This window comes from Niallia laureatilytica (genome assembly GCF_046613985.1).
In the GTDB taxonomy this organism is placed as follows: domain Bacteria; phylum Bacillota; class Bacilli; order Bacillales; family Cytobacillaceae; genus Niallia.
The window spans coordinates 115343-160889 of the sequence record NZ_JBKKHP010000012.1 but is presented as its reverse complement, the minus strand read 5'-3'; the positions used below and the strand labels follow the sequence as shown (position 1 = coordinate 160889).

General features: G+C 36.7%; 43 protein-coding genes and 1 other annotated feature (1 of these 44 only partly in view). Of the genes, 12 read left to right on the top strand and 31 right to left on the bottom strand.

Features of this window, described 5'->3' with window-relative positions; translation table 11 throughout:
- Positions 1–121 precede the first annotated feature (121 nt).
- Positions 122–775: an HAD family hydrolase gene (locus ACLIJJ_RS22770; protein ID WP_233316945.1), complete on the top strand. Its 654-nt coding sequence runs from the start codon at positions 122–124 to the stop codon at positions 773–775.
- Between the two features lie 58 nt (positions 776–833).
- Here ACLIJJ_RS22770 and ACLIJJ_RS22765 read toward each other — a convergent pair whose 3' ends face one another.
- A complete protein-coding gene (locus ACLIJJ_RS22765; RefSeq protein ID WP_233316946.1) occupies positions 834–1748 on the bottom strand; it encodes an ROK family protein in 915 nt (304 codons plus the stop codon).
- Positions 1749–2335: 587 nt separating this feature from the next.
- On the opposite strand from ACLIJJ_RS22765, the gene ACLIJJ_RS22760 reads away from it, so the two are divergent.
- A complete protein-coding gene (locus ACLIJJ_RS22760) occupies positions 2336–2782 on the top strand; it encodes a hypothetical protein (protein WP_411411753.1) in 447 nt (148 codons plus the stop codon).
- 52 nt (positions 2783–2834) lie between these two features.
- Positions 2835–3830 carry a hypothetical protein gene (locus ACLIJJ_RS22755; protein ID WP_411411752.1) on the top strand — a complete coding sequence of 332 codons (996 nt, stop codon included), beginning with the start codon at positions 2835–2837 and terminating at the stop codon, positions 3828–3830.
- 67 nt (positions 3831–3897) lie between these two features.
- Here ACLIJJ_RS22755 and ACLIJJ_RS22750 read toward each other — a convergent pair whose 3' ends face one another.
- The 4 genes from ACLIJJ_RS22750 to ACLIJJ_RS22735 all read right to left on the bottom strand — a co-directional run bounded on the left by ACLIJJ_RS22750 (position 3898) and on the right by ACLIJJ_RS22735 (position 9975).
- On the bottom strand, positions 3898–4767 hold the full coding sequence (locus ACLIJJ_RS22750; RefSeq protein ID WP_411411751.1) for a methyl-accepting chemotaxis protein: 870 nt from the start codon (positions 4765–4767) through the stop codon (positions 3898–3900).
- Positions 4768–4787: 20 nt separating this feature from the next.
- Positions 4788–6245, bottom strand: a complete 1458-nt coding sequence (gene yfmT, locus ACLIJJ_RS22745; RefSeq protein ID WP_251646482.1) for a benzaldehyde dehydrogenase — start codon at positions 6243–6245, stop codon at positions 4788–4790.
- Between the two features lie 462 nt (positions 6246–6707).
- On the bottom strand, positions 6708–8147 hold the full coding sequence (pdxR, locus tag ACLIJJ_RS22740) for a MocR-like pyridoxine biosynthesis transcription factor PdxR (RefSeq protein WP_233316951.1): 1440 nt from the start codon (positions 8145–8147) through the stop codon (positions 6708–6710).
- Between the two features lie 241 nt (positions 8148–8388).
- Positions 8389–9975: a catalase gene (locus ACLIJJ_RS22735; protein WP_233316952.1), complete on the bottom strand. Its 1587-nt coding sequence runs from the start codon at positions 9973–9975 to the stop codon at positions 8389–8391.
- Between the two features lie 248 nt (positions 9976–10223).
- Here ACLIJJ_RS22735 and ACLIJJ_RS22730 point away from each other — a divergent pair, with 248 nt between their 5' ends.
- Positions 10224–10937: a CPBP family intramembrane glutamic endopeptidase gene (locus tag ACLIJJ_RS22730; RefSeq protein WP_237943351.1), complete on the top strand. Its 714-nt coding sequence runs from the start codon at positions 10224–10226 to the stop codon at positions 10935–10937.
- A 57-nt stretch (positions 10938–10994) separates the two neighbouring features.
- Here ACLIJJ_RS22730 and ACLIJJ_RS22725 read toward each other — a convergent pair whose 3' ends face one another.
- From ACLIJJ_RS22725 to ssuE, 14 genes are all read right to left on the bottom strand, one after another.
- Positions 10995–11735, bottom strand: coding sequence for an amino acid ABC transporter ATP-binding protein (locus ACLIJJ_RS22725; protein WP_233316954.1), 741 nt, complete (start codon positions 11733–11735; stop codon positions 10995–10997).
- Complete coding sequence (locus ACLIJJ_RS22720) at positions 11732–12442, bottom strand: ABC transporter permease subunit (RefSeq protein WP_233316955.1); 711 nt, start codon at positions 12440–12442, stop codon at positions 11732–11734. Before ACLIJJ_RS22720 ends, ACLIJJ_RS22725 begins: the two co-directional genes overlap by 4 nt.
- Before the next feature lie 17 nt (positions 12443–12459).
- Positions 12460–13293: a transporter substrate-binding domain-containing protein gene (locus ACLIJJ_RS22715; protein ID WP_411411750.1), complete on the bottom strand. Its 834-nt coding sequence runs from the start codon at positions 13291–13293 to the stop codon at positions 12460–12462.
- Positions 13294–13318: 25 nt separating this feature from the next.
- Positions 13319–14086: an amino acid ABC transporter permease gene (locus ACLIJJ_RS22710; protein WP_233316957.1), complete on the bottom strand. Its 768-nt coding sequence runs from the start codon at positions 14084–14086 to the stop codon at positions 13319–13321.
- Positions 14087–14104: 18 nt separating this feature from the next.
- On the bottom strand, positions 14105–14668 hold the full coding sequence (locus tag ACLIJJ_RS22705) for a GNAT family N-acetyltransferase (protein ID WP_233316958.1): 564 nt from the start codon (positions 14666–14668) through the stop codon (positions 14105–14107).
- 241 nt (positions 14669–14909) lie between these two features.
- Positions 14910–15974: an LLM class flavin-dependent oxidoreductase gene (locus tag ACLIJJ_RS22700; RefSeq protein ID WP_411411749.1), complete on the bottom strand. Its 1065-nt coding sequence runs from the start codon at positions 15972–15974 to the stop codon at positions 14910–14912.
- Positions 15975–16006: 32 nt separating this feature from the next.
- Entirely contained in the window at positions 16007–17641 is a 1635-nt protein-coding gene (locus ACLIJJ_RS22695; RefSeq protein ID WP_411411748.1) for an ABC transporter substrate-binding protein, read from the bottom strand.
- Between the two features lie 32 nt (positions 17642–17673).
- Complete coding sequence (locus tag ACLIJJ_RS22690) at positions 17674–19680, bottom strand: ABC transporter ATP-binding protein (RefSeq protein ID WP_411411747.1); 2007 nt, start codon at positions 19678–19680, stop codon at positions 17674–17676.
- A complete protein-coding gene (locus ACLIJJ_RS22685) occupies positions 19680–20573 on the bottom strand; it encodes an ABC transporter permease (protein WP_245400082.1) in 894 nt (297 codons plus the stop codon). The genes ACLIJJ_RS22690 and ACLIJJ_RS22685 overlap by 1 nt, the downstream gene beginning before the upstream one ends.
- A gap of 14 nt (positions 20574–20587) precedes the next feature.
- The gene (locus ACLIJJ_RS22680; protein WP_233316961.1) at positions 20588–21514 is read right to left on the bottom strand and encodes an ABC transporter permease; all 927 of its coding nucleotides are present in this window, start codon (positions 21512–21514) and stop codon (positions 20588–20590) included.
- A gap of 14 nt (positions 21515–21528) precedes the next feature.
- Entirely contained in the window at positions 21529–22860 is a 1332-nt protein-coding gene (locus tag ACLIJJ_RS22675) for an LLM class flavin-dependent oxidoreductase (protein ID WP_411411746.1), read from the bottom strand.
- Positions 22861–22924: 64 nt separating this feature from the next.
- Complete coding sequence (locus tag ACLIJJ_RS22670) at positions 22925–23182, bottom strand: glutaredoxin family protein (protein WP_233316963.1); 258 nt, start codon at positions 23180–23182, stop codon at positions 22925–22927.
- Complete coding sequence (locus ACLIJJ_RS22665; RefSeq protein ID WP_411411745.1) at positions 23182–24210, bottom strand: LLM class flavin-dependent oxidoreductase; 1029 nt, start codon at positions 24208–24210, stop codon at positions 23182–23184. Before ACLIJJ_RS22665 ends, ACLIJJ_RS22670 begins: the two co-directional genes overlap by 1 nt.
- A 5-nt stretch (positions 24211–24215) precedes the next feature.
- Positions 24216–24746 (bottom strand): NADPH-dependent FMN reductase, encoded by a 531-nt coding sequence (gene ssuE, locus ACLIJJ_RS22660; RefSeq protein WP_341079894.1) that lies wholly within the window; start codon positions 24744–24746, stop codon positions 24216–24218.
- Between the two features lie 149 nt (positions 24747–24895).
- Here ssuE and ACLIJJ_RS22655 point away from each other — a divergent pair, with 149 nt between their 5' ends.
- Entirely contained in the window at positions 24896–25798 is a 903-nt protein-coding gene (locus ACLIJJ_RS22655) for a LysR family transcriptional regulator (RefSeq protein ID WP_251646470.1), read from the top strand.
- 37 nt (positions 25799–25835) lie between these two features.
- Here ACLIJJ_RS22655 and ACLIJJ_RS22650 read toward each other — a convergent pair whose 3' ends face one another.
- The 6 genes from ACLIJJ_RS22650 to ACLIJJ_RS22625 form a co-directional block, all read right to left on the bottom strand.
- Positions 25836–26312 carry a DMT family transporter gene (locus ACLIJJ_RS22650; protein ID WP_237944196.1) on the bottom strand — a complete coding sequence of 159 codons (477 nt, stop codon included), beginning with the start codon at positions 26310–26312 and terminating at the stop codon, positions 25836–25838.
- A gap of 8 nt (positions 26313–26320) precedes the next feature.
- Positions 26321–27022, bottom strand: a complete 702-nt coding sequence (locus tag ACLIJJ_RS22645; RefSeq protein WP_341079898.1) for a Crp/Fnr family transcriptional regulator — start codon at positions 27020–27022, stop codon at positions 26321–26323.
- A 15-nt stretch (positions 27023–27037) separates the two neighbouring features.
- A complete protein-coding gene (locus tag ACLIJJ_RS22640; RefSeq protein WP_237943367.1) occupies positions 27038–27463 on the bottom strand; it encodes a DMT family transporter in 426 nt (141 codons plus the stop codon).
- A 208-nt stretch (positions 27464–27671) separates the two neighbouring features.
- Positions 27672–28622, bottom strand: a complete 951-nt coding sequence (locus ACLIJJ_RS22635; RefSeq protein WP_233316969.1) for a hypothetical protein — start codon at positions 28620–28622, stop codon at positions 27672–27674.
- A 1142-nt stretch (positions 28623–29764) separates the two neighbouring features.
- Entirely contained in the window at positions 29765–31201 is a 1437-nt protein-coding gene (locus ACLIJJ_RS22630; protein WP_233316970.1) for an FtsZ/tubulin family protein, read from the bottom strand.
- Entirely contained in the window at positions 31201–31617 is a 417-nt protein-coding gene (locus tag ACLIJJ_RS22625) for a hypothetical protein (protein WP_233316971.1), read from the bottom strand. The genes ACLIJJ_RS22630 and ACLIJJ_RS22625 overlap by 1 nt, the downstream gene beginning before the upstream one ends.
- A gap of 1127 nt (positions 31618–32744) precedes the next feature.
- On the opposite strand from ACLIJJ_RS22625, the gene ACLIJJ_RS22620 reads away from it, so the two are divergent.
- Together ACLIJJ_RS22620 and ACLIJJ_RS22615 are read left to right on the top strand one after the other, a co-directional pair.
- Positions 32745–33170 (top strand): hypothetical protein, encoded by a 426-nt coding sequence (locus ACLIJJ_RS22620; protein WP_233316972.1) that lies wholly within the window; start codon positions 32745–32747, stop codon positions 33168–33170.
- Complete coding sequence (locus ACLIJJ_RS22615) at positions 33167–33754, top strand: hypothetical protein (RefSeq protein ID WP_233316973.1); 588 nt, start codon at positions 33167–33169, stop codon at positions 33752–33754. Before ACLIJJ_RS22620 ends, ACLIJJ_RS22615 begins: the two co-directional genes overlap by 4 nt.
- Positions 33755–34032: 278 nt before the next feature.
- Here ACLIJJ_RS22615 and ACLIJJ_RS22610 read toward each other — a convergent pair whose 3' ends face one another.
- The 4 genes from ACLIJJ_RS22610 to ACLIJJ_RS22595 all read right to left on the bottom strand — a co-directional run bounded on the left by ACLIJJ_RS22610 (position 34033) and on the right by ACLIJJ_RS22595 (position 39587).
- A complete protein-coding gene (locus tag ACLIJJ_RS22610; RefSeq protein ID WP_233316974.1) occupies positions 34033–34341 on the bottom strand; it encodes a hypothetical protein in 309 nt (102 codons plus the stop codon).
- A gap of 62 nt (positions 34342–34403) precedes the next feature.
- On the bottom strand, positions 34404–34748 hold the full coding sequence (locus ACLIJJ_RS22605; RefSeq protein ID WP_237943371.1) for a hypothetical protein: 345 nt from the start codon (positions 34746–34748) through the stop codon (positions 34404–34406).
- Between the two features lie 750 nt (positions 34749–35498).
- Positions 35499–36938 carry a hypothetical protein gene (locus ACLIJJ_RS22600; protein WP_233316976.1) on the bottom strand — a complete coding sequence of 480 codons (1440 nt, stop codon included), beginning with the start codon at positions 36936–36938 and terminating at the stop codon, positions 35499–35501.
- Between the two features lie 1233 nt (positions 36939–38171).
- Positions 38172–39587, bottom strand: a complete 1416-nt coding sequence (locus ACLIJJ_RS22595; RefSeq protein ID WP_233316977.1) for a hypothetical protein — start codon at positions 39585–39587, stop codon at positions 38172–38174.
- A gap of 316 nt (positions 39588–39903) precedes the next feature.
- Between ACLIJJ_RS22595 and ACLIJJ_RS22590 the strand changes: the two genes are divergently transcribed.
- The gene (locus ACLIJJ_RS22590) at positions 39904–40668 is read left to right on the top strand and encodes a MerR family transcriptional regulator (protein WP_411411744.1); all 765 of its coding nucleotides are present in this window, start codon (positions 39904–39906) and stop codon (positions 40666–40668) included.
- A gap of 50 nt (positions 40669–40718) precedes the next feature.
- On the opposite strand, the gene ACLIJJ_RS22585 is transcribed toward ACLIJJ_RS22590, so the two are convergent.
- Positions 40719–41039, bottom strand: coding sequence for a HesB/IscA family protein (locus ACLIJJ_RS22585; RefSeq protein ID WP_233316979.1), 321 nt, complete (start codon positions 41037–41039; stop codon positions 40719–40721).
- Positions 41040–41241: 202 nt separating this feature from the next.
- Here ACLIJJ_RS22585 and ACLIJJ_RS22580 point away from each other — a divergent pair, with 202 nt between their 5' ends.
- Positions 41242–42207: an NAD(P)H-dependent flavin oxidoreductase gene (locus ACLIJJ_RS22580; RefSeq protein WP_411411743.1), complete on the top strand. Its 966-nt coding sequence runs from the start codon at positions 41242–41244 to the stop codon at positions 42205–42207.
- A 56-nt stretch (positions 42208–42263) separates the two neighbouring features.
- Here ACLIJJ_RS22580 and ACLIJJ_RS22575 read toward each other — a convergent pair whose 3' ends face one another.
- Complete coding sequence (locus ACLIJJ_RS22575) at positions 42264–43034, bottom strand: SDR family NAD(P)-dependent oxidoreductase (RefSeq protein WP_233316981.1); 771 nt, start codon at positions 43032–43034, stop codon at positions 42264–42266.
- A gap of 214 nt (positions 43035–43248) precedes the next feature.
- Here ACLIJJ_RS22575 and ACLIJJ_RS22570 point away from each other — a divergent pair, with 214 nt between their 5' ends.
- The 3 genes from ACLIJJ_RS22570 to ACLIJJ_RS22560 all read left to right on the top strand — a co-directional run.
- The gene (locus ACLIJJ_RS22570; protein ID WP_267913446.1) at positions 43249–43734 is read left to right on the top strand and encodes a MarR family transcriptional regulator; all 486 of its coding nucleotides are present in this window, start codon (positions 43249–43251) and stop codon (positions 43732–43734) included.
- 4 nt (positions 43735–43738) lie between these two features.
- Positions 43739–43951, top strand: a binding site (T-box leader).
- Positions 43952–43991: 40 nt separating this feature from the next.
- Complete coding sequence (gene tyrS, locus ACLIJJ_RS22565) at positions 43992–45245, top strand: tyrosine--tRNA ligase (protein WP_411411742.1); 1254 nt, start codon at positions 43992–43994, stop codon at positions 45243–45245.
- Between the two features lie 105 nt (positions 45246–45350).
- Positions 45351–45547 carry the start of a YhfM domain-containing protein gene (locus ACLIJJ_RS22560; protein ID WP_411411741.1) on the top strand. 205 nt of this gene lie beyond the right edge of the window, so the window shows 197 of its 402 coding nt (coding positions 1–197); it begins with the start codon at positions 45351–45353; its stop codon lies off the right edge, out of view.

Genomic DNA, 45547 nt, shown 5'->3' with positions numbered 1-45547 from the left:
TTGTGTGGGGTTTTTTTATGTTTATTTAGATTATGTTAATATTATGAAGTGTAAGGGTACGTATTGAACCCCTACATACCCTCATGTTAATGTTAACAAAAGTGTATCTAAGGAGGAACATATGATAAAAGGTATCATCTTCGACTTTGACGGGCTTATTTTTGACACAGAAACACATCAGTATCATTTATTGCAAGAGCTGTTTGCAGAACACAGCTGTGAATTGCCATTAGAATTATGGCAAAAGGAAATAGGCACACACACCGATTTTTCCCCATACGTATACCTGGAAGAGCAAGCTAAGAAAAAACTGGACTTAGCGGTAATAGAAAGTACCTTCAAAGAGAACTTTTTGAAAAAGCTGGCATCAGAACAGGAGCGACCAGGAGTAAGAGATTATCTGGAAACAGCCAAATCAGCAGGCTTAAAAATCGGCCTTGCATCCAGCTCCAATTATGAGTGGGTTTCAAGTCATTTAAAAAGATTAGGTCTATTTGATTACTTTGACTGTATCAAAACCTCTGATGATGTAGAAAAAGTAAAACCAGATCCAGCACTTTACATAGAAGCAGCCCGCTGCCTGGGATTGGAGCCGAAAGAATGTATCGCATTTGAAGATTCAGCACACGGAGCGCAAGCTGCAAAAACAGCAGGCTTGAATATTGTCATATTCCCAAACGAAGTAACAAATGCCATGCAGTTCTGTGAAGTGGATTACCGCTTTGATTCCATGCTGGCAATGCCGCTTAGTGAATTGGTTAGTAAGTATAAGTAATAGAGAGCAAAAGAGGAATACCCCCATACAGGAGGCTATTCCTCTTTTTCCATACCAGTTAAATTTCTTTAATCACTATTTCCTTTTCTCTATTAACAAAAAAGTGATAAAGTGCACCATAAAGATTAGCATCGTTTTGAAACTTACAGACTGTAATGTTAGGATTTGCCATATGGAGCGGGTTCTGTTTTTTTATTTCCTCTAATGCCCATTTTGTTCTTTCAATAAGTATTGGCTGTGCGCTGATACCGCCGCCAATCGCAAAGATTTCCGGATCTAATATATATTGCAAGTTTAATATTTGAGAAGCAAGATAAATACAAAATCCATCAAAAATAGCATTCGCTTCTTCATCTTGGTTGATGATGTATTCAAATACCGCTTCACCGTCCGTTGGATCGTCCAAATTCTTTGCTTCACCAATACGGCGCACCATTTGCACTGCCGAACAATCAGAGCCAAAATATTGGGCTTTTCTTGTTTCCATGTTGATTTTATCCATTACAAAGCTCATTTCACCTGCTGAGAGATTAACCCCTCGATGCAGCTTGCCGTCAATAACTATACCTCCGCCTACACCGCTGCCAAGCACTAAGACAACTGCATCCTTAGCACCATTAATGCTGCCAAGCCATAGTTCAGCTAATGCCGCACATTTACCATCATTTTCAATGGTAACATCCTTTCCATATCTATCCCCAATTCTTTTCGCTAGATTCACTTCATGAAGAAACGGGAAAGATCCACCATGATAAATCGTGCCAGTCTCTACATCCACTGTCCCTGGACAGCTGACAGCAATTCCTTTTACTGCAGATAAATCATGATTATCCAAGATACTGAACAACACCTCTTCAAAATCAGCCAAATTCGTACGAGGCATTGGTTTTTTCCCTTTAGAAGAAATATTTCCTGCAGTATCCATCAACGCATATTTAACAAATGTTCCACCGATATCTAGTACGAAATACATGTATAATTCTCCTAGTCTTTTTTAATAATTTTTAGTTTATCAGAATAGTTGAAGTACTATTATATTTCGCCATAGAAATGGATTTTTCCTTTTTTAATGAATAGGCATTTTACTATTACTCATTCCTTCCCTAAAGCTAGGACTCATACTAAAAGTGCGAACACTTATAACCTAATTCCCCTATTCAAAAGCTATATATTTATCATAAAAAACACCTTTTGTTGTGAAAAGATAAGGACTAAGCCAAAGAAAACTTATCCTAAATTAAAGCAACTTATAATTTATTTTTGTTTTTTGAGGTAATTTTCCTATTCTCCCTTTATATAAAAAATGTTTTTGTCTAAATTAAGAACAAAATATACAAATATCCAAATTTTGATGTAAGTTTTTGATTTTTATAGTAAGTTATTTCGTTAATTCAGGAAATTTGCTCTAAAACCCTTTAAGAAAAACAAACCTTCAACAAATATTCAAACTTGTTCGTCCATATTGTGAACGATTACACAAGTTTATTTTAGACATGTTCAGATTAATATATGATTGTTTTGTAACATCAAAATATTTACAAAATTAGTGTGGATTAAACAATGTCAAAGTTTGTAATTTCTTTTGTTATCGCCTTTGGATTATTAGCAAGTTCAGTAAGTGCTACTGATATAAAAAATGAGGATGTTGAAGGACCAGCAATCACCTTAGAGGACGAGTCTAGTATTAGCAACAGTGCTTCAGCAAGAGCTGTTTCTTCAGGTAAGGGAACTTTAACTGGTTCCAATCCATTAGGACTTAAACCTCGTGCTTCTGCTTCAACAACTGTTAATAGCGGTACAGCTTATTTTTTAAAGGCTAAAGTTAATAGTAACAATAATGGTACTTCTACAAGTTCAACCGGATGGCATAGTTTAAATAATACTAGTAAGGTGAGTACTTCAAAACTAGTAGCCTCTACAGAAAAAGCTACTTTCCACGGATATCATCAATTAAAGAAAAAGAAAACATCATCGTTAGAAACAGCTAACACAACTTTAAAATTCTAAAATTAAAAGCCACAGACATTTCTGTAGCTTTATTTAACGGAAGGAGATGTCGTTGATTAATTTTCTATTTAGAAAAAAAACATTTTTTTTAGCTTTATTACTTTTAATTGTAGTGATTTTTTTAATTATACATTTAAATTTGTCTAAAAATTCAGAACGAAGAGAAGAAACAGGCAATATAAAGATTTCTAATGTACCTCAAGATAGCTTAGACCTAGGCGCAGGTTATTCACTAGAATTAAACAGTCTAGTCATAGAACAAGAAAGCCAAGTATATGGAACCATTGTAATGGATAGCCCGCAAGATAAATTAGAAGTTCACTTTGACAATCGAGGAAATACTGGTAACTATATTTTAAAAGTATTATATGATTACCAAGAAGTCGATTTTAAAATTGATAATAAAAATTATCAGAGCTCATACCCCTTTCATTTGGAGACAGGTAAATCAATTAGGTTTCCAATTGAGCTAGCCTCAAATATAACTGCAGATAAGCATTCACATAAGCTATTAGTGGCTGTCTATGCATCTCCTGAAAAAAATGCAAGTACAATTGAAGCCATGACAAATGAATATGGAATGACCCTAGACTATGAGATTACTTTTAATAAAAGCAATCAATCGTTTAACTCTAATAAGGAGTATACTTCTCCTGAAAAAAAGATAAAAGCTGAATATCAAGGATTAATGGTAAATGAAAATTTTAATAATTTTAAAGAAATATTATATCCGCCATACAACCTAAAAGCCAAAAAGGGTGAAAAAATTAAACTAGCTTATAACGCTGGAAAATATCCAGAGGCAAAGGATTATTTAATTATAAGTATGTTAGATTGGAAACAAATAGAGATGAATGGTGCTCCTTATTTATTTATAAAAAATGATCCTAATTTTATTGATTACGGCACATTTTTTATTACAGCTCCGGATAAAGAGGGGTTATATGAATATTCCGCAGTTATTGTCCCAGATCCATATAAACATAAAAATGATGAGTATTATTCTTCTATAGAAACCGGTTATCGTTTTACGATAGAGGTTGAATAGCAATGAACAAACCAATTGATATAAAAAAAGAATTCACTGCACATACCAGTGAATTCTTTTTTTGCTTCTAGTTATTTGTCTGTATCGATTTCTCAGCTAATTCTGCCAGCTCTTGAGCGGTTTTGCTCATTTCTTGCATGGTTGCAGAGAATTCTTGAATGGAACCAGCCTGCGTATCTGTTAATTTATTAATATTATTAAACGCATTTCCCAGGTCTTTAATTAAGTTCTGAATGGTTTTTGTAATATCGTTAATTTGACCAACATTATCTTTAGAATTAGTGGCCAGTTTCCTAATTTCATTTGCTACAACTGAGAAGCCTTTACCAGAGTCTCCGGCTCTGGCTGCTTCAATTGCAGCATTTAGGCCTAACAGGTTGCTCTGGTCTGATATTCCTTTTACTACAGTCGATATGTTTCCAATTTCCTCAGCACTGTTGCTTACTTGGCTTATTTGAGAGGAAACTTCTGTTACTTGTTCAGAAAGCTGGGAGACAGATGTACTGATTTCCTCGATGGGTGCTGCTGTCTCTTCCACAATAGCCGAAAAACTTTCAGCCATTTCATAAAGCTGGTTTGCCTTCTCTAGACTTGTCCCTAAACCGACTCCCCCTATTACTCTTCCATTCTCGTCATGTAAAGGGATGGCTCTTGCTATCAATGGAAAACCAAATAATTCTTTCGGTACCATCGCCGCTTTGGCTTCATTACGTCTCACTGCCTCTGTAATGATGTCACCTTCCGCTAATGGATCGCCAGGAGTTACATTCAAAGAAAAACTCTTACCAGGCACATTCATTAATAATTTTTCCGTATCATAAATTCCGATAGTGATATCGTCTTGGACTAAATTATTTAAATAAGGTGCTACTTTAATAAAAGCCTCCAGCAATTCAGAAGTTACAGCACCTTTATTTTCCTCTTTTACATCTATCATTTCTCCACCTCTTTCTGTCATTAATAAGGGAATAACCTTTGTCCGTAATTAACGGAAATCCATTTTAATGTCGTAAACTCCTCTAAACTCCACTCACCGTTTAAGCGGCCAAGCCCTGATTGTTTTTCACCGCCAAAGGCTACGATTGGTTCATCGTTAATCGTTACGTCATTTACATGAATCATACCAGTATGGATTTTCTTAGAAATTTCTACTCCTCTTTCCACATTAGCTGTGTGAATAGCACCGCTCAATCCGAAAGGTGTATTGTTAGCAATAGTGATGGCTTCTTCATCCGTGCTGAAAGGTATGACACAAACTAACGGGCCAAACAATTCTTCTTGGGTTAGTTTAGATTCTGGATCTTTTACTTCAAGTATAGTAGGCTCTACTAATCTCCCTTTAATTTTTCCTCTTAACAATGGATTTGCACCTTCTTTTATCGCAGTTTCAATAATGTCTGCTAATACTTGTGCCTGTCTGTCATTGATTACAGGTCCAATTACTGTCTCTGGGTCTCTAGGATCCCCTGTTTTCAAAGACGCTGCCTTTTGAACATATTTGTCAATAAATGTGGAATAAATGGATTCATGCACTAGAATACGATTTGCAGACATGCAAATTTGTCCTTGATGGGTAAATCGACTAAAAGTTGCAGCATTAACTGCATATTCTAAATCAGCATCTTCCATCACAATAAACGCGCTATTGCCGCCAAGTTCAAGTAATGGCTTTTTAAAGTTTTTCACAGCTAATTGGCCAATATAGCTTCCGACTTTAGTTGAACCAGTAAATGAAATGATCCGAGGAATTGGGTGTTCTACAAATGTATCTCCAATTTCTTTAATATCTGTGACTACTACATTTAATAGCCCTTTCGGAACTCCTGCTTCTTCAAAAATTTTGCCAATAAGTGTTCCGCCTGTTACTGGCGAATGTTCATGTGGCTTTAAGACAACACCATTTCCCGCTCCTAAAGCAGGTGCTACTGATTTAACTGATAAGAAGAAAGGAAAATTAAATGGACTAATTACCCCTACTACACCTGCTGGAATTCTATATAATCTGTTTTCTTTCCCATCCTCTACAGAAGGCAAGATTTTACCTTCCATACGCAATGGGAAAGTTGCAGCTTCCTTTATCATATTTTTTACTAAACCAATTTCAAACGCTGCTTTAAGTTTTGTGCCACCAAGTTCGTCGATGATTAGGTCTGTAATTTCTTCTTCATGTGCTTCTATGTAAGATACTGCTTTCTCGAGGATATCCCGCTTCTTATAAGGATTTACCTTATCCCATTCTTCCTTTGCCTTCTCTGCTGCACGGTATGCCAGATCCACATCGGATTTGTCTGCGATAATAAAGCTTGTTAAAATCTCATCATTATAAGGATTAATGTTTTCCATCGCTTTGCCGCTATTACCATCTCGCCACTCACCGTTTATAAACTGCTTTCCTAATGATTCAAAACTTAACATATTGAATATCCTCCTTTAATTGTGTAAAAGATTTGCTTGCAGATACATGCTCCTGCATTCCTCTAATAAAAAAACTAAGCACTAACTTTATTTATCAATCGATAAGCAAAATGTATAAGCAGTGCTAATTTGTTTCAAGAAGATACTGCATAAAAGAAAGTGCTACCATAATACTAGAAAATCGGTAAAAGCTTTTTCTAGCATACTGTTGTTATTGTATCCTCCTAAGCTATAATTTCTCGTAAAAGCTGTAAAGCACATTTACCATAATTACTAAATAACAACATTGTTGGTATATTATTCTTTAATAATTATTTCGTCATAAATAAATCGATCTTAATAGTTCTAAATACCTAATCGATAATGGTAATCATACTCATTAATACTGTTTTCCACACAAATAAGCCGATTAATGGATGATTAATCGGCTAAAATTTTATTTGTCATATATTAATTCTATGTTTAGGTGCTGGTTATTTTTCTTAATGCCTTAGCAAGCCTGTTTATACCGACCGGGATTTCTTGATCGTCTACTTTACCGTATGTTAACCGCATATAGCCAGATTTCGTGCCTAAGATAGAGCCGGGTGTGAATATAACCCCCTCTTCAATCGATTGTTCTAACAAGCGAATTTCGTCCATTCCGCCAGTTAATCTGCACCATAAATGGATACCTCCGTGGGGAAAATAGTAGTCAACTTGCTCTCCCAGAATTTCTGCGATACTATCTATCATAATATCCCGTTTTTGCTCCAATTTGCTTTTTAAAGCCTCAATATGCTCTGTAAAGTAATCAGAACGTAAGAATTCAGTGCCAATCCATTGGGAGAAGACAGAATGCCCGAAATCAAACTGCTGTTTTGCATCTGCAAGTCTCTCTATAACGGGAGTTGGTCCGATTACCCAGCCAATTCTGAAACCAGAAGCAGCAATTTTAGTTAAGGAGCTTATATACAGGACATTCCCATTTTCATCTAATGACTTTAATGTATTTGTATCTTCCTCTGTATAGTTAAGGAGACTATATGGATCATCCTCGACAATGGGGATGCCGAATTCTGAGGAAATATCTAATATTCTTTTCCGTTTAGCAGCAGGCAAAATCATCCCTGTAGGATTCTGGAAGATAGGATTCAAAAATATCATTTTTATTTGATGCTTTTTGTGCAAATCAATAAGCTCCTCTGGATTAATACCTTTTTTGCTTACATCCAAATGAAATACCTTTAGCCCTGCTGACTTAAAAATCGGTAAACTGTAGTGATAAGACGGATTTTCAATAACTACAGCATCCCCTGGTTTCAAAAGACATTCAATAATTAGATGAATAGCCTGTTGGGCTCCTGAAGTAACTAGAATGGAATCGGGGGTAGTTACTATCCCCTTATCGCGTTTTACATGATCACTGATCGTTTTACGAAGCTCAATATTCCCTTGTGGATGATCGTATCCTAAGTGGCCAGTAAAACTTTGGGAATTGATTATTTTTTTGACATAATCCTCCGGCATAAGTTCATTTGAAAGCTCACCGCTGGCAAAATTCACAAGACTAGACTCCTCAGATATATGTCTTATCCGCTGAGCAACAGGCATATTAGCCTGAAAAGAACCTCTTTCTATATATTTATTCCAGCTTGGGATTCGCCTTTTTGTCAGCCCCCATATATCCTTGCTGACAATCGTCCCGCTCCCTCGCTTTCTTTCGACTAGACCATTTGCTTCCAGCTCTGAATAGGCTGCAACAATTGTACTGCGGTTGACCTTATAAGCCTCTGCAAGCTTACGTTCGGATGGCAATGGTTTATCAATCGGAAACAATCCATTCTGTATCCCTTGTTCTATATGCTCTGCAATCTGCTTATAAACGGCTTTTCCTTTACTTTTATCTGGTTTCCAATCCATTTTTTTGAATCTCCAGTAATTAATTATTTTTCATTCACTATCATTTATTCTTCTCTTAATTTGCCTAGAATTAATATTATATACTATCCGTTTACTCCTTTTAAATATCACTTTTATAACTTTGGCACGTTATCATGGTTAATCACAAATAAAAAACCCTTCAGGGAGAAATGCAGCATCTCTCGTTAATGAGAGTTTATGCTGCTCTCTACCTAAAGGGTGTTCTTTACGTGTATATCAATTAATAAGGATCTGCATCATGCCCCTTTTCAACCGCTTGCTCTGGTGCTTTATCACTTTCCTTGTTTCCTAATGGATGACTGCTAGGCTTATCGCTTGCAGCATTAGCCAATCCTTCTCGCAAACGGTGCCCGTATTCCTCGTCTGCCTCTTCAGCAAGTGCAATCATTGCATCTTGAATTCTTTGATCACATTGAGACAAGTCTCCGACAAGATTGGAGATTAATTCATCCTTTTCCCATTGTTCAAATTCCCTGTACGTTTGACCTGCTTGTTTTGTATTGTCGTTTCGGTCAATAGATTCGCGGACAAGATTACCCTCAACTCTTGGACTATAATCCTTGCCAGAAGGCTCTGCTTCCTTCAAGCCGCCGAGAATAGAAGGTTCATAGTTAATATGCTTGTCCTTTCGGTCCACATGATACTGCATTTGACCGCCGCTTTGATTAGTAGCAACTCTCTTCTTCGGTGCATTGATTGGGAGCTGAAGATAATTTGCTCCTACACGGTGGCGCTGTGTATCAGAATAAGAGAATGTTCGTCCTTGAAGCATTTTATCATCTGAGAACTCTAAGCCGTCCACAAGGACACCTGTACCAAATGCTGCCTGCTCTACTTCTGCAAAATAGTCTTCTGGATTTTTGTTAAGAACCATCTTACCTACTGGAATCCAAGGGAACTCATCTTTCGGCCACAGCTTCGTATCATCAAGCGGGTCAAAGTCTAGCTCAGGATGTTCTTCATCGCTCATAAATTGAACAAACAGCTCCCACTCTGGGTAATCCCCTTGTTCGATGGCATTGTATAAGTCTTGAGTGGCATGATTGAAATTAGTAGCCTGAATTTCATTGGCTTCCTTTTGAGTAAGATTCTTAATTCCTTGCTTTGGTTCCCAATGGTATTTCACCAGAACCGATTCTCCTTCGCTGTTCACCCATTTATATGTATTGACACCTGATCCCTGCATCATGCGGTAGTTTGCGGGAATTCCCCAAGGAGAATAAACGAAAGTCACCATATGGAATGTTTCCGGTGAGCTTGCACAAAAATCGAAGAACCGCTCTGGACTTTGAATGTTCGTGACTGGGTCTGGCTTAAAGGCATGTATCATATCAGGAAACTTCATTGCATCACGAATAAAGAATATCTTCAAGTTATTTCCGACAAGATCCCAGTTTCCGTCTTCTGTATAGAATTTCACAGCAAACCCTCTTGGATCACGAAGCGTTTCCGGTGAATGCCCTCCATGTATGACAGATGAAAAACGAACAAAGACAGGAGTACGCTTGCCTTTTTCTTGGAAAAGCTTAGCACGTGTATATTTGGAGATATGTTCATCCCCAGCTGTGCCATATGCCTCGAAATAACCGTGAGCACCTGCACCACGGGCATGTACAACACGCTCTGGAACACGCTCCCTGTCAAAATGACTAATTTTTTCAATGAAATTATAATTCTCTAACGTTGCGGGACCTCTGTTGCCGACAGTCCGAATATTCTGGTTATTCGTTACAGGATGTCCCTGTCTATTCGTTAATGTATCTTCGTTTTCTCGTTTATTTTCATTCTTTGACTGTTCGTTTCTCAACCTTCTTCATCCCTTTCTCATTACTATTTGGACAATATTGTCCAATTTTATCCTATGAAACTATTACCCCGTTTTTATTAAAATAATCCTTATTTAAGAATAAATATAAAAAAGCCTCAGGTATTTTCCTTTAACCTTAACATTTCTTACATTAGCTTGATTACATTCACCAATAACCACCCTTTTGCTATGAACTGGAAAATAAATCTAGTATAATTGTTTTATTATTGTTTTAAGGAGACATGCTTTTGAAAACACTCATCAAAAATAAATACATATGGATTTTTATTACATACTTATTGATGATGACAATTTTTCCGATAGGGATTAAATTACTTTTTTACTTAGTTGGAGTAGGAACAACGAAGGAGGTAGCTTTTGGGGATTATCAAATCAGCAGTCCAATGCTGAGCGTTGTTCTTAACCTTCTCATTCTATTTTTCATATTAGGATTTATCGTTTTTCTCTATGTAAAAACGTCATTATTCCAGTGGAAAAAACCAATTGTAAAAGGTAAAGATCTGTTATATGCTGTTTATGTTTTTTTCGGAGGAAAAATAGCAACTGCGATTGTAGTTGTCATTATCTCTTTGTTGTTCGGTCTGAATATGGAGGAAGCTCCGCAAAACCAGCAAGCGGTAGAGCAAATGATTCGTACAAGCTTCATTACTGTTATTCAAGTAACGATACTTGCGCCAATTATTGAGGAATTTTTCTTCCGCAAAGTTATCATTGGACATATTTTCACCAAGCATAAATATTTAGGATTATTGTTTAGCTCCATATTATTTGGCGGTATGCATATGCTTGCCGGTTTCTCTTTGCCTGGGATGATATTGTACAGCGGGTTAGGATTTTTCTTAGGCTTAGTCTATATAAAGACAAATCGTTTAGAAACTTCCATCATTGCGCATGGTTTTAATAACTTTATATCCTACTTATTAGTACTTATTGTTCGATAGCAATAAATAAAAAACATCCCAATTGATTAGCTGCTTACACAATTGGGATGTTTACAGTTATCTTTCATAGGAAAACCTAGCAAGGAATTGTTTTGTTCGTTCTTCCTTTGTTTGTTCAAAAACTTCCTTTGGGGTGCCTTGCTCAACAATGACACCATCTTCCATAAAAACGATTCTGTCGGCAATGTCATATGCAAAGCTCATTTCATGTGTGACAATAACCATTGTGACACCACTTTCGGCAACCTTTTTTATGACATCTAGTGTTTCTCCGACTAATTCTGGATCAAGGGCGGAGGTAGGTTCATCGAATAGAATGACCTCTGGATTCAAAGCAAGTGCCCTCGCAATACCGACACGCTGCTGCTGACCGCCTGACAGCTGGTGGGGATAAAAATCCTCCTTATCCTTTAAGCCGACCTTTTCCAGCAGTTCTAATCCAGTTTGATACGCTTTATCCTTTGACACCTTCCTAGCTATCACTAGTCCTTCCATAATGTTTTCTATCGCTGTTTTATGGAGGAATAAGTCATATTGCTGAAAGACCATCGCTGTCTTTCGTCTGAGCTCCAATATATCTTTAGAACTTGCCTTCTTGAAATGGACCCTTTTATCACTTATTGTCAGCTCGCCGGAATCTGCCCTTTCCAGAAAATTCAGGCATCTCAAGAAAGTTGTTTTACCTGAACCACTTGGGCCTAGTATGACGACAACCTCACCCTTTTTTATTTGCAGATCAATTCCTTTAAGAATTTCATTTTTCCCGAACTTTTTGGAGATTTTTTTAATTTCTATCATGCGAAGCCTCTCCTTTTGCTGCGGCTGAAATAACGTTCATAGCCGGATGATATTCCCTCTAGTGCGGCACAAACGGGCCAGTAAATTAAGGATGCAGCCACATAAGCTTCTAGGAAGCGATAATTGACGTTTGCCTCAATTAGCGCACCATTCAATATATCAACAACTGAAACCATCGATACTAAAGAGGATGCCTTGATCAAGGAAATTAGCGTACTGTTTATCATAGGAAAGGCAATCGGAAATACTTGCGGAATTACTACTCTCCTAATTACTTGTGTCCCAGATAGTCCTATTGAATATGCAGCATCAAACTGTCCTTTTGGGATGGCAGACAGTGATCCTCTAAAGATTTCAGACAAACCGCTAGTGGCGTATAATGTTAAAGCAAAAATTGCTACCCATCTTCTGTCAATATTTTTGAAGCTGATATCCCATGACCAAGACTTTGCCAGCTGATCCAACATATCGGAACTGATAATATAAGTAACTAATAAAATAAGAATGACAGGAATCGCTTTAAAGATGGTCACAAACCACTTAAAGAAAGTGGAAAGGACCGAGATTTCATAAAATCGTACAAGCGCAATGACAAGACCAAACACTGAACCTAATATCAAAGGCAAAAATCCTAGCAGCAAGGTTGTTGGCAAATATTGCAGTGCCGCAGCCAAAGCCTTAAACATAAATGGGAAATCAAAATCCATATCATTTCCCTCCTTTCTTACTTAGTAAAATCTCCTCCTAAAACTTCTTGTGAAATCTCAGAAAGTTTGCCTTCCTCAATTAACTCTTGCAGAGCTCCATCTATATCTTCTTGCAGCTTTGTATCATCCTTGCTGTATAGATAATATGTTTTGGAAACATAGGCAGGCTCACCTGATGTTTTTAAATCGGCTTTAAATTGCTCATTTAATTTGTTTACATCAAACTTAGTCAGCAATGTTGCGTCAATTGTTCCAGTTTGTAGATCCTTTACAAGCACCTCATTAGCACCGCTGCCATATACTATATCTATTTTGTTGTCATGCTCTTCATTGTACTGCTCCAAAATATACGCGTGGTTGCTTCCTGTTGATGTATAAACTTTCTTACCTGCCAAATCATCTAATGTATTAAAATTGCTACCTGAATTAGCATCTACTACGATATAGCTTGTGTAATCCGTGTAACCTACTTTTCCATATAAGTATTTTGCTTGTCTTTCCTCATTCACTTCGTACTGATGTGCTGCCAAATCTACTTTATTTGCATCAAGTGCAGGCAGAATATTTTTAAATTCAAATGACTCGTATTTAAATTTATACTGCGTAAGTTTTTCATCGACTGCATCGAGCACTGCTTTTTCATATCCTGTCAGCTTCCCGTTCTCATCCAAATAAACAAATGGCTGATACGCATTGCCAGTTCCGACGATTATCTCTTTCGCATCAGAATCATTGTTGTCTGCGCTGGCACTTTCTGCATTATCTCCATTTCCGCACCCTGCCAGCACCAATCCTAATGCAGCTGTAATACCAATAACCTTCCACGATTTAAATTTCGGCAGTATTCTCATGACTTTTCCCACTTTCCCTTAATATTTAATTCACTTTGTTTTTTCCATTCGGCATCAAAAGCAGCTTTTTGCCATTAGTCAAAATAGGTGTTCTGATGCTTTTTTTGCTTCGTTTCGGGTAACGATATTTCTTCTCGAGAACACCAAATAATTGCTCTAATCCAATGCTCAATACGACAAAAATAACGGCAGCAATGAAATAACCTTCCATAACTCGGTAGTATAAAGCTCCTAAAGTCTGCACCTTGCCCATTACATCTAATATCCCTAAAGAAAAGGCAAGAGAAGTGTCCTGCAAAAGATTAATGATGGAGGCACCGAGACTTGGCATCGCAATCTTGCTCGCCTGCGGTATAAGCACTCTTCGATATGTCTGTCCTTTCGTCAATCCAATCGAGGCAGCTGCTTCATATTGTGATGCAGGCACACTCAATATGGCAGAACGGAAAATTTCAGAAAAGAATGCTGCCGTATTTAATCCGTAAGTTATATAAATAAAATAGATTTTATCCCATTGAGAAAGATCAATTCCCATGGCCCCAAGCAAGCTTGGTAGACCATAGAAAACGATAAACATTTGCACTAATATCGGTGTTCCTCTTACGAAGGAAATATATAGGATACAAAGTTGATTGAGTACAGGCACCTTTTCTATACGCAGATACGCAATTAGTAAGCCTACAGCAGCTCCAATCAGTGTGGCAATCAATACAATCAATAAGGTTGTCGGAAGAGCACTTAACACTTTAGGGAAGAGGGAAACTACGTATTCCCATTTAAAAAACTCTCCCATAGGTTGCCTCCTTTCTTGTTATACAGAAGTCTTTTCAGCTTTAGCGTCCACAAACGGCGGAGTTCCGAGAATACTCTTATCAAAGCGTTCTGGTATTAACACTTTATACATCAGTACTCCGATGTCTCCATCGTTTTCATGCTGGAAATATTCCTTGTAGCCTTTCCGTTTGTACATTTCCAATAGCCAAGGATGCTTTTTGCCGGATGTACCAAGGGTAAAGGCAGGAGCCTTAAATGTGTCACGCAGCAGAGTGTTTTCTACATAGTCCAATAATTTATTGCCTATTCCTTGTCCGCTTAAATCGGGTGCTGTCGCAAACCACCAAACAAACGGGTAGCCTGATACAGGAGTTTTACTTTCCCAAGGAAAGCGGATTGTAATTGTTGAGATAAGTCTGCCGTCCCGTTCCATGACGACAGCTGTGGAATTAACGATATTTTCCGTAACCATTTCAAGCGTGGCTCTTGTGGAAGGCCAGTTGATGCCTAATTCTCCAACCGACTTGAATGCACTGGACAATAATTCTAGAAATGCTGGGGCATCTTCTTTTGTTGCAATTCGAAAGATATCTTCACTCATACAAATTCTCCATTCTGTATATTTTTTCAATAAAGATGTTGATACTTTTTTCTAGTTATTGAAAGTCAAGTTGCATTTACCTACCTAAGCTCTTCGCTCCTTCCTTACTTGCTTTTATATCCATGTAATCTGATTGGATATGTATACTATAATATTTTTTTCACTCTTTGACTAATTAGTATTAGTAAAGCATCAATTCAATAAAACTAATAATTAATATAATCCCATAAGAATACTAGGTTTAAAGGGAGTTAGAAGCTGTTTTTTTCGGCTGATTCCAAATAAAATCGGGAATTTCCTTGCGCAAAACAGGCAGAATTTCTTCAGAAAATCGTTGAATTTGTTCTTTTTGTTCTGTTTCGCTAAGTCCATCCACACTTAACCCCTGCACTTGATGACCGAAAGCTTTGTGGTAAAGTAAAATCTTTTCAATGATAGATTCTGCTGATCCGACTAAAGACGGACCATTTTCAATATAATCCTCTAAATCATTAAAAGGTGAATTATTGTGCTTGGAAGCATCTGTATTCATAAAAGCATCATAATAAGGACGATATTTCTTTATAGCCTTCTCCTTCGTGTTGGCAATATATAAGCTGCCTGCTCCAGATCCGATTACTGCCTTATTAGAATCATGCCCGTAGAACTCCAGTCTTTCCTTATAATGATCAATCAGCTGCTTATATTTTTTCAGTGGATGAAAAACATTAGATGAGAAAATAGGATCACCATTTTTCGCTGCTAATTCAGTAGAAGCCGTGCTGGATGCACTTCCATGCCAGATGGGAATTCGCTTTTGGTATGGCCTTGGCTCAATTGTGACATTTTCTAAAGGCGCACGGTACTTTCCGTTCCATGTAACAGACTCCTCCGCCCATAGTCTTTTTAATAAATCATACCTTTCTGACAGTGATTCCCACTGTTCTTCCTCTGTTATTCCAAACAAAGGATAATGCCGCGGGTCATTGCCTTTTCCAATAATTAAATCAAGCCGTCCTTTTGATAATTGATCCAATGTAGCGAAATCCTCTGCAACCCGGACAGGGTCCAACACACTTAAAACCGTTACAGTAGTCAATAACCGTATTTTTGTAGTTTTTGCCGCAATCGTCGACAGTACAACTGCTGGAGAGGAGGAAAGGAATGGCGGACCATGCCTTTCCCCCACTCCAAAACCATCAAATCCTTGCTCTTCTGCCAGAACAGCTTGATTTATAACATTTTCCAGTTTCTGATAATCGGTAAATGTTTCACCGCTCACAGGATTCACGTGATTGCTGATAAGTGAAAATAAAATGAATTTCATGGCGATCCCTCATCTTTATAATTTTCTCTTTATTACTTATTAATGAAAACATCGTTGAACTGCGGATAGCCTTGTGAATCAAAGGTTAAACCTTTAACTTCATTAGATGTTGCTACAGTATATGGGAAGACATAAATAGGAATAAAGTATCCTTGCCCAATCAATTTTTGCTGCACCTTTTTGTATAAGTCGGCCCTTTTAGCTGCATCTGTCTCCAACTCACCACTCTCCAGCCATTGATCAATTTCACTGTCATGAAGTCGAGCGAGGCTTGAACCGCCATTTTCAGGCAGATTATCAGAATGGAAGAATAGCCGGAGCACATCAGGATCACCAGCTACCCTGCTGTTGCCAATTACATCATAATCCTTGCCATTTTTAGTGATATTATAATAGTCTGCTGATGTAGTGAACTCAAGCTTTACCCCTATTTCCTTTAATTGCTGCTGAATGATTGTAGCAATATCGTGGCGCTTCTCTCTGTTAACATTGCTGTCTATTAAACGAAGCACCAGTTGATTACCGTTCTTTTCTCTTATCCCTTCACTATTCTTCGTCCAGCCAAGGCTTTCTAATCGTTCATTAGCTTTCTCTATATCAATTTTCGCTGTATTTTCGAGGGTCTTGTCATATCCAAGAATTGTTGGTGTTATGACAGACCATGCGCGCTTATATGTTCCTAGATAAAGCGTGTTAACAATATTATCTACGTCTATCGTTTCCTTCAGTGCTAATCGTGCTTCTAATTCATTCCATGGCTCATTTTCCGGATTTACAAACAGACCATATGGCATCCCTGCTGTTTGTGTTTCATAAATTTGCAAGTTTCCATTTGCTTTAATTGACTTAAGATCTTGTGGCGGCACTGTTTCAACCGCATTTAATTGATTGCTTTGGACACTGCCTATTCTCGTTGCCTCTTCAGGAATAATTTTGTACGTAAGCTTATTTAAATAAGCTTTTCCTTCATGGTCAGCATAGGGAGCTTTCCGATTATAATCATCGAATCTTTCCAAGACAATTTCATTGTTCTCATCAAGATTCACAAACTTAAATGGCCCAGAGCCAACTGGATTTGTTGCTAGAGACAAGCCATACTTTTCAGCAGCTTCTTTTGAAACAATTGCCAATTTAGGCTGACTTAAATTACTTAAGAAGGTTGCAGCAGGCTCTGAGAAATGAATGGTTATGGTATATTCGTCTATCACTTCGGAAGACTCATAATTCTCAATCAAAGCATATGCACTAGCAGCTTTCGTTTCAGGATTTACGATGCGGTCAAAGTTATACTTAACTACTTCTGCATTGAATTTGCTGCCATCATGAAAGGTAACATCGTCTCTTAATTTGAATGTAAAAGACTTTTGGTCGTCCGATACCTCCCAGCTAGTTGCAAGCCACGGTTTTATCTCATTATTTTCTGTTTGATAAACGAGCTTTTCATATATGCTGTTATTCACCCTCGTGGATACAGCCATCCCGCTCGTATGAGGGTCAAGACTGTCCGGCGCTGTTGCCAGGCCATAAACCAGTTCGCCTCCTTCTTTGGGCTCTGTATCTTCACTTGCAGAAGTATTTTCGTTAGCATTACCGCAAGCAGTCAGCACCAGCAAAACTGCCATTATATAAAATAGGACAGGCTTTCGCAATCCAATTAATTGCAACATCTTTGTCTCCCCCTAATCTCTTTTTATCTACTTTAAATAAACGCTAAAGGATAATGGCATGCTGTAAATCTATCTTTCTGTATTTCCGTTAACACCGGCTCTTCCATGGCACATTTCCTATTCGCAAACGGACATCTCGTACGGAACCGGCATCCTGACGGCGGATTTGCCGGCGAGGGAATCTCTCCTTTTGCTTCAAGCTTTTTCTTGCCCTTCCTATTTGGAATAGAGTCAATCAATGTCCTTGTATAAGGGTGGGCTGGCTTTTCGAAAATCTCCTTACTTGGTGCAATCTCCACAAGCTTTCCTAAATACATAACACCAATTCTGTCAGAAATATGCTGGACAACACCTAAATCATGGCCAATAAACAAATACGTCAAGCCCATTTTCTTCTGAAGATCTTGGAGTAAATTAATAATTTGAGCCTGTACGGAAACATCTAAAGCAGAAAGTGCTTCATCTGCGAGAATAAAGGATGGATTTAAGGCAATCGCTCTAGCAATTCCAATTCTTTGCCTCTGTCCGCCTGAAAACTCATGAGGATATCTTGCAGTCCATTCGCGCTTTAATCCGACCTTTTCCAGCAGCTCTTCTACTGTTTCTTGTATTTCCTCCTTGGAAAGCTTTAAATGCCACTTTAATGGCTCTGCAATAATCTCTCCTATTTTTAGACGAGAATTGACAGAACTATTGGGGTCTTGGAAAATCATCTGCATTTCTTTCCGATATTTGCCCATTTTTCGGCTGTTAAGTCCTGATAATGGATTACCATTATAGAGCACTTCCCCGCCAGACAGTTTTTCTAGCTGCAAAATGGCCCTTCCTAACGTCGATTTCCCGCTTCCAGATTCTCCAACAAGTCCAAAAGTCTCGCCTTTTTTAATGGAGAATGACACATCATCTACTGCCTTGACTTGTTTTTTTGTAAATTTCAAACCACTTCCAAGCAGATAGTGCTTGCTGATTTGCTTAATATCCAACAAGATTTCCGGGTTATCGTTAGCCTTTTCCATAATGATGTCTTCTGCGAGCTTTTCCTCTTGTAGTTGATCACTTAAGCTCCATTCAGATTTTGTCACTAACTCCTCTGCATAGAAACAAGCAGAGTAACGGTCATTTACTATTTCAAGATTCGGTCTTACTCTTTTACATTTTTCCGTCGCAAATGGACAGCGGGGATGAAAAAGGCAGCCTTCTGGCAGGTCATTTAAACTCGGTATGCTACCTTCAATGGAATACAGCTTGCCAATACTTGCTGATATGCTCGGCATAGATTTCAGCAGCCCTCTAGTATAAGGATGATGCGGTGTTTGAAATAGCTGCGAAACAGTTGCATTCTCGACTATTTCTCCTGCATACATCACAACAATTCTGTCTGCGAGCTCGGCAGCAATCCCTAAATCATGAGTGATCAGCAGTAACCCCATATTAAATTCATCTTTTAATGATTTTAATAACTCGATAATTTGCTGTTGGATAGTGACATCCAATGCTGTAGTAGGCTCATCCGCTATAAGCAAATCAGGCTCACAAGATATCGCCATTGCAATCATAGCCCGCTGCAACATACCGCCTGAGAACTCATTCGGATACTGCTTCATTCGATACTCTGGCTCTGATATTCCCACTTTTTTCAGCAGTTCTATTCCTTTTTCCCAAGCTGCCTTCTGTGAAGTTTTTTGATGCTTTCTGATCATTTCCGTTATCTGATGGCCAATTGTGAAAACTGGATCAAAAGCAGACAAAGGTTCTTGAAAAATCATCGCGATTTTTTTCCCTCTAATAGACGTGAGCATCTTTTCATCACTGGTAGTAAGGTTGGTACCTTGAAAGGTTATATCTCCTTGTGAGATGATGCCATTCTCATACTCAATCAATCTCATAATGGCCTTTGATGTTATTGTTTTTCCGCTTCCTGATTCACCGACTAAACAGACAGACTCACCAGCCTTAATAGACAGGTTCAATTCAGACACAGCAGTAAGGAGCCCTGTTTTTGTTTTAAATTCTATATTTATCTTATTTATATCGAGCATTAGGCGTTTTCTCCTTTCTGCTGTTTCTTTGGATCAAGGAAATCACGGAGACTGTCACCAATAATATTTGCTGACAATACAAAAGAAGTGATTGCAATACCAGGAAATGTAGCAATCCACCAAGCGGCTGCTAAGTAGCCTCTGCCTTGTGACAGCAGTGTTCCCCAGTCGGGAACCTCTTGGACGATTCCTAATCCTAAAAAGCTTAGCCCTGCTCCCAAAAGAATGGAGGACCCTAGCCCATTAGTCGCCATAACTAACAGCGGGGAGTAAGCATTAGGCAAAATGTGGCGAAAAAAAATGACAAGATCGCTTACCCCGATTGATTTTGAAGCAATGACAAAATTCCTCCTTTTTAATGTGAGAATTTGTCCCCGCATCAATCTTGCATAGCCAGGCACTGCCGAGATCGATATGGCGAGAATAATATTCATCAAACTCGGTCCCAATGCTGCGGCAAAGGCAAGAGACAGCAGCATTCCTGGAATTGTCATTAAAATATCAATAATTCTCATGAAAATAAGGTCGATCATCCCTCCAGCATATCCAGCTACAGACCCGATGAGCATTCCGATAGTAGCTGCCACAATAACGGACAAAATACCGATAATGAGAGATGTCCTGCTTCCAAAGACAATCAAGCTGAAAACATCCCGGCCAAAGTAGTCTGTACCGAGAATATGAGTGGCCGAAGGTGCTTGCATAATTGCATCTGTAAACATTTTTGTGGGGGCATAAGGTGCTACCCACTGTGGAAATACTGCACAAACCAATAAGAAAAAAATAATACTTCCGGCCACATAGATAAAAACATGCTCGGGGTGGAAAATTCGTTTTTTCTTTTTAACTACAGTCGTTTTTTTGATTTGCCCAGCTAATACCGTTTCTTTCAAGTGATTCACACCTCCTAAAATGATTTTCGGACACGAGGATCAATAACTGAATATAAGATGTCCACAATAAAATTTATTAATATATAAACAATCGCAGAAAAAAACACTACCCCTTGGACAACTGGCAAATCCTTTGCCGTAATGGCATCTGCCACAAGCCTTCCGATGCCTTGACGGGAAAATACCGTTTCAATCACTACCGCCCCGCCCAGCATATCACCGATCATCATTCCTATAATTGTAATCGATGGAATTAGAGCATTCCTTAAAGCGTGTTTATACATAACCACCTTTTCTGATAACCCCTTCGACCTTAATGTCAGGATGTATTGCTCAGTCATCACCTCAAGCATACTGTTCCTTACCATACGGACGATTGCACCAGAACCTACAAGTCCAAGTGCGATAGAAGGAAGTACTAATGTAATCCAACCGTCAGATCCTATGGAAGGAAACCAGCCTAAGGTCACGGAGAATATGAGAATTAGTAAGATGCCTGACCAGAAGGTTGGCATAGAAATGCCAAAAAGTCCGATTAATCTTGCAACATAATCAATCACGGTGTTATGGTGGATTGCTGAAAAAACACCTAAAGTAATGCCGAACACGATAGATAGAATCGCACTAACAACAGTTAAAGCAATGGTAGCGGGAAACTGTGTAATAATTTTGGATAACACGGGTGAATGATTAACAATGGAGTTCCCGAAATCTCCTCGCAAAATATTATTTAAATATTCAAAAAACTGAGTGTGGAAAGGTAAATCCAGACCTAGCTCTTTCCGTAAATTAGCTGCCATCTCAGGAGTGGCACCTGTCCCCTCAAGCATTTGATCGACTGCATCTCCTGGGAGGGAATAATTAATGATAAACACTAAAAACAAAGATCCTAACAAGACAAAAACAGCAGCAATCATTCTGTTAACGATAAATTTCCCCATAAACGCTACCTGTTTTATACTTCTAAAGCTTTATTGTTTTTTAGACTGTGCTGATTAATCGGCTTTTTTAGGCCTAAATGGTCTCTTAATGTGCTGCCTGAATATTCTTCCTCATAAATGCCTCTTGCTTGAAGAATTGGCACAACTTTTTCTACAAACACTTTAAATTGGCTTGGAATGTCAGAGTTGATGATAAAGCCGTCTGCACCGCCGCTTTCAAACCAGCTCTGAATCTTATCTGCCACAATTTCAGGAGTGCCGATAAAGGTGCTTCTTGGAACGGCAACCTGCTGAGCCACTTGGCGTAGTGTCAGCTTATTTTCCTTTGCCATTCTTTTTATTTTGTCTGTTGTGCTCTGAAAAGCTTCCTTGCCTATATCCCCTATATCCGGAAATGGTTCATCCAGCGGAAAAACACTGAAGTCAAATTGGTCAAAAAACCTTCCAAGATACGTAATCGCATTATCAATCGGCACTAAGCTGATAAAATCCTCATATATCTTATTTGCTTCCTCTACTGTGTCAGCTACAATAGGACTGATTCCAGGGAATATTAAAATATCATCATGACTGCGACCATTTTCAGCAGCCTTCGTTTTTACATCATGATAAAACGCAATAGCTTCTTCTAACGTTTCGTGACCTGTGAAAATCGCATCTGCTGACTCCGCCGCAAATTTTTTGCCCCTTTCAGATGATCCAGCCTGAAATATAACAGGATATCCTTGCGGTGATCTTTCCAAATTCAAAGGTCCTTTAACGGAAAAGAACTCTCCCTCATGATTTAACGCATGCATTTTTTCTTTATCAAAAAATTCTCCAGTGTCCTTATTTCTGACAAATGCACCGTCTTCCCAAGAATCCCATAGTCCTTTAACTACAGTGAGATGTTCAGATGCTTTTTTATAGCGCTCCTCATGGGAAGGAAGCTCTGTCTCATTGAAATTTTGAGCTGCTCCAGCTGATGGAGATGTTACAACATTCCAGCCTGCTCTTCCTGCACTTATATGGTCTAATGATAGAAACTGTCTGGCGACATTAAAAGGCTGGCTATAGGAAGTGGAAAGTGTCCCGACAATCCCTATCCTTTCTGTAGCACCTGCTATTGCAGTCAGTAAAGTAATCGGCTCAAACCTGTTTAAGAAATGAGGCAGTGACTTTTCATTGATAGACAGTCCGTCAGCCACAAAAATGAAGCTGAAATTTGCTATTTCTGCAAGCCTTGCTCGTTCTTTATAGAACGGTAAACTAACACTTGCATCTGCAGGAACAGATGGGTGACGCCATCCATCTGTTGTCCCGCCAATTCCATGAATCATTGCACCAAACTTTATTTTCTTCACCATGTTTTAGCCACCTTCCACAAATTTTTATTATTCCAATGAAAATAGTCAACTTTAAATTAAAAAATTAAGCTAATGCTTCTTTTAATGCTTCCAGGTCTACTTTAAAAACGGCTTTATATTCTGCAGAATCCCCGTCACTTACCTCTACTACCGGTACATAGCGAATACCATATTTAACTTCAAGCACATCTCTTAAAGAATCATTTTCTGTCACATCAATTGTTGAATACTCAAAATTATTATCTGATAAGTAAGATTTGACTTGTTCACAATAACTACATCCAACTTTGCTCCACACTACCACTTTTTTATTTTGACTCATTATATTCCCACTCCTTCATTTTCTTTTTCTATGTGAATACTCTCTTCTGCAAATGCCTCACTTAATAGCTTATAAGAACTTAACCTGTCATTAATGTCCACAATTGGTGATAAGGAAATGATTTCATCGATTTCATGCTCTTTAGCCAGACTGCTAAGAGCATCCCTGACACTTTCCTTCGAACCTGCAACATAACCCGCTTTTTGAACGATAAGCTGATAATCTGTTTCTTCATACTGGCTGATTACCTTTTCCGCCTGCTCCAAAGAACCTACATTTAACTTCTTCCCATCTGCCAGTATTACCTTGACAGACTCTCTTTGCTTAATAAAGGAATCAGCTTTTTCATTAGTTTCAGCAACAGCTACTGTCAATGCCACTATAAATTGCCCACCACCAGCCGGTGAAAACTGCTTAAACCGTTCTCTTGCTTCTTTTAGAACATTTTGCTCTCCATTTATAAAGTAAGCAAACACAAAGGATATTCCAAGTTTTGCAGCCAGTTCTGCACTTTCTGCACTTCCTCCAAGAAGTATAAGATCTGGTCTCACCCTTGGAGTAGGAGCAGCCACTAAATCTAAGTCACGCTCCTTATGGTAAATATATTGCTTTAAATCAGCCAGTTTTTCTTCAAAAGACTTTTGGGCTTCTACTTTGTCTTCCTGCAGTGCTTTTGTAGATAAGTTTAAGCCACCTGGTGCTTTGCCCACACCAAGATCGACTCTTCCTGGAGCGAGCGATGAGAGCACATGAAACACTTCGGCAACTTTATATGGGCTGTAATGCTGTAGCATTATGCCCCCAGAACCGACTCTAATATTTTTAGTAGTTGCCAGCAGAAAGCCGATTAAGCTTTCTGGTGCAGACCCAGCTAATTGACCGTTATTATGATGCTCTGAAACCCAAAAACGATGATAGCCCAACTGATCAGCTGCCTGTGCTAACCTCACCGTATTTTGGAGCCCCTGTTCTGCTGTTTCTCCTTCACCAACAGGACTCTGATCAAGAATGCTTAATTTAAATGCCATATTTTTCACCTCACGATTGATTTAACAAATTGGGATAATGATTCATTTAATCTTGATATTGTTTCATCTGCCAGCGTATAAGTATTATCATCCTGCTTTGTCACTTGTGTATCCTGTATATAGACACCGCCATTTATATTTGTTGTTCCTAAGTTGATCAGCACCGGTTTAAGCACATAATCGATCACTAATAGATGACCGTATGTACCTCCTAAAGCTAGTGGGAGCACTGCCTTGTCTTTTAAAGCCTTCTGTGGCAGAAGGTCAATATATGTTTTCAAAATACCAGAGTACGCTGCCTTATACACTGGGGTTAGAAAGATCACACCATCACTCTTTTCAATTAATTGATTTACCTCTTGAATTTTCTCATTTTTGAAATCGGCCTTGATTAATGCTTCACTTGGAAGCTGATGAACTTGAATAATTTCAACATCGATACTGTTGCTTTTCAAAAATTCCTCTGCATAATTCAATATGCCTGTTAAACGAGAGTGAATAGAATTCCCACCAGCTACGATTGTAATTGTCGGCATTTTACTTCCCCTTTCGAAATTCCCTCTAAACCACTTGGATTAGTTGATAATATAGATTATAATAAAGCAAATAATTCAGAAAGTATAATCAGTAAAATTAATGCTGGGATTCAGAATTACTAAATTTATAACTTAAAGAGGTGTTTAACATGGAGATTCGTGCAATCCGCACATTCACGACAATTGTAAAATATGGAAACTTTTTAAAGGCGGCAGAAGCATTAAATTATTCGCAGCCAACAATTACACTTCATATTAAACATCTGGAGGAAGAAGTCGGCGAAAAACTGCTAGAGCGAGGCAAAACATTAAAAATGACAGAAGCTGGCCGGCTGTTTTATGAACGCGCCAATGCTTTATTAAGAGAGTATGATCGCCTTGATAAAACATTGCAGGACTTGGAAGGCGGTTTGGCAGGTTTAATTCGCATTGGTGTTTCAGAGCCTACAGCAAGTCTTGAACTCCCAGCCATTATCGCTGATTTTGTTGAAAAGTTTCCAAAAGTAGAAATTTCTCTTCATGTTGCTGATGCCAATACATTAAGTACAATGCTTTATCAAGACGAGATTGATTTTGCCATTTGCGGAGCACCGGAAGTTTCGATGGAGAATGTATTTAAACCGTTATATTATGATGACATTGTTCTGCTAGTTTCTGAGTCGCATCCGCTTACTGAAAAGGGAATAGCAGAAGTGGAGGATTTACTGGAGGAGACCATTCTATTTACACCTCATAATTGCCCGATAAGAATAAAAATTGAACAAACAATTGTAGAGAAAATCGGTACAAATTATAAAAAGCTTGAGATTTCGAGCAGTATGGCACACAAGCATTATGTTCAGGCTGGCCTAGGGATATCTCTTTTTACCCGTACAGCTCATTCCTTCCCCTTTCCTGGCACAAAAGTATTAGAGATTAATGGGATAGACGCTGCACCTGTAATCGGGCTATTACGAAGAACAAACAATTTAAACGGCAAAGCCTCCACACATTTATTATCATTAATTGAAGAAGCCTTCTTGAAGAAGAATATATTGCAAAAAAATGTTTAAACTTATTTACAAAATAAAAAAGGGCTATCAAGCCCTTTTAACTTGCTTTCTTTAACACTCCAGAAACGTTACCTTTCTTGCTGTCGCCTAACTTAAACATTAAAATACCGCCAATAATAATCAATACCCCTAGCTGCTGTTTAAAGGTGAATGGAATAGGCTCTGTACCGAACCAGCCAAAAGTATCAGATAATACAGCAAAACCGAGTTGTGCAAACATCACTATTGCAATAGCGTATGTTGGCCCAAGCAGCTTTACTCCTTTCGTTACACAATAAACGACACCGACACCAATAAAGCCGCTAAATAAATACCATAGCTCCATATTAGAAAAGTCAAAAAGGCTTTTCCCTTCCACAGCTAAACCAATGAAGAACGATGCAGCAAATCCCATTCCAAGAACTAATGTCGTTGTTGTCCATGAACCAGCTTTCACCATCACTTTGTTATTAAAGATATTTTGCACTCCAACAAGCGCTCCTGCCATAATAGCCAGTATCATTCCCAGCATAATATTCCTCCTTATTGTTCGTAAATATTATCCTTTGCCATCTTCATAAGTCCAGCACTGTCTTTAATCGTAATAACACCTTTCTTTTTCTCTATTAACCCGTCCAAACAGAATTGTTTTATTACCCGATTCACATGCCGATAGCTTGTGCCGATGAAGTTAGCTACATCCTTTAAATCAAGCCAATCCAGTTTTTCAGCTACTGTATGTTCTTTCGTTGTTGAAACAGAAAGTAAATAGCTAGCCAGTCTGACTTCAACTGGGTACATTAAATTAAAACTCATCGTCGTGGACTTTCTGTAAAATTTATGAGATATAATATTGAGCAGAAACTGAAGAAATTCAGCATCGTTATAACCATATCTTTTAAGCCATTCAAAACTGATTCCAACCATCATTACACTATCCGACACAGCCTCTACAGTATTGAGTAGTTCTGCTCCATTTACGAACTCTACATCACCTATAATCTCTAGCGGCTGCTTGAAGGACAAAATAAGTATTTTACCATCCAAGGAAGTTGTATATACTTTAATCTTGCCGCTAACTAGCACGTAAAGGAAATGTGCTGATTCTCCTTGTGTACAAATTGTTTCCCCTTGCTCAAATTCACATAACAGAGCATGCTTTATTAAATGCTCATTAAAAACGGCTGTTAATCCATATTGCTCCAAAAAAGAATTTAGCTTTACATCATCTTTCCATTCCTTCATTCATACTCCCGCCAGTCACAGTTTTAATAACAATACTCCACCTATCATCATCGCAATTCCTATAAAATCAGCAGCTCTTAATTTACGCTTCTCCATTCCAAACCAGCCATTTATGTCTATTATAAATGTTAGCAAAAGCTGGGATATGAGAACAAATGATACAGTAAATGTAACACCAATATGCTTTATTGCTTCCATATTACTAAACAGGATTATCGCTGCAAATGCTCCCCCAAACCAATAGATAGGCTGAACATTTCCAACACTTTTCCAATTTATATCTTTAGAAAAATAAAGAATTATTAAAGCCAGCACAAATCCAGAGAACTGAGTTAAACTGGCTGTTTGCCAAATACCAATATCCTCCCGTATATTGGCATTTGCTATATTCTGAATTGTAATAAAAACACCGCCAAGTAACGCAAAAAGAATACCCTTCATCTTATCCTTCCACCCTTCTTCCTCTATTAAATAGAAAAACAAGTAAGTTAGAAAGGACATATGTCCCTTTTTAAAATATACGTTCGACTGCAGTCATATACAGTTATATCCACCCATATATATTTCAAAAGAACATAAAAAAACCCAGCATCGCATCAGGAGAGATATCCCTCTCTCCAAGCACAATGTCTGGGTAACTAATTTAACATTATTCAACCGTTTCAAGATCGGCAGCAGCCTCTATCATTCTGCCACTGTTGCTGTCAGAAAGCATATATTTTTGCTGTTCTGTAAGAACTAACAGTTTCTTTTCATCTTCAGTCAACTTCGTAACTAAAGATTCCCTTTTTTCACTGTATGCTTGTATATCTGATTTCAGCTGCGCTATTTGGTCTTTTATAGCATCCATCCGTTTTTCCTTTAGCTGCTTATCTACTTCATCTGTGATTAAGGGCTCATCATCACTTTCCTTTTTAAACAAGGAAAATATCGAGGTCTTTTGTTTTTTCCTTAATGAGGCAACCATAATATGATTCTGCCGATCTAGTAAATAATCCTGATAGGCAGATGATTCTAATTGCTTAATTTCCTGATTACTTTCACTCATTTCTCTTTCAAGCTGGGTAATTTCATATTTCAGCTGATTTACGGAACGATCCATCGAAAGGATTTCAAGCAGCAAGTTTTGATAGTTCATATTACTGTTATATAAATAATTTACTGCCTCTTTAAAGTTAGAAATTTGTTCAAGCAAAGCATCGTTTGAACTCTTTCTATTGGATTCAAATGTAGGCTCGGCACCTAATTCCACCAACAGCTGGTTTGTTGTCATCCCTACCTTTTCCATTAATAATGAAATAAGGTGAATCCTAAATATAGTTATGTAATTCAGGCGATAGTACCTACCGTGCTTTTGCGGTTTAATGTATATATCAGAAAGTTCACTCCGTAAATAATGCCTAATTGTGGCATCATCTCTGCCTATAAATTCGCTAGCCTTAATCGCTACATAATGAGTATCTGGATTAATGGATAAGATTGAATCTGTCCAAATATCCTCTTCAGAAGTATGGGATAATGCTAGATTATAAATTTGGTCAAATTGAAATTCTTCTAGTAATAATTCCTTTAATTCCTCACGTTGATGTTTATCTTCCACTTTGCTCACCTCCAGTTGCTCAAAAAAAACCACTTTATTTGATTTTACACTTAGTTTCTAAAAAAATCAAAGCTTGTAAACGGTATTTTTACGGTTCGTTTACGAATTTTCTCTTTATAAATCTATATAATTGCAACGTTGTATTTACGTTCAAGAGAAGTTGTTTATCGAACTGGAAAACATAAACACCTCAGTTCATTTCGTAAATAAACATAATATTTACGACGTTGACCAACTATACAAATCAAAACACGTCGTAAACCCTTGTTTTACGAACCACTTACGAAAATAACTTAGTTATCAACGTATATTATTTACGTAATTCGTACGTAAAGTAAACCATTCAACGATACTTCAATCTCATCAACCACTATTCAATTTACGTAAATATAACTTAGTTTTTACATAGAGATTCTTTTTACGAGATGTTTACGAATTATAAAATGACTTGCACTTTGTCAATTTACGTTATCCGTACGATGGTATGTTTTTATATTTACATACTAGTTACGTAATTAAATTTTGGATTTACTATCATTTACGTAAACAAATACATTGGATTTACATAAAATGCACTCTTACGAATCATCTACGATTTAAGTTATTGTAAATACATACGGTATTTATAGAATAATTACGTAAACGCAATATAGTTTCCAAATAAAGCTATATAAATATAATATTATTTTTACGTAGTTTTACATATATAGTTTTCTGCTTTTTATGTAAATTATAGATTTACCTATCATTTACGATGGATTTTATATATAAAGATCGTTAAAATCACATAAATATGAAGTTTTCTAATAGGCAATTAAGCGAAGTTTTACGTATATGCACGAATGAAAAAACGGTATTTAAGTAGTCATTTATATAAAAATATATACATTTACATAAATGGATTCATTTATGAATCGTTTACATTACAAAAAATACACCTACTAATACTAAATTAGGGGCAATATTGGTGGAAAAACAGCGAAAAGGGGCCTTACCAAGAAGTTTTAATAGGATAAACCTAATTAAATTCCTGTAAAACAAAAAAACTTCAGGCTTTATACCTGAAGTTTTCTTAGAAAAGCCCAAATCCCAGTCTAAATGTACGATAGGAAAGGGGAATTCAATAGCTTTTACCTTTAAAATTAGTCATCTAGCAAGCTTAAATCGATATCATCTAAATCTATATCACTGTCAGTATCGTTTTTATCAGCCGGTTTTTCATTACTCATAAATTCTGCTAAGCCTAATTCTTCAAAATCAAGATCAAAATCTTCATCATCATTGGCAGCAGCGATTGAGCTGATTACTGACTGCTGGTAGCTTACTTCCTGCTGTCTTGCTTTAAAATCTTCATATTCCTTTACTAAACCTTTAGCTAAGCGTTCTGGAAGGGCATCAGCTTTAAAGAACGTATAAACACTCGTTGAAAAGTTGTTTTTTTCCTCCAAATATCCACTAAAAACTGTACCGTTTAACGGAAGTTTTTCAATAATTTCTTCTCTGGCATCATCAATAAAAGAACTGCCAATATCATTGGATTTATCGAGGATTGCAAGCAGTCCAATATGATGAATTCTTGCTGATGTATTCGTTTCTTTATCAAACAGCTGTATAGGCTGATGTAAATTACTGCTCTCGATCGCTTCTTTAAACATTGCAGTAACATCATGACCATTTCTCACCGAATTGCTCGGCTTAGAAAATCTGCTGATAACAAGTGATCCTGTATGCTCCAGTACAACCCGTCTAAAGTCAGCACTATCAAAAGTGACCGCTGTTCCGCCGCCAGTAGTAGCAGTGTTCAATTCATGGAAAATCTCTGCGATTTCATTGTTTGCATAGTCTCTGTAGTTATCAATACCATTTCTGCTGTTTTCAGGCAGCTGTTTAAACTCATCATAAAAATGCTGATTGTCTGCAAAAACTACAAAAGCAACGCCTTTATTAGGGTTTTTTGCGATATCCCAAATCTGTTGAGCAAAATTATTTACTTGTCGAAGGGCATCAGGACCATCCGCACGTGTAGGTATTGTCACAACAACACCAATCTTAATGAATTTTCTTCTTGCTCTAATAGAAGCTTCTTTTAAGTATTTCTTGGCATTTGCCTTTACTTCAGCATCACCGATTTCCTGACGAATTAGATTAAATTCTTCTATGATTTTCGGTTTGTTGTTGTAATCATAAAACTCCTCAATTGCTTTAACGATAGTAGAAGTGCCTGTTCCGCCGCCAAGACCAGCGAAGAACATAACTAGATCATCCTGCGGTCTGATTCTTTCTTGTATAAAGGACTTCAGCTTTTCCTTCGCTTTTTCATTTTTCTCTAATATATGTACAGCTTCTTCTGGGTTTTTGCCTAATCCGCCAAGCTCCAGGCTTACTCTGTTATTTGTAGATATGTTTTTTAAACCGGCTAAATCACCATCATTGCTGTTTAAAGCGATGCAATTGTAAACAGATGTATTATCCTCTCTTTTAAAAGCAGCAAAACGGTCTGCCATCCTTGTTCCGGCTTGTCCAAATCCCACCATAGTGATATTTATTGCCGGCTGGTTCTTAGTGAATGTTTTTGCCATTATTTACGCAGCTCCTTGTCCTTCGATTTATTCTCGACTAGTTTGGCTATAAGCTGTTTTCCTCGATTTGTAAGAAACAGAAACTTATAGGGCTTAATTGCTTCATGATATATAAGCGACATAAACATAAGCTTATCTACCATTTTTTCAACATTTTTACGTTCAATGTTCGTAAATACTTCCTCATATACGTACTTGTTTTTGCCAACAGTTTTCCTGACAAGACGTTCAACTTTTACATTTTCAATTATATGACTTATAGACACACCTCGTTCTTTATTTCTTTGCTCCTCAATAGCTATGTACTGGAACACTTTAAGTAAGCTGGGGTCTTGGCCAATAATATCAATGAACATTGCCAGTACCTCATCACTAAACTTAACATGCTTATGTAACTCATGAAGGTTATGATCCAAGAATCTTCCTCCTAACATATTACTTATAAACTCTATAATAACTAATTATAGTCTCTAATACAAGTGTCTATATAGCATATTTATAGGTGTATTTTTAACTATATATCTATAAAAGTCCTATAATATAGGCGTTTGTTTATAGTGTCTATATAAAGACACCATATAGTAATATTCGTTATTTTTATAGCTTTTTCGAATAGAAAAAACACCATAAATCTCTAAAATACCGATAATCATGCAAAAACAATTGATTTTTCATGTTTTTTTAATTGTTTTATAGTTGTATTTTTTCATATTTATTTATAATAGTCTCTTTATATAGTGACCATAATTAAATCCTTATATAACAAGTGATTAGATGTAATTATTTTTTTATAAATTAGTATAGACACTATATAAGCCCACTTTATATAGTGGGCTTATATAGTGTCTATAAATTCAAATTTATAGGAATATTTTTAGTTAAGTTCTTAGTCAAAACGTTCCCAGCTATTTAAAAACCAAGTTTTTTATTTACAAGGATCATTCGTTCAAATCCCCTTTTCTACGTAAAAACAAGATTGTTTTGACAAGACTACTTCATTACTGAAGATAGCATGTACGTAAATAGCATGTTATTAACTTAGTTTTTTACGTAAAACCAATTTTTACATTCTATTTACGACGATATTTTCAAAGTGTTTATATTAGGCTATGAAGGTTTGAATGATTATATTCCACCTTATTTGCTTCTTCTAATTGTTGGTATTTTTTAAGCTATTTAGTTATCGTAATGACGTAAATTGTACGCTAATTTATAGTAGTCATTACATCTATGTATTACCTTTGAACATAAATACTAAATTTATTTTACGATTCCTTTTTTTACTGTTTTAGATTTTTTTGCTAACTCAGCTAACTTTCTCAATTTATCATTTTCAATTCCTGTATTTTTTCCTTTTCCAGAAGCCATATTATTTACCTCCTAATCGATAGTAATATTCGTATGATCATAGTTTGTCCAAAAAACTTAAAGTTTATACGTTCTATATTCATAGACCTCTTCATAGTCTAGAACTATAACATTCTGACAATTTGACACTAAGATAAATGAAATAAAAGACAAAAGGGAGGAAGAGAGGGAGAAGATGGAACCAATCAATCCGATATTTACGAATAAAACAAGCAGATCTATATTAGAAACAAAAAAAGAAATAGTTCGGAAAAAACCGATTACGAAGATGGAAGGAAGAAAAGAGAGAAGCGATAAAAAAAAGGATGTGAAAATCCCTTTTAATCCACAAGAACGGAGACTACTGAAAATATTAGCCAAAAAAATGGGACTTGATCCGACTCCTTATTGTTCCATTTTAGTAAAGAAGGGACTCCAGGAATTTAAAGATTTCCCTATACGTCCTTATGATCCAAAAGGACAACCATATCCAGCTAAGTTAGAAAAGGTTTATCATGATCAACTTTTTGAAATGAAGGTAAGATGGGACTGCAGCTTGAAAGAGGCAGCATATCGAATACTTGCATTTATGCTCGAAGAAGAGGTGAAAAGGAACAGGTGAAAAAAAGCAGATTTCCTATTTACGATGATGAAATACGGGAGCTTTCCTATAGTCCCTATAATTTTTTTGATAAATGGTTCATGAAAGCTACGAGAAAGTTAACGACACCAACATTGTTGTCTTATACTTTTTACGTACCTGTTTCCGAATATTTACGTGGAGAGCTCTTCTGTGATGATGTTTCTGAAGCTGCCAATGAGAAATTCACTCATATTGATTTAGTAACATTACTGTTGGATGATTTTTTATACCAAGCAAAAAAGAGAAGCAATCCTGTCGAGCTTTATCATGAACTGACAGCGCGCTCTCAAAATGCCATAAAGGTTAACTCCTATCAAGAGGAAGAAAGTGAAATATTGGTTCCTGTAAATTCCCCAAAAAAGAAAATGATAAAATGCTTAATCAATCGAAAACAAGCTTTGAGGCTAGAGGTAATGCTAAGTGACATTGCAGAGTTGAATATGGAGTATAGCTTTGAGGTGAAAGATGTGCTTAGAATGTTATACAGTGATTTCATACTACAGTATAAAAACGGAAATTTATCCAATGTTGTAGACAATATTATTTTAAGACTGTCCCAATAATAGAAATGGCTATATGGCTTTTGAGGAGGCAGCCATATAGCCATTTTATCTATTATGAAGTAAATGCTACTTGAACAGTTTCAACAATACATTTTGTAATTTCCGCTCCCTATCCGAACCCCAATTTCTTATATGTACTTCACAAGGCTTGTGACGGCACTACAAGCCTTGTTAGTTAATATGCTAAGTTAGACTCTCATTTGAGGTTTTTTAGTGATTAGAATAGAAACAGAAGGGACTTCATTTAAGAGAGACCTTAAGAGTTAGATAATTTCTTTCTAATTATCCTTCAAAGGACCAAAAAATCGTAATCCAGGAATATGCTTTTTTTGTTTCTTTGTTAATTTTTCTAAGTTTTTTATCGCTTCTTCAAATTCGAAACGGGTAATTTGCTTTGTGGCCAGTAATGAGGACAACAGTGCATAAGCAATAGGTTTTGTATCTATCTCAATATTTACATATACATCGACATCTGAATTGCCGCTTTGGCCGATTTGTGCGTTGTTCGTATCAAGTTCAGCATTCCCGTTATTACGAAACTGATAGATATTGTTTTCCTTATCTATTTGTCTGCGATGGGGAGACATGAACAACTCTCCTTACATAAAAATGGGCGAGACATGGTTATACCGTGCTCGCCTTCGTTGTATTATTCTTGGTCTTGGTCATTATCTTGGTTGTTGTCTTGATCTTGTTCTGTGTCTGCATTTGCTCTGGAACGAGAGCGTACACGAGCATTTGAATCTGAATCTACGTCGATTTTCAAATCAATCTTCGCATTACCAGAGTCTTTTACCTTTGCAATATTAGTATTTTTATCAACATTCTTTAAATCATTGCGGTTATCAACATCAGTATCATTTCTTAAGTCATTATCAGATTCAAAATCTACATTAGCATCGGAGCGGCTATCACTGTCACCTGAACGTGAATTTGATTTATTTCTTTGATTATTATCACCATTTCTTCCACCTGGAAACCAAACATTACTCATTAAAATTCCTCCTTAACCTTATTTAATTTTATTTTATGCATAAATTAAAAAGTGTAATAGATTAATATAATAGGGAAAGAATGGATTTTTTAGATTTATTAGTATTCATAAAGTATATCCATGTATGTTGGAAACTTTTTTGTTTGAAATAGGAATAATTGAATGCTAGACGAATATACTATAAGTAGACGTTTTGCTATAGTTAAATGCCAATTACAAAGAAATAGCGATTTTCATTATATATAGCAAAAAATGGGTGGTAAGCTTTATTTCCTTATTTTAGATAACTATTTAGAATAATATTTAGGACATTAATTAGAACAATAACTTAGAACCATTAACAAAAATCCTCAACAAACCTTCCTATTATCCAATTTTCTAAAACCAAAAAAAGCAGTAAAATGCCAGTCACAAGTAAAGTTTTTAGATAAACAGACAAAAAATCCTCGCTAACAGAAAAAATTATCTTTCCACAAGTTAACAATAACCAATAACAAATTAAATAAATTAAATCACATTGTAATAAAGCAAATAACAATAAATAAAAAACTAATAACAAATATTAAATTACAATTCACAGCCTTAAAAAAGGGCAAAAAAAATAGAGTTTTTACAATATATGGTTTTTTTAGTAGTTGAAAAGTTTAATGAAGGGGAATAAATGTTGGAATAAAAAGGATGCTGATAAATTAGTATTTTTGTGGACAGCACAAGATCCACTCGCCTAATAGCCAGTGTTTGCCTGTGTCGTTATAGTGGTTTTAAAATTTTTTCGGTATGTATCGCAAAAAAGGAAGCTAAAGAATCTTTAGCAGTTGTTATGGATTTAATGCGTTCATCCTTTTCAATAGCTTTGTTTCCATATGTTATACATTGGTTTATTAGCTTGTTAATTTGCTCGTAAGACTGCTCCTTTAATGTTTGGATATGATTCTTCGCCGCTTCTGCATCACTCCAGCCTCGTTTTTGCTTTATTTCCTGCTTTTTATCTTCATCTTTTGAAGATATCAGTACTTGTGAATCCTCTATAATTGATTTTGTACGGGCAATAACCCAGTTCTCAGACCAACTTTTTAGAACATCAAAGATATGATTTGCCTTTTCAAAGCGCTGTTTAATTGGTTTAATTTGATCTTCAATCCCAACATGCATAATATCTCTGCCGGTTTCTTTTTCTACAATTGTTTTATGTAAATAATGATTGTCTAGAAGGGATTTAATGCTCTCTGCCTGATGACCGTATTTACCCATCTCATTAATAAGCACATTGTATATAATCGTGCTGAAATAAGCTGAAGCCTGTTTTGGATCAGTCAAAAAATGAGTATTCGAAGGAAGTGCTGTTGCCAGCTGCTCAATTGCTGTATCGTAGATAAATCGAGCTAATGAAAGTATCTCATCTTTAGCATCAGTAATAACCCTCTGTTTAGCGATTATTTTTTCATTGCTAAATAGAGAGTTATATAAATATTTGCCTACACTTTCGATTTCCATGCAAAAACTGTCATTAAGGTAGCCATGATAGCCTGCTTGGAACATTTTTTTGCGCAAAAGCGTTCTTTCTGTGTAATTGCTGGCAAATTCATTTAAAGTTCCTTGTACAAATTCAAACGATACAGCAAGCTTTCGTGTGTAAATATTACCCACTAATTGAACTTTAACTGTATCGGCAATTTTAGAGTTGTTGATTTCACTAATCGCTTCGTAAAGACGGCCCTTTGTAAAGTAAGGATGACCATATGTATACTTAGAAGGCACAATATCATGATAATCGAACATCACGGATTCAGCTTTTTGCACAGACATGCGAAAAGCTGCCATCAAAAGCAATCTTTTAGAATTGATTGATAGATTCTGGAAGGACTCTTCATAAAAGAAGGAATATTTTTTACAATAACGATCAGTTTTGCTGTTAAATCCTAGATTCCTTGAAAGGCCGCGCTTAAATTTATATTTCACTCCTTCTGATGTTTCCACAGGAATATAAATATTGCCCCGTTTAAAGGAAGTGAATTTTTTAATAATCTGCTTTAAGTATTTCTTTTTTGTACCGGCTTTAGCTGCAATAACAGAAGCTGGTGCCTGGATTATTCCGTCCCAATCCGTATGAAGAAGGGAATATAGACAGACGTCAAATTCCTTTGATGAAACATTATGTAATAAATATTGATACGTTTCCTCGTATATCACTGGTTCTAACCTCCTTTCTGAAACGATAGAAAAAAATAAATCATTAAAATACCGAAAATAGCCTAAGGCCTTTCGATTTTTGGTTTGCGCTGTTAGCCATAAAAAAAGTCTATAAACTAATATCTATATTTATCTATGTTTTATTATATACACCGAAAAAAAGGGGTGTAAATGGCACGAAAAAATGGTGAAAAAACGTGTAGAAGGCTATATTACAACAAATATTGAAGCACGAAGAAATGGTGAAAATTTATTGAGAAACGTATAATAGCAAGGTTTAGGGGAGGTTTTTTCTGTGTAAAAAAATTTTTGCACGAAAAAATGGTGAAAAGATTGCGCATTCTCTCCAATAAAGAGCAATAAAGTAAATTAGCACGAGAAATTTGTGAAAAAAAGTTGTAGACTACTATAGCGTTTGTCGAAATTTGTCGAAAAAAATCTTAAGAAGTCCACTATTATGCACGAAAAATAGGTGAAAATTTTATCCATTAAACAAGACTTAGAAAAAAGCACGATGAAATGATGAAAAAAACTTAAAAGCACGAAGAATTAGTGAAAAAAAGATGAGATTGATATAGAAAAAGAAGAACCAATAAGTACTTTCGTATTTAAACATTCCAGTAAAGAAAAAAGCACGATAAAACGGTGAAAAAAAACTCTGCTTTTTCCTATTTCTATGTAAAAACTACGAAAAGCACGAAGATTTGGTGCAAAAATATCGATTTATATAAAAAGCACGACAAAATGGTGAAAAAAAATTAAGGTTTCATTATATTACTTCAGTTAGCATTTGTGAATTGCCAATAAAAAGGGTGTTTAAAGGATGCAGTATTAAGCAATCTAAAGTAGAAACCGAGCTTATTGCCATCCTTAACGAGAGAATGTATATAAAAAGCACGAAGAAATGGTGAAAAAAATATAAGTTATATAAAAAGCACGATAAAATGGTGAAAAAATTTAATGGATTTAATTAATAGAAGCTTTTTGAAAAAAAAGCACGACAAAATGGTGAAAAAAAATTGCTGTTTTGTTTGAGAAAGCTCTTTGCCCAAAAAAGCACGAAGAAATGGTGAAAAAAATTAGGGATATTAGCTTTAAGAAAAAAAGCACGATAAAATGGTGAAAAAAATTGGGGCTATTTTGTATCTGCTCCAAATTAAAAATGCTTTTTCATGATAAATGGTACTATTATAAAGCAAAAACACCCCAATTATTCACTAATTGGGGTGTTCATTATGTTTCAAGGAATAAAACTTTCTGATGTTTAGCGTCAATTAAATCCTCTGCTTCATGTTCGGTGATAGGCAGGAATTCAATGTGAAATACATCGTTAACACGGCGAAAGCTTCTTATCGTCACTTGGTTGTCCACAAGCTCATGCAGAGAGTTTTCAACTTTAGCTAAAGCGTCTTTTTTTCTCGTCGGTAATCTAAGCCGTCTAGTAAAAAACGCGAGGGGATAAGCAACTGATTTTTTCCCGTCGATCGAGTCATCAGAAAGGGAGCTCTTTGCAAATCGCTCTTTCTGTAATATGAAGACAATATTCTCTGAGATTTCCAGCTGGAAATTTTGGATTTTATCACTATAGATTTTCGTCACTTGATTATCTATATAGCGCTGATGCATAAATTCATTTATCTTTATCTCTGCTTTCGTTTCCGCTTCATCTAAATAAGTAATATGATCAAAGAGGTCAAAGATGTATTTTTTTCCATCATCTGCTTTAATATCGAAGCTTAGATGCTTTAGCTTTTCCAGTCTTTCTCTAATACGTTTATATTCTTTGACACCCCTAGAGGAGTACATATTTTTTACAATGTCTCCGATATCGACATATATTTTTTGTTTTTCCACAAATTCATAGTCTCGTTTGGAAAGAATAAAATTGAATATTTCATAATCCATCGGGGTTAATGCAATTGAATTTTTTTCTTCTGTTAAAGTTTTGCCGAGCAGTGTTCGGATGGACAGATTGCCATCTTCATATATTTCGGCTGTTACACTATTTTCGACTGCTGGATCTTCATGAAAGTCCATAAATTTTGTTCTGCTTGTTTTTCCTGGTAAAGGAAGCTCACTGAACAAGTCGTTAACCTCTTTGACAATTCGGTTAAAGTCACCGCCGAACTCTTCAATAACAAGGCTTGTTACAGTAATAATAGAATCAATTTTTAACGTGTTTTTTATTTGGTTTTTCGTTTTGTCTTTAATATATTTGTAATCTGATAAGAGCTTTGTATCATCATTGACCCATTTATCAACTTCACTTAAGCGGTCTGCAATCAAGTCTTTTATATCGGTGACATGATAGTTATTCACTAAGTCAATAAATCCTTTTTCAATACCTTCATGGATGAATTTAACTTCAGCCATCAATTCCTTAGGGTTCTTGCTTTTTTTATTAATGCTTTTAATAAGAGCAGAATACCAGTTTTTCTTCGTCCTTTTGAACTTATCTCGATAATAATGAGAACGTAGTTCTTTTAAGTTCCTTTGTCTGCCGGTTTCAGGCTCAATCAGTTCCTCGAAGAAGATGACTGCCAAAAATTCTCTAACATCATCGCCGATTTTGCTGTTATATAAATCCAAAAAGGATGTTCCCAACCGTTCAAGTGTTGCGTCTACTAGATAGTTTTTTGGTAAGGCCAATAATACCAACTCCTTTGTTGCTCCCATATCTATATTATAAACTGCTTTGTTTGCTCACCTCAATTTAATTTAAAGAGAAAGTCCGATTCTCATATGTGATGATTATGTAAAAAAGAAGAGCAAATAATTGTATGGAGGCAGCTGCCCTGCAAAAAAAGCAGGCCAGACATAGTCTAGCCCACTTTATTATACACACTAACTCCTGTCTCACTCAAGAGTAGATATTTTAAGACAATATTTAATTTATTTTTTCTCTTGAACCTCCAGTAACGTTAGGAATTATAATAAAAATATACTTTTTATGGGAGGTATGTAAATGACAGGGGAAGAACAATTTACGATTGGGGAATTTTCAGCTAAAACTGGCATATCTGTGCGCACCTTGCATTATTATGATGAAATAGGCTTATTAAAGCCAGAAAAGCATGCGATATCTGGTCATCGTATCTATAAAATACAGGATATTATAACCCTACAAAAAATAATAAGCTTAAAATTTTTAGGGTACAGTCTTGAGAAAGCAGCAAGTTTATTAGATGAATCCAGCTTTACGGTGAGCTTGAATGAAACTTTGCAGTTACATCTTCAAGCATTGGAAGAAGAAAAAGAAAAACTTGAATTGTCTATTAAAGCAATAAAAAGGATTGTTGCTCTGCTTAAACAAGAGGATGAGGTTGACAGCAGCTTATTATTTACTCTAATTCAAGCAATCCAAATAGAGAACCGCCAAAAAAAATGGATGGAAAAGAACCAGTTAGCTGAAATAGGCGAAAGCCTGTTTCAAAAATCAGAGAAAGAAACAGCAGACTTAGATAAAAGCTTTATCCAAATGGCAAAAGATTTAAAGGAACTTTATGGAAGACCTGTAGATGATCCTCAAGTGCAACAAATGGTTGCCGCTTATTTACAATCATCTTTTGCTTTTATTGGGGAGGATGTCATAGAAAAGCTAGCTGAAGTTGACCTTGAAAGCATCAATATTGATGAGTTGGAGGAGATGGCGCCTTCCCCTTTTACCGAAGCAGAAGAGAAGTGGCTGCACGAAGCGATAATATATAGTATGGCAGGTGGTAACAGTTAAAGAGGAATTCTCCTTAGCGAAAAACAGTGGGGTTTTAATCCCACTGTTTTTTAGGCTTGCACTTTATTCTTTACATCTAATCTAAAAGTATAAATTTGGCTGGCACCTACTAAGCGAAAACCTTGACCTTCTACATAATCAACCTTTAAATCCTCATTGATATGACTTATCGTCATCTTATCTAAATAAAGAACAACGCCATTATCCTCAAATTTTGTATCTTCGTCTTTCTCATGATCAATCGCAAGATCATAATTGTATGTGTAGCTGCAACCTCCGCTAAAAATGCTTGTTAATTTAAATGCTGCACCTTCTGGCTGGTCATACGCGCGCAATTTTGCTGCAGCATTATCTGTAATGGTAACCTTCATAGAAATCGCTCCTTCATAGAGAAACAAGTAATTGTATACAGTGTTAATTATAATATGAAAGGATTGCTTAATAAAATATTCTGCCTTTAGCTGCTCTTTTTAATCTTCCCCATACAAAGATACTAAAACATGGAGATATAGGTGACCGGTAAAACTATGATATGCTTAACTCAATGTAATTTATGATGGAAAGGAATACAATATGAAAACAACAGTCACTGATTTATTAAATATTAAATATCCGATTATTCAAGGCGGTTTGGCATACTTAGGAAATGCAGAGCTTGCTGCAGCAGTATCAAATGCTGGCGGTCTTGGTCAAATAACGGCCATGACTTTATTTACGCCAGAGAGATTGCAGGAGGAAATTCAAAAGGTACGAAGCATGACGGATAAACCCTTTGGAGTCAATTTTGCAATTGGATCCTATAATGGAGCATATATGGAGCTTCTTGAGACAGCAATTAAGGAAAAAGTAGAGATTATTTCTATCACCGGAGGCAATCCACAGCCTATTTTAGACCGCATTAAAGGGGAAAATATTCAGTCGCTAGTACTAATATCGACTGTCAGACAAGCAAAGAAAGCAGAGCAGCTTGGTGCCTCTGCTGTCATAGCAGTTGGTCAGGAAGGTGGAGGGCATATAGGCAAGGATGATATTGGCACAATGGTTCTCATACCGCGGGTTGCTGAATCTGTGTCTATTCCTGTCATCGCAAGCGGAGGAATAGGAGACGGCCGAGGATTCTTAGCTGCTTTAGCATTGGGAGCACAAGGAATTGAGATGGGTACGCGTTTTATTGCGACTGCAGAATGTGTTGATGCAGTGAAATCTTATAAGGATGCCCTTGTGGCAGGAACGGAAATGGATACCGTTGTTATAAAACGAACCTTTGGGACTCCTGGAAGGGTGCTGAAATCTGACTATACACAGAATATCATAGAAAGGGAAAAGCAAGGGGCTGCTTATGAAGAGTTAAAGGATACTATCAGCGGGAAAGCTAATTTGAAGTTTATATATGAGAGCGATCCAGTAAATGGATTTGCCTGGGCTGGCCAAGTAATCGGCTTGATTCATCATGTGCCGACAGTCAAGGAATTGATCCATACAATGGTGGAAGACGCAACAGCAGGAACAGAACGTTTGCAAAGTTTATTTAAGCAGTAAAGGAATCGTAGCAAAAAATAAGGAGATGCCGGTGTGGCATCCCTTCGTTACTTTAATTAAGCTGAAGTAGCACCTTGTCCACCATCTATTCGGTAATAAGTACCGGAAATAAAGGATGCTTCTTCAGAAGCCAGGAATGCCATTAAGTTAGCAATTTCTTCTGCTGTTGCATAGCGGTTCATTGGAACAGAAGCTTCAAATTGCTCTTTAGCATTCCCCTCATTGCCAGGCATTGCATTAGTTTCAATAGAGCGCATCATTTGGGTATCAACTCCAGAAGGAGCTACTGCATTTACGCGCACATTATATGGAGCACCCTCAAGCGCTGCTGTTTTTGTTAAGCCAATTACCCCGTGTTTAGACGCAACGTACAGACCCATACCTGGAGCTCCAAGAAGCCCGCCGTTTGAAGCTGTATTTACGATAGCTCCGCTTTTTTGTTCATTCATCACTTTTAGCACATATTTAAGGCCATAAAATACACCTTTTAAATTAACATTAATAACAGCATCGAAGTTCTCTGCTGTTTGATCCACCAAGTTAGCAAACTTGCCATTGATACCAGCATTATTAATGAAAACATCAATTCGTCCGAAATGATCTTTCGTCGCTTCAACAAAGTTTTTCACATCTTCTTCAATCGCAACATTACCTTCTAAAAGCAGGATATCTTCGCTACTAATCTCTGCAGCTACATTTGCAAGGCTTTCTTTTTTTAGGTCAACTAATGCAAGTTTTGCTCCTTCAGCGGCAAACTTCTTAGCTGCAGCAATACCGATTCCGCCAGCAGCCCCTGTTATTAAAACTACTTTTTCAGAAAAATTCATCCCAATTCCCTCCTGTATTTAAAAAAGGTTATTTTTAATAACCTATATTTCATTATAAAGCTTTTCGGGTTACTAATCATTAATTTTGCCTGAAACATAAAAATATATTGCATTCAATTTATATATTTGATAATATCGTTTCAAAGCTAATGATTTTGAAAATTTATAAGAGAAGAGGTGGTTCGGTATATACTCATTTGATGATAAAGGGGAATTGCTTCCTGAAGAAGTGGACACCATCAATCGAATCACTAAAATTCCGATTGAGTCTTTAAATCTTGATGCAATTGCTGTTGTTACTAATATTTACCGAGTTGCACAAGGATTAAAAAATAAGATGGAGCAGCAAGTTCTGTCTGAATATGGTCTTTCTTGGACAGCGTTTTCCATGCTTTATGATTTATGGGTATGGGAGTCCATTGAGACAAAGAAACTAGCTGAATCAAACGGCGTTTCGAAAGCCACAATCAGCAATATTACAAAAACATTGGAAAAAAAAGAGTATTGTTATAGGAAAAATGACATCAGAGATAGAAGAATTACTTATGTGGCAATCACAGACAAGGGAAAGCAAGTAATGGAGGAGCTTTATCCACGCTTTCATGTTGGTGAAGTAGACATTGTTGCACATATGTCAGTAGAAGAGCAAAAAAACATGTCAAGTTTACTTCGTAACGTAATCCGTAAAAATAATTTTTAATATGGAAAAAGCAATGAAAGGAAACCTAGTAGTAGTTATCTCCCTGTTTAAAGAGAGTCGGTGGCTGGTGCGAATCGACACATAGATAACACGAATTACATTCCTGGAGCTGTCTTTGTGAAAGCAAAGAACGGGCGATCCGTTAATCGTTTAAGTGGAAGGACGAAGAAGTTCTTCAATAAGGGTGGTACCGCGTGCAAGAAACCACGTCCCTTTTTTGGGATGTGGTTTTTTTATATTTTCATTTAGGAGGAATCATGATGAAAAAGTTGATAGAGCAACTGACAGAAGGACAACGAAATGAAGTGAAGCGGCAAATGGCAATATACAGCCAAGGGGTGCAAGAGATAATCCCAACAGAAGAGCTGGAAAGTAAGATAGCAAGGTCAATCATGGAAAATAGACCGCTGAAAATAAAATTAGGATTGGACCCATCTGCTCCTGATGTACATTTAGGACATACAGTCGTCCTTAATAAAATGAGACAATTTCAGGAAAATGGTCATACAATCCAGCTAATTATTGGTGACTTTACTGGTAAGATCGGTGATCCTACAGGGAAGTCGATTGCTAGAAAACAACTGACTGATGAAGAGGTCAAGCATAATGCCAAAACATACTTTGAGCAATTTGCTAAGGTTATTGATATGGATAAGGTTGAATTGCATTACAACTCAGCATGGCTTTCTAAGCTGGACTTTGAAGATGTAATACAATTAGCAGGAAAAATTACGGTGGCAAGATTGCTGGAAAGAGATGATTTCGAAGAAAGAATGGCATTTAATAAACCTATCTCCTTGCATGAGTTCTTCTACCCGTTAATGCAAGGCTATGATTCTGTTATGTTGGAATGTGATATTGAGCTGGGCGGAACAGATCAGCATTTCAATATTTTAATGGGAAGGCATTTTCAAGAGAAGTTTGGGAAGGAAAAGCAAGTGGCGTTACTGATGCCATTATTAGAGGGGCTCGATGGTGTTGAAAAGATGTCCAAATCAAAGAAAAACTACATTGGCATTGACGAAAGCCCGACGGAAATGTACGGTAAAGCGATGTCCATCCCAGATGGATTAATGAGTAAATACTTTGAATTGATAACAGATTTCAAACCCGAAGAAATGAAAGAAATAAAAGGTCAGTTAGAGTCAGGCAGCCTTCACCCGAGAGATGCGAAAATGCTCCTAGCTAAAACAATTGTCAGGATGTACCATGGTGCTAACACAGCTGAAAAAGCAGAGCAGCACTTCATATCCGTCTTCCAGCAGGGCGCTATGCCGGAAGTTATCCCAACTATTACATGGGATGGAGAATCTAAAGTTCCACTGATTGACCTGCTCGTGAAACTTCAATTATTAAGCTCTAAAAGCGAAGCACGAAGAATGATTGAAAATAGAGGAGTCAAGCTGAACAATATTAAGGCAGAAGATACAAAACTTGAAGTAACCGTTAGCGCTGGTTTAATCGTTCAAGTCGGCAAACGCAAATTTATGAAAATAATTACTGGTGAGTAACAGAAAAAGGTGCGATTTCAAATCGCGCCTTTTAATATTTTTCCATATGTAACAATTAATGGTTTCTGTAAGTCTGATGTAATAGAAAGAAATGGAGGGCTTATTATGAGAAAGATATGGTTTTTGTTATTAGTATTCGTAATTGTCTCACTAACAGGGTGTCAAAAAGAAACGGATGGATTAGCTATTCAATGGGATAATAGTGACTTAACCATTACAGTTTCGGAGCTTGCTGATAGCAAAAACTTACTTCTTATCAAGGACCAAGATTCCTTGCAAGACTTTCAACCTATCTTTTCTCA

What these genes read in the sequence shown, in the direction of transcription:
- ACLIJJ_RS22770 (WP_233316945.1), top strand. Translation starts at nt 122, where the DNA reads ATGATAAAAGGTATCATCTTCGACTTTGACGGGCTTATTTTTGACACA.
- ACLIJJ_RS22765 (WP_233316946.1), bottom strand. Translation starts at nt 1,748, where the DNA reads ATGTATTTCGTACTAGATATCGGTGGAACATTTGTTAAATATGCGTTG.
- ACLIJJ_RS22760 (WP_411411753.1), top strand. Translation starts at nt 2,336, where the DNA reads ATGTCAAAGTTTGTAATTTCTTTTGTTATCGCCTTTGGATTATTAGCA.
- ACLIJJ_RS22750 (WP_411411751.1), bottom strand. Translation starts at nt 4,767, where the DNA reads ATGATAGATGTAAAAGAGGAAAATAAAGGTGCTGTAACTTCTGAATTG.
- yfmT (WP_251646482.1), bottom strand. Translation starts at nt 6,245, where the DNA reads ATGTTAAGTTTTGAATCATTAGGAAAGCAGTTTATAAACGGTGAGTGG.
- pdxR (WP_233316951.1), bottom strand. Translation starts at nt 8,147, where the DNA reads ATGGATTGGAAACCAGATAAAAGTAAAGGAAAAGCCGTTTATAAGCAG.
- ACLIJJ_RS22725 (WP_233316954.1), bottom strand. Translation starts at nt 11,735, where the DNA reads ATGATAGAAATTAAAAAAATCTCCAAAAAGTTCGGGAAAAATGAAATT.
- ACLIJJ_RS22720 (WP_233316955.1), bottom strand. Translation starts at nt 12,442, where the DNA reads ATGGATTTTGATTTCCCATTTATGTTTAAGGCTTTGGCTGCGGCACTG.
- ACLIJJ_RS22715 (WP_411411750.1), bottom strand. Translation starts at nt 13,293, where the DNA reads ATGAGAATACTGCCGAAATTTAAATCGTGGAAGGTTATTGGTATTACA.
- ACLIJJ_RS22710 (WP_233316957.1), bottom strand. Translation starts at nt 14,086, where the DNA reads ATGGGAGAGTTTTTTAAATGGGAATACGTAGTTTCCCTCTTCCCTAAA.
- ACLIJJ_RS22705 (WP_233316958.1), bottom strand. Translation starts at nt 14,668, where the DNA reads ATGAGTGAAGATATCTTTCGAATTGCAACAAAAGAAGATGCCCCAGCA.
- ACLIJJ_RS22700 (WP_411411749.1), bottom strand. Translation starts at nt 15,974, where the DNA reads ATGAAATTCATTTTATTTTCACTTATCAGCAATCACGTGAATCCTGTG.
- ACLIJJ_RS22695 (WP_411411748.1), bottom strand. Translation starts at nt 17,641, where the DNA reads ATGTTGCAATTAATTGGATTGCGAAAGCCTGTCCTATTTTATATAATG.
- ACLIJJ_RS22690 (WP_411411747.1), bottom strand. Translation starts at nt 19,680, where the DNA reads ATGCTCGATATAAATAAGATAAATATAGAATTTAAAACAAAAACAGGG.
- ACLIJJ_RS22680 (WP_233316961.1), bottom strand. Translation starts at nt 21,514, where the DNA reads ATGGGGAAATTTATCGTTAACAGAATGATTGCTGCTGTTTTTGTCTTG.
- ACLIJJ_RS22675 (WP_411411746.1), bottom strand. Translation starts at nt 22,860, where the DNA reads ATGGTGAAGAAAATAAAGTTTGGTGCAATGATTCATGGAATTGGCGGG.
- ACLIJJ_RS22670 (WP_233316963.1), bottom strand. Translation starts at nt 23,182, where the DNA reads ATGAGTCAAAATAAAAAAGTGGTAGTGTGGAGCAAAGTTGGATGTAGT.
- ACLIJJ_RS22665 (WP_411411745.1), bottom strand. Translation starts at nt 24,210, where the DNA reads ATGGCATTTAAATTAAGCATTCTTGATCAGAGTCCTGTTGGTGAAGGA.
- ssuE (WP_341079894.1), bottom strand. Translation starts at nt 24,746, where the DNA reads ATGCCGACAATTACAATCGTAGCTGGTGGGAATTCTATTCACTCTCGT.
- ACLIJJ_RS22655 (WP_251646470.1), top strand. Translation starts at nt 24,896, where the DNA reads ATGGAGATTCGTGCAATCCGCACATTCACGACAATTGTAAAATATGGA.
- ACLIJJ_RS22645 (WP_341079898.1), bottom strand. Translation starts at nt 27,022, where the DNA reads ATGAAGGAATGGAAAGATGATGTAAAGCTAAATTCTTTTTTGGAGCAA.
- ACLIJJ_RS22640 (WP_237943367.1), bottom strand. Translation starts at nt 27,463, where the DNA reads ATGAAGGGTATTCTTTTTGCGTTACTTGGCGGTGTTTTTATTACAATT.
- ACLIJJ_RS22630 (WP_233316970.1), bottom strand. Translation starts at nt 31,201, where the DNA reads ATGGCAAAAACATTCACTAAGAACCAGCCGGCAATAAATATCACTATG.
- ACLIJJ_RS22620 (WP_233316972.1), top strand. Translation starts at nt 32,745, where the DNA reads ATGGAACCAATCAATCCGATATTTACGAATAAAACAAGCAGATCTATA.
- ACLIJJ_RS22610 (WP_233316974.1), bottom strand. Translation starts at nt 34,341, where the DNA reads ATGTCTCCCCATCGCAGACAAATAGATAAGGAAAACAATATCTATCAG.
- ACLIJJ_RS22605 (WP_237943371.1), bottom strand. Translation starts at nt 34,748, where the DNA reads ATGAGTAATGTTTGGTTTCCAGGTGGAAGAAATGGTGATAATAATCAA.
- ACLIJJ_RS22590 (WP_411411744.1), top strand. Translation starts at nt 39,904, where the DNA reads ATGACAGGGGAAGAACAATTTACGATTGGGGAATTTTCAGCTAAAACT.
- ACLIJJ_RS22585 (WP_233316979.1), bottom strand. Translation starts at nt 41,039, where the DNA reads ATGAAGGTTACCATTACAGATAATGCTGCAGCAAAATTGCGCGCGTAT.
- ACLIJJ_RS22580 (WP_411411743.1), top strand. Translation starts at nt 41,242, where the DNA reads ATGAAAACAACAGTCACTGATTTATTAAATATTAAATATCCGATTATT.
- ACLIJJ_RS22575 (WP_233316981.1), bottom strand. Translation starts at nt 43,034, where the DNA reads ATGAATTTTTCTGAAAAAGTAGTTTTAATAACAGGGGCTGCTGGCGGA.
- tyrS (WP_411411742.1), top strand. Translation starts at nt 43,992, where the DNA reads ATGATGAAAAAGTTGATAGAGCAACTGACAGAAGGACAACGAAATGAA.